The sequence below is a fragment of the Cytophagales bacterium genome, assembly GCA_019456305.1.
Classification (GTDB): Bacteria; Bacteroidota; Bacteroidia; order Cytophagales; family VRUD01; genus VRUD01.
On sequence record VRUD01000007.1, the window covers coordinates 1 to 57,671 of the forward strand.

A 57,671-nucleotide genomic window follows, 5' to 3' on the forward strand; every position below is an offset into this window, starting at 1 on the left:
TGTGCCTCTACCCCCTGCACGAAAAAGCCGGGAAGCTGATGAAGCGCCTGTTCAGGAGGCAGTTGAGGAGGAAGGTGGAGAGGGAGATGGGAAGTAAAATATGAGTGCTTTGCCGGTTATTCACTCAGGCGGAGCCGTTCCAGGTTTGAGATAAAGAAGTCGGCAGTCGGCAGTCAACAGTCGGTCCCGAGTACTCGGGACTGACTGCCGATTGTGGACTGCCGACTCAAAAGTGCAAAGTATAAGGAAATAGGCAATTACCAAACATAAACATTGAAATTTCGATACGTTGAATTATTATTATGTGCAAATATTTTAAAATTCTTTCGGTTTGAAATTTTTGTCGTTTAAGATTTTTATGTTTTCGCCTGCTTGTGTAAAAACATATAATCCTGCTTCAATGGCTTTTATTTTGGTTGTTTTAGGAATTACAAAACCGGCTATGCAGGCAATTACTTTACATGGGTTAAATTTTGCAAACTCCTTTCTCAACAATGATAAACGGGTATCAATAAAAACATCAATATCGGCGGGGTGAAATTTGTGCCTTACTTCAATTATTGCAATATATTTACCATTTGTCAGCGCAATATCATATTCTACTTTATCGGTTTTCATATACTGCACTACATTTTTAAACCGGATCTTACCGATGACAGGATTTCTCTCAAAACTATGAAAGAAGAAATCTTCCACTGATTCTCCGATGTTTTTAGACAGTCCTCCATACATTTCGCCAAGTTTCTGTAATTTTTTATCTGTTTCTTTAGCCTGTTCTTTGGTTTCCTGAAACTTTTCTGTAAGGATACGGTCGGATTCTTTAATCTGTTCTTTTGTTTCCTGAAACATCAGCCAAACTTTGTCAAAATCGAGTTTTTGTTGTTGAGTTCTCATTTGAAAATATTTTAAAATGGCTTTATATTACAAAGTTAACACAGGCAAATGAAAAGACAAGGAAAAAGTGAAAAATATTTTATGTGAATTGCAATTGTGAAAAAAATGATTACTGTCTACATTACGCATCCCTGACTTTTATAATATAATAAGATATCAAGCAAAACAACAAGCTGTAGCCAATAGTAATAAGAGATGCTATAATCAGCGGTATGGGATACATTTCAACACCTGAAGCCAGTTGCCAGAGACTCTTCCCGGGGAATGGGGTTAGCGTTGAAAAAATATTCGCAGGAAAATAAGGGTCTATTTGATTCGGGACAAAGAACCTTATTATAGCTTCAATAAATAATATATATGTAACATATAGAACGATTCCTAATCCTGTTTTTTTAATGATTACACCAACCAAAAATGCAAAGGAAAGGTAAGAAAATGTTTGGATAAAATAGGTTAGAAGGAAATGCATTTGGTCAGAAATTAAAACGTAGGTTGACTTGGAAAACCAGTCGAGACAGGTGAAACATGCCTTATGAGTATGAGTAAATCCAAAGACCAAACTCACAATTGCCAGAAACAATGTACTCATAGTGCAAAAAATTAATATGAGCAATATTTTAGCAAGTACAAAATCCAGTTTGCTCAACCCGCAGGTGATTTGATATCGGAACGTTTTATAAGAGAATTCAGCAGTAACTAATGAAATAACTATAGGGCCTAACAGTAAAATACTAAAAAAGTGAGCAATATAAGTTATACTGTTCCACACACGCGGGAAGTAATAATATTGCTTAAAATTAATAAAGTTTAAAGCTTCAATCTCTATATTACTCCCTCCATAAAAAAATAAATATGATGAAGTTATATATAAAACTGTAAATATCCAGAAAGTTCTGTTGGAAAGTATTTTATAAAATTCGATTTTGATAAGTGAGATCATAATTTGTTATTGGTTGGGTGGTTAGTTAGTTACCCCGCACATAAATTTATTAATTTGATATAAATTATTTTTTCACTTTATTATAAATTTATGTGCGGGGTTATAGTTGATTAGTTTTTAGTTCTGGTTTTATAGTTTTTTAGTTTCTTGCTCATCGTGCTCCTCCCGAGTACTCGGGAGAGCACGAGTGGCTGCCGTTAAATGAAGTAAACCACCCAACTAAAAAACTATAACAAGTAACAAATTAACCACAACCAAAAACTAATAAACTAAAAACTATATTAAGATGTTATTTCTAAAAACTTGGTTTCTAAACTTTGCTTTTTAACTATTTCACCCATTGCGCCTGAAACCATAATCCTGCCGGTTTTTAATATCCCTACGTGTGTACAAACTTTTTCTATCTCGTCTAAAATATGACTGGCAATGATAATCGTTTTACCTTCGTTGGCAACTTTTATGATCAGGTTCCTTATCTCTGCAATTCCTTGCGGGTCCAATCCGTTGGTAGGTTCATCAAGTACCAGCACTTCAGGGTTCCCGAGCAATATCGAAGCCATAGCCAATCGCTGCTGCATTCCGAAAGAAAATCCTTTGAACTTTGAATTTTTTCTATCAGCAAGACCAACAATTTGTAATACCCTGTCAATATCGCTATAAGGGACACCTTTAATGGTGGCTGTGACCTTTAAATTCTGGTAAGCTGATAAGTATGGATAGAAGTTTGCAGTTTCTAATAGCGCTCCGATCTTCTTTCTGCTATACTTTGAAGGAGGCTTCCCAAACCAGCTATAGGTACCTTGGTTAGCGTTAATGATGTTTAAAATTATCCCAAGCAATGTGGTTTTTCCGCTTCCGTTCGGGCCAAGTATACCATACACATTGCCCTTCTCTACATTAAAGGAAACACCATCCAATGCCCGGATATTCCCATAATTTTTTGAAACATTCTTTATTTCAAGTACTTGTGACAACTTTTTATTGGTTTTGATAAAAGTAGGCAATTGGCAGTTGGCAAGGAAGAGACGCCCAATTTGGGCGTCTCTTCCTTGCCAACTGCCAACTTATCTATTAACAGCAACAAAATTATCGTTCCCGAGTACTCGGGATCAATAATGAATTTTTAAGTGCCTAATTGGGGCGAAAGGTACAATAATGATTGAAGCAAAAAAATATTCTTGGAAAATATTATTACCCAAAAATCTAAATTAAAAAAAATAGCTCAAATCTTAACTGTTTTTTTATAAATTGTTAAAGTTACGGGTTACGGGTTCAGAGGGGTGTAAGGTTCGTTCAGAAGGGTGACTCTTTCTACTGTCAACTGCCACTTCTTATATTTTACCGACCCTTCTCTCATGCCTCCCCCCTTCAAATTCGTTATCCAGAAATACTTCCACCATTTCTTTTGCTTCTTCAATACTAACAAAACGTGCAGGAAGGCATAAGATGTTGGCGTCATTGTGCAGGCGTGCCAGGGCTGTTAGTTCTTTATTCCAGCATAATGCAGCTCTTATTCCTTTATGCTTGTTTGCTGTCATAGCTACACCATTTCCGCTCCCGCATATTGAAATACCATAATTAAATTCTTTGTTTTCAACTGCATTGGCAAGCGGATGGATATGATCTGGATAATCAACCGGGCTTTCATCAACAGGGCCAAAGTCCTTTACTTCATAGCCTTTTTGTGACAGCATCTCTTTTAATTCTTTTATATAAGTAAAGCCTGCATGGTCACCGCCTATTGCTATTTTGATTTTGTCCATAATGTATAATTTATTTCATTTCAGGCATTTCTTTCTTCACTACTAATTTAGATATATAAATACTAACTTCATATAATAAAAACAAAGGCATTGCTATTAAAAGCTGGCTTATCACATCGGGCGGAGTGATTATTGCAGAGACGATCAGCGTGCCGATCAGGGCATGCCTGCGGTATTTTCGCATGGTAGCAGGTGTTACAATCCCTGCTTTTGACAAAAAATAAACCATGATTGGCAGTTGGAACATGATACCGCATGTTAGTACCAGCATGGATACTGTTGTGACGTATGAAGTAATATCAAACTCATTGATGATACTCGGATCAAGCTGATAGTTTGCCAAAAAATTAATGGATAACGGTGATACAACATAATACCCGAACAGAATGCCTGATAAAAATAACAGGCTTACAAAAAATACCGCCCCTCTTGCGATCGTTCTTTCTTTTGTGTAGAGCGCTGGTTTAACAAAGTGCCATATTTCCCAGAAAACGTAGGGAAATGCACATATAAATCCAATTACAATTGATGATGAAATGTGCATGGTAAATTGCCCGGTCATTTTGCGGCTCTGGATCGTAAAAGGCAATTCGGTTATGCACAATACGGAAGAATGAAGTATTTCCGAAATTTTACATAGAAAACGATACGTAATAAAATCCGGCCTTGAAGGGGCAAGAATGATATGATGAAAAACGATATTTTTGGCTAAAAAAACAATGATAGCAAGAGCAAGAATTGCAATAAAAGAACGTAAAATATGCCACCTCAATTCTTCAAGGTGGTCAAGGAATGACATTTCTTTCATATAGAAGTTTTCCTTTTGAAACAATACTGGTAATAAAAGCCTGTGGTACGTTACTCCACTCCTTAACTTCCTTTTCCGTATAGACTAAAATATCTTTAGGTGTAGATATAAGACCCCATAGGTGTTTCCTTATTCTTCTTGCTCTTTTGAAACGGGGTTCATTACTATCTTTCACTACTACTAATAAATCCAGATCACTCCCTTCTTTTGATTTTCCGTAAGCATAGGAACCAAATAGAATAATTTTTTCAGGTTGAATTACTTCAATTATTTTTTCAGTTATAGTTTTAATATATTTTGGGCTAATCATATCTTAAAATTATCAAATTTTTTTCAAAGATAATCAAATATAAAAAATATTGCAAATAATTGAGATAAACCTTTATCTTTTTTGTTAAAAGAACTTTAGAGTGGTGTCAGGTGTTTCCACCTGACACTTTCTGCTTTTTAATTTCAATTAATCCTGGTTCCATTTCTTCTGTGAGTTTTTCAAGGACTAATGGAATTAAAGGTTTATGTGTTGAATACTTGCTATCATAAGCATTCAGCAAAAAGATAGTAATTGGATATTTAGTTAAATTTTGTTGAAATTGTAAATTTTTGTCGGCAGTAATAAATACTCGAAAATCAGCATTTACCATAAGTTTCAAAAGTTCCCCATTACTTTTTCCCAACCAATACATTTCACTAACTGTATAAACTTCATGATCTACAAACTCAAATTTTAACTTTCTATGCAGATTTTCATCTAGTAATATTTTCATTTATATATTTAGGTGACGTAACAAATCTTGCAGCAATATTTAAAACTTCAATTGCTTGTTCTTTTGTAACTGATGGAAATCCATCCAGAAATTCATAGAGACCTTCTTCACCTTCTATATAATCAAATAGACATTGAATTGGAACTCTGGTACCACGAAATACCGGTGTTCCGCCAAGAATTCCGGGGTCAATATTTATTGCATTTTGTTTCATCTGTTAAATTTTTTCAAAGATAATCAAACTTTAAAAATATTTCAAATAACTACTTTTTATTGAAACAATGGAAAATTCCCCATCCATCCATTCACTTCCTTTCTTATAGCTCCAATTTTAGAGTCATCCTCATGATCCCTCAGTACGGTATCTATAAGATCAACAATTTTCAGCATATCATCTTCTTTCAGGCCTCTTGTTGTAATTGCTGAGGTACCAATTCGCATACCGGAAGTAACAAAAGGAGATTGATCATCAAAAGGAACCATGTTTTTATTCACAGTGATATCTGCTTTTATTAAGGCGTTTTCTGCTATTTTTCCAGTAAGATTCTTATTGCGAAGGTCAATAAGCATTAAGTGATTGTCAGTACCTCCGGAAATTACATGGTAGCCTTTTTCTATAAAGGCTTTTGCCATTACGCTGGCATTGTTCTGAACCTGCTCAACGTATTTTTTATATTCATCCGATAATGCTTCATACAGTCCAACAGCTTTTGCCGCGATCACATGCTCAAGCGGGCCGCCTTGTGTACCCGGGAATACAGCCGAATCAAGCAATGATGACATCATACGTATTTTTCCTTTAGGCGTTTTGAGTCCAAAGGGATTTTCAAAATCTTCACCCATCATGATCATACCGCCCCTCGGGCCTCTCAACGTTTTATGGGTGGTGGTGGTTATAAAATGACAATAGGGTAGGGGATCGTTTAAAAGGCCTTTTGCGATGATGCCAGCCGGATGGGCAATATCTGCCATTAACAATGCACCGGTCATGTCAGCAATCTCACGAAAACGTTTATAGTCCCAATCGCGGGCATAAGCAGATGCACCGGTGATGATGAATTTGGGTTTTTCTACTAAAGCGATCTCTTCTACTTTATCGTAATCAATGGTACCGGTCTTTTCACCAACTCCATACGAAATCTGATGATAAAGCTTACCCGAGAAATTTACAGGTGACCCGTGCGTTAAATGACCTCCATGGGAAAGGTCAAGCCCCATAAATTTATCTCCCGGTTTCAGCACAGCCATAAAAACCGCCATGTTTGCCTGCGCCCCGGAATGCGGCTGCACATTTACCCAGGCAGCGCCAAACAGCTCTTTTGTCCTGTCTATTGCTAATTGTTCCGATTCATCCACACATTCACAGCCGCCATAGTACCTTTTTGAGGGAAGGCCTTCGGCATATTTGTTTGTTAATACACTGCCCATTGCTTGCAATACCTGCTCTGAGACAAAATTTTCAGACGCAATAAGTTCAAGGCCGCGAAGCTGGCGCTGTTTTTCTTTAGCGATGATATCAAAAATTTGGGTGTCTTTTTTCATGTTTTTAAATTATACAAATTTAATGATTTTTTTTCTTATTTGTGAAAAAAAGATATATCTTTGTTTTTAGTTATGAAAAAAGGATTTTTTAAAAAAAAATAAAAAAAAGTTTGCAAATTAAATAAAGAGCTTTATACTTGCGGCAGGTTTAGTTTAGTAAGTTCCCTCGCGGATTTTTTTCAACTTCATGATTGATAATTGTTTGCCGTCAGGGATAAAAAAAGGGGCGTAAGCCCCTTTTTGAGTGTTTAAAAGGAAAAGTTATTTTTTTACCAATTTTTTGTTTTTTGTTCTAATTCTTGTTGTGTAATATAATCACCCTTTTCATATTGTTTCCTTGCTTCATCAATCTCTGCTTTGTATTGTTCCGGGGTAAGTGGTTTGCCTTCAGTAGTATGAAGAACGATTCCTTTTTTATCACGTTTAATCATTTGGTAGACCAATTGAATAAAATGGTCGTCTGCTTGACTAATGTACTTGCTGTTAGCGGTAGTTTTTCTGTCGTGACTGTCCGCGAGACTGTCACACGAAAAAACCAAAAATTGTCTGGATGGTTTTATTTTTTCCACTCCTTCTCGAATTGTAGAAGTAAACCGTCTTTGATAAAACCTTGGTCTATTTTTGAAAACATAAATCCTTTATTCCCTGCGTCCTTAATTGATGCACCGAAATGATAAAAGTCTGTCTGGTCGAGAACTACAAATCTGTCGTGAAAAACAGAAGAAGTTTTTACTTCTAAATTTTTATGTTGTTTATTAAATGCTTCAATGAATGTTTTTATTGTCGGTGTTATAGATTTGTTAAGTGTCAGCACGCGACAAAGCACGCTATTATTTTTGCTTGCCAAAAGTTCAAGAATTTTTTCATTGAGATAGTTGTCTATTAAGATTATCTCTTTTGTCGCTTTTGCAATGATGTCATTAAATTTTAACAGTGCGTCAAAATGCTGTCCAGCGAAGTAAACGCCTTCTTCCGATACTTTTATATTTGGTGTTTGTATCGTTTCAACACTATTTAAAAATTTTATAAAATATTGTATGTCGGCAATAAGTGCCCGTGTTGCCCATTTGTGATATGATGCGTCTCCAGCGTGAAACTGCTCATAGTTTTGTGGTGCGAAGTCCTGTAAGTCAGGAAATTCTTTTTTCAATTTGTCTGCCTCTTTTAAAAATTGGTCTCGGAGACTGACGAAAATATCCTCAGGTGGAGTGCTGTGAAGTTCTTGAACGCTTGCTACTCTGTCTTGAAGTGCAATTAATTTTGCTAAAGTTGAATTCATTTCAATTAATTTATGTTTGCTTATATGCTTTGATTGCCCATTTAAAAGTAAAAACCAGCAGACGTAGTGGATAAAAAAGAAGTAAAATAATTATGCTGATAATTTTGACGATTTTAATTAAGTCATCTCTTGAAATTACTTTACTGGAAAAATTATTCCGTTCTTCTTCTAGTTTTTGTTTTATTATTTTAAGTTCTGTTATTTTTGTTTTACTGTTCAATTCAGCTTTGGTGAATGAGTATTGCTGAAATAAATTAACCAAGTCTGCTTTATTTTCAATCTTCAACTCTTCCAAGAGTGGCATAGGCAATAAATAATATAAATTTTCCTTGTTTGTTAATAAGCAATTCCAAGCAGAAAGAATATCGTCATCAGTCTTAAAAAGTTCCTCCAACCCATTCCCTTGAAGACCGGATTTCCGGACCCATTCTTCTATGGTGTAAAAATCTTCTATATCGACTAAATATTTACTCCATTTGTCGTCTGTAGTTATTTCTCGAATGCAGGCAATGTAAGAGACTTTGTCTTTTGGGTTGGGCAGTTTACCATTAATAGATTGTTCATCTTCATATTTTTTTACTGCTTTATAAACCTTAAATTCTTTAGAAAGAAGATAAAGAGTATAATTTGAACCCCGATTTTCGTCCTCCTTTGTTTTTAAAAGAGTGATGAATGATTTTATTTTGGAAAACTTATTATCATAAGTACTTGAAAGATTTGAAATAATATTTTGTTGTGACTGAATATCTTTGTTTTTGTCGGCAATCATTTTTTCAATGATTAATGAATAGCACCAAAGTCCAAGAGTAACTATAAGTATTAGTCCTAACACTCCAAATAGGATTAGAATTTCTCTTGCTAATTTTTTCTTAAATGGTTCTCTCATTGTCCGTTTTTAAAATTACCGTTAACTTCACGAATTTGTGTTATTTCCATAATTACTTGATTTTAATAGTCCCTAATTTAATGCTCAGCCTTTTTTTTGGTTGGGCTTTTTTTGTTTTATAATATGTTTAATAAACTCTTTAGTGATCTTATTAGGATTTATATATTTTAAATCCTTCACTTTTTTAAAATCTCTATCATTATCTGCAATTAACGTTAAATCATATACAATTGCAGTTGCTGCAATAATTGCGTCTGCTAATTTTACTTTGGTTTGTTTACGAATTTTAATGGTTTTTAATATTATTTCTTCTGTGATATTTTTAATTTCAGAGCCTTCAATAAATGTTTCATAAACTTTTAAATCGTTTGGATCATCAGGGTTCCAACTCAATAATTCAATTCTGGAAATAACAGAAATGATACTTTCATCATCTACAATCATATCCATAAATAAATCACCTTTATCAGTAAGGGTTTCATTCAAATACTTTATTACTGCTGAGGTATCTAATAAAAATCTCTCTCCCATTCTTCTCTTAATGATTTTAATTTATCATCTATTTCTTTAGCGCTCATTTTACTTAATTTACCTTTCAATGAAGATAATTTTATCCGTTTTTCCTCAAAAACAGGGATGTTATTTTGATTTTGGATATCATTTTCCCGCATAGATTTTAAAGTCCTTTCAATGACTAAAATCTTTTTTGACATTGGTAATCTTTCAATTTCTTTTATAATTTCATGTGTTTTCATAATTCAAAAATAAGAAAATTATCTAAATTACTTGACTTTTTAACGCTTTTTTCTCAATATCGTTTCATTTTCAAAAGATTTTTTCCCCACAACATCAAATATCCCACACAAACGCCCCCTGATGCCTCACTGAAAAGCAGGGAATATCATAGGCTTTCGCTTCTTTTAGCAACTTTTTACCATAATACCATTTGTTAGAAGAATCGATGATGAGTTTTGTGAAAATAAAATGCTCCTGAAGTTTTCTCAGTGAAATATGTGCATTGTTTTGGAGCACAATAAAGTCAATATCTATTTTGTAGTAAGTGGGGGTCCGGCTCATGTTCGGGCTGCCACTCCCCAAATTGCCAGGAAATTCCATATCCTTATTCAATAATAATATCTTATAACCATTCCAAACAATTAAATCCACAGCCCCCCTAAATCCCCCCAAAGGGGGGACTTTGCCACCCCCTTTGCCTCCTGTGGGGGATAGGGGATGGCCAGTTCTCCCCCCTTTGGGGGGAGTTAGAGGGGGGCTGGTGGGGCTTGGCGTAATATTCGTTTTTCTGATCCCTTTATTCCACCAATGATGAAAAATATGAAATCTTAACTTTGATTTATCATTTAATAAAATTGAATCACAGATCAGCTCATTTTCAAAACCATCAATAAAGTCAATTGCCGAATGATCATGAATATTATAGACAACAAAACGTTTTTGATTTTTTTGAATACTTAACTCAATGATCTGAAAAATGCTGAACAAAAATAAGAGTGAAAATAATACTACCTGGAATTGAATTTTTTTAAAATAGATAAAAATTAAAAAAATTATAACGATCGCATAGATCAGCCATGATTCAAAAACCGAAATATCAATGCCCTTTATAAGCGCAAATGGAAGTTTCTCTATGGTAAATATGAACTGGTTTAACAACCATATCAGCTTTTCAAGCAAAAAGCCAAAGCCCTTAGCCAGCAAAGGAATAAATGAAGCGCCAATCGTTGTAAATCCTAAACATAAGATCAATAAAGCAGAAGGAATAACGACCAGGTTTGAGAAAAGAAAACAGGTAGGAAATTGATGAAAATACAATAAAGCAATAGGAAAGGTAGCAACCTGGGCTGCAATGGAAACACAGGTAATTGCCCAGATCTGATCGCCAACCCAATTGTATATTTCAACGAGGCCGTATAGCTTTGGCTGTAAATATACAATCCCAAAAACAGCCATATAGGAAAGCTGGAATCCAACTTCCATGATTAAATAAGGATTAAAGCATAGCAGGCAAAAAGCCGAGACCGCGAGTATATTATAGATATTGGTTTGCCTGCCAAAAGCCCTCGCAACAATAATGAACGAAAACATTGTAACTGCTCTCAACACCGAAGGTGAGAGTGCTGTAACAAAAGCATAAAACCACAATACAACCAATAGAATAAAAGCCAGTATTATTTCTCCATACTTGATCTTTCTAAGTCTTCCGAGGATAAGCATTAAAAATTGAAAAACGATGCCAACGTGCAGTCCTGATACGGCTAGAACGTGCATAGCTCCGGCATTGGAATATGCTTCTTTTATTTCATTATCAAGACTGCTTCTTATTCCCAGAATTAAAGCTGAGGCAATTTTATATTCCCTTGATGAATGGATGTATTTACGGAGTATTTTATCGCAGTAGTTCCTTACCGCTGTGGCCTTTTCTTTTATAACATTAATGGGTTGATAACCACAGACCAGGTAATTTCCGTTCCTTACAAAATGTTGATGGTAAATGTTGTGGAATCTTAAATATCTTTTGTAATCAAATTCATTAGGGTTTGAAGGTGGAGTGATAAGGTTGGGTGAACCTTTTATGATTAACCTGTCGCCATATTTCAGCATTTTGGTAGTCGAATCCTTAGCAAAATATATGAGAATGCGGCCGGAAGCTGTTCCCCACCCATTTTCATTTTTAATTTCAGAAATTAAAAGCTCTGCTTTATAGCTTTTAGCTTTTTCAGTTAATTCTGAAACAATGAGTCCTTTATAATAATAGATTTCTCCATTGAAATTTAGAATATGATTAGCATCATTAGAATTTGTTTTTTGTTTTGTTAACAGGATGCCAAATAAGAAAACCGAAATTAAGGCAATGATTCCAAATACCGGCTTAAAATATACAATACGTTCTTTAGGAATAGTGAAATAGAGGAGGGCATAAGCTGAGATAAAACAAGCGAATAGCTCAAAATAGTGATCAAACTCAAGACCGGTGTAGATATAAAAAAGGATGCCGGCTATGAAGAAAACGGTGATTCTGAGGAATGAATAAGGCGTCCATTTGATCATCTATAAAAAAGTCTTCTAATAAAAAAAATTTCAATACTGGTAACTACCTATTGTTTTTTTTCAAACTCATCTTATAATGCATAATAGCACATTCATCAAACATTTTACCACTTTTCATAAATCCAAACTTTAAGTAGAGCGGTAAGGCATCAAGCTGTGAATGCAGATAAACCTGTTTATTTTTATTATTTTTATCTGAATGAATATCATTCAAAACCGCTTTAACTAATTTTGAACCAATTCCATTTCCTCTGTATTGCGATAAAACTGCAAATCTTTCCATCTTAATACCTTCGTCTGTATAGCGCCAACGTGCAGTGCCGCAGGGAATCTTATCAATAGTGGCTAAAAAATGATGGGAAGAATCTTCAAATTCGTCCAGTTCTTCATCGGAGGGTACAAGCTGTTCTTCCACGAAAACTTCTTTTCTGATAATGAATGCAGTTTCCATATCTTCCTTTTTGTATATTTTGAAAACATTGATGGACTTCATTTTAGGCGCTTATAAATTTATTTTGCAAAAACTTTTTATACACAAGAAACTACGGCTTCTCTATTGATTTTTCTTACCAATCCCTGCAAAACTTTACCAGGCCCGCATTCAATAAATTCTGTAGCCCCATCTTTGATCATATTCTCAATAGACTGCGACCACTTTACAGGTGATGTCAATTGTGCGGATATATTATATTTGATTGCTTCAGTATTATTTGAAGCCAGGCCATTTACATTCTGATAGATCGGGCAGAAGGGAATTTTAAAATCAGTGTTGCGGATGGCAGCTTCAAGCTCGACTCTTGCCGGTTCCATCAAAGGTGAATGAAACGCTCCACCTACAGGCAATTCAACAGCTCTTTTAGCGCCTGCTTTTTTTAATTCTTCACAAGCATCCTTCACACCCTTGATCGTTCCGGATATTACAACCTGGCCCGGGCAATTATAATTGGCAGGTACTACTACTTCATCAAACTGGTGACATATATCTCCCACTTTTTTATTTTCCAGGCCAAGTATAGCTGCCATAGTTGATGGGTTTGCCTCACAGGTTTTTTGCATAGCTAAAGCCCTTTTTAACACCAATCCTAATCCATCTTCAAACGTTAATACACCATTAGACACTAAGGCTGAAAACTCACCAAGAGAGTGCCCTGCTACCATATCCGGTTTAAATGCTAATGAAGTTGAGGCAAGCACAACTGAATGTATAAAAATGGCAGGCTGTGTTACTTTAGTTTGTTTTAACTCTTCATCTGTACCGGAGAACATTGTATCTGAAATATTAAATCCCAGTATATCATTTGCTGCCTGGAACATTTTCCGGGCTTCTTCAGACCTGTCGTACAGATCTTTACCCATACCAACATATTGAGAGCCCTGACCAGGGAAGATATATGCTTTCATAATTTATATTTAGTGTATCGCCTGCCCCGATGCAATCGGGGGAATTTTGATATTTTTAATAGAATTTATTCCTACATTTTCAGCCAAAGGCTGATCACCCGTTAGGGTGAAATAATCACCTTCTGGTCATTCCGGCTTTGTCGGGACATCTACCTCAAAATCTGCACCCAACCTTTAAAAGTCACATTTTCATCAATGCACCTGTATTCAACTTCGGCATGGTAATAATAAACGCCATCAGGCAATGCTCTTTTATTGTTAGCTCTTCCATCCCACTCAATATCTACATCACCAGTTGAGACATTAAAAACTTTATAGAAAACTCTTTTCCCCCATCTGTTGTAAATATCCAATTTTACAGAATTTATTTCCTTTGGAACTGGTTTTTTAGGTGAAAATATTTCATTTAATTTATTTTTATCATTATTGGGTGTAAAAATGTTTGGAAAACACAAACAATTATAGGTACAAACTTTGTTGCTGAACTCACTTTCATTACCATATATATCAATAGCGGTTACAACGTAACATCTTGCAATAGAAATATCTGAAAAAGACGTATCATTTTTTGTGCTATCTATATTCTTAAATACACCATCGCAAGATTGATAAACTTTATAAGTTGAAATATTATTTTCACATTCAAGATTATTATCTTTCCAAAAAATTTCATTATTGGGTGGAATAAAAGCATCTATATGTTTACAAATTAAATCACAATCAGGCTGACTGATATACAATATGGGAGACAGGGGCGGATTGGTGTCTCTGGGAATCTCAAAAGTAATTTGAGAAGCATTAATTAAAGGATCGGGCAATAAAGGCATGCCATACGTACCATTGGTTTTTATATAATACCAGGCTGAGTCTCCATTGATCAAACCTGAATCTATATAACTACCAACATCCTCTGTTACCAAGACGCTATCAACTAATTGAAAAGTACCAATCATTTTGTATATGTAATGATACCGCTCAATATTTGACCAGGGCACATTTGCCTTCCAGGAAAGTTGTACTTTTCTGCAAGCCGGTACAGTATTGAGCCACACACTGGATGCTGAGTCTGACACTCCTTTAAAGGTAGTGTCTTTATAATAAAATTCAACCTTATAATTATATGCACTGTCTTGGGTATTCAGGCCGCTATCTAAGAAAGAAGTATCTGTAATAGCGCCTGCAGTGTCAATTAAAGTATAAATTAAAGTATAATCACTCCCATATTGTCCTTTGGCCCTATAAAGTTTGTAGTGATAGGGAGGTGGATATATTGTATCTGCTATTTCTAAAGGTTTAACCCATTTTACTTCTATCTCACCATTACTCAAATCGGTATTTATTACTGAAACATTGGTGATTACCGGAACATCAAGCACTAAATGCTGGCATATTGTATCAGCACAGCTTATACCCCCGCCCGGTTTGGGAAACTCTGCCGCTATCAAATAGCAATAATTTGGACCTTTTTTTAAGCCAATTCCATTATCGTCATCTACAAAAGTAGTATCATATATAGCTACTTCAGCGATCTTTTGATAACCCGGGTCCGGCACGTTGATTTCACAGCAACTATCAGGATCGAAGTCATAATTACCTGTTCTCCTCCATATTCCCATTTTTTGAGCATTGTTACAGGGATAAAAGTCCCAGCTTAAAGTGATTGATTTATTATTTGCAATAGCGCTTAACCCCGTGGGTGCAGGCGCTTTAACAGTGATAAACCAGTTGCGTATATCTACCAGCTTACATACACTCACGTCCTCTGCCTTAAAAGTAACCTGATAAGGCTGATCTCTTACGTGGCCACAACTGGTTTGCCAGGTAAAAGATCCACTTGCAGGAGTAAAAATAGCCGGAGAAGATGACAAATTAAATATACCACTATATCCGTATAACTGTATGATATCCCCATCTATGTCTGTTGCTTTGATCGTGTCATTAATGATGTCTCCGGCAATCACGCATATATCTTTAGGTATTTCAAGCATTGGTCTGTTATTGGTACATTCTTCTACAAAAATTTGCATATCTCTGATCGTAGAGCTTAATTTGAGCCCATTACGCCATTCTTCAATATAGAATGCAATATTATATTCCCCCGTTTTACAAGGTGTATCCCAAACAATGTCGCCTGTCACCGGGTCTAAAGTGAATGTAGCCGTGCCTGCTGATGGGCAATCAGGTAGTAAAAAAAAACCGGGATCCGCAGGATCTTTATAGTTGTTTACATAGACATCTTTAGCTTTGCGGGGTATGGTAAGCCTGTAAGATAAGCTATCTCCGTCAGGGTCCCATGCTCCGGGATTATGGATAAATAGCTGCCCTGATGCTGCGATATCAATAGGTGGCACCAACAATTGTGGAGTGCTGTTTGAGCCAACCTGGGTATTTATTGTAGTTGAAATATAAAATGCAGTATTATAAGAGTCATCCATATTCCTAACGCCTCCATTTCTGTTTTCAGCCCAAAAGCTCACATCGTAACTTCCGGGACCTGGGAAAATATGTGTAAAGATATATATATTTTGTTGCGTGTTATTACCAAGGTTTAACGGAAAAGGCTCAAAGGCTTTTTCTTCCTGCTCTTCAGGAGACCCATAACCAAATTTTAATATTGCGGTAGGTTGATCGGTCAGACCTCCGGTATTTATATATAAAGTTAAAGTAAATTTATAGGTTAGTGATGAAATTCTCTCAGCAGTAATTTCGCCTGCTCTTAGATGTGATGCTATGACGTCTTTTACGCTTAATACAATGAGTAAAAGCACAAATAAGATTTTAAAATTTCTTCTATAATTGTACATAAATGATGCAGACACTAATTAAACTTATTACTTTGGTTGTAAAACTACAAAAAAAAAGTATTATTGCATAAAATATAACCCTATATGTTTTTTGTTCTTTTATATAAAGTTCATAATTTTATGACCAAAAATAAGCATAAATTATAATTATGGAAGCTACAACATTAAATAAAAAAACCACATCTTTGGCAATCAACAGGATAGGTTTCATCCGCACATATAGAACTGATAAATGGTGGATTGAACCATTTTTGGTGCTTTCGGGATTGACCTCTTTTATTATTTACTCAACCTGGGCGGCATGGCAGGGTAAATATTACTGGTGGAGCGGTGGGCATGAAGGTTTTGGAGGTTACCTTTCACCCTTTTACTCCCCACCCTTGTTTATCAAAGAGGGTGTTGAAGGGGTAGCGCCTCTGTGGCATGCCTGGTTCGGAGCGTGGCCTGAGTGGCTTTTTGACTTTGATTTTTTGCCTGCTTCACCTGCCTGGCTGATCCTTCTATTTCCGCTTTCTTTCCGGTTTACCTGTTATTATTACCGGAAGGCATATTACCGGGCTTTTGCCGGATCACCCCCTGCCTGTGCTGTGGGAGCCATACCTCAAAAACCATACAAAGGAGAGACGGGATTGATGACTTTTCAAAATTTGCATCGTTATGCACTCATCTTTGGCATTATTTTCATATTCCTGCTTTCTTATGATGCCATTCTGGCTTTCTTTAATGACGGTAAATTCGGTGTAGGTGTAGGCAGCATCGTGCTGCTGATCAATCCTATTCTACTTGGCAGTTATACCTTTGGATGCCATTCGTTCAGACATTTGATTGGTGGAGGAACTGATTGCTTATCGTGCAATAAACTAAGGTATCACACATGGCGTAAAGTTAGTTTTTTAAATGAACGTCATATGCTGTTTGCATGGGTGAGCTTATTCTGGGTTGGATTTGCTGATGTTTATGTGAGATTAGTGTCTATGGGGGTGATAACCGATTTGAATACGTGGGGGATTTGATAATTGAAAATTAAACTAAATTTATTGTTAAAAAAATATTATGAATTTACAAACAAAAGAAATACTGAATAAAGCATTAGTGCTTGAAGAGAAAGAAAGAGCATGGTTAGCTCATTATCTTATTGATAGTCTGGAAGAAATAAAAGATGGAAATGCAGAAGAAGAATGGTTAAGATTGGCTAATAAAAGACTAAACGAAATCGAAGATGGGAAAGTAAAACCTGTAGAGTGGAAAGAAATAAGGAATAAGATAACAAAACATTAATGAAAATATTAATATTGTTGCAGTTATGCATTTAAAAAGAAAACCTGATTATTGGCTGAAAAGAGTTTAAAAAATTTTGAAAACAATCACAAAAGCTATAGAAAAGTGGGATAAAGAATATGAAAAAGATAACAAAGTCTATCTTGAAACATTAAATAATAATGATGATATTAATAAGATCCTTATTTTTTTGAATAAATGGGGATGCAGGATTCCAAAAATTGAGTTCTCAAAGATAGATAGAGAACTTCAGAAGAAACTAATAGGAAATAAATATATAGTAAAATTAAAAAAATTGAGTATTGAAGATATTAATTTAGATAAATATAAAAAAGAAATTAAAGATATTTTTGAAGAGATTAAATCAATAAACAAAATAGGAGGTACAGCTGTATCTAAAATTTTACACCTAAAGTTACCAAAATTATTTATAATGTGGGACATACCTATTTCTCAACATTATGGCTATTATCAAAACGGAGAGGGCTATTTCAAGTTTTTAAAGGAAATGAAGAAAGACCTTGCAAAAGATAGAATAGTACAAGAAGAAGCGAAGAAAAAAAGAACAACAATTCCGAAAATAATAGATGAGTATAATTATATTATAACAAGAAAATCTTATGATTTGTATAGAATAGATAATAAATACAAATAGAAAAACACAATATTTATCATGATAACCCGGCAAAAGATCACCGAAATCGTAAACAAAATAGCTTTGAACTATAAGCCTGAAAAAATTATTCTTTTTGGTTCTTATGCAGATGATAATCCTACTGATGGCAGTGATTTAGATTTGCTCATTATTAAGGATTCAAATCTGCCTAGATATAAAAGAAGTACAGAAATAAGAAAACATTTAAGAGGAATTACTGTTCCGATGGATTTAATAGTTTATACCAAAGATGAAATACAAAAATGGAAGGATACTCCATTAGCATTTGTAACAAAAATTTTGAAGCAGGGAAAGGTTATATATGGATAAGAAATCTGAAATAGTGAAAGAATGGATAAATAAGGCTGAACACGATCTTGAGATCGCAGAATTAGCATTAGAACACAAGCCACACCTCACTGATAATATTTGTTTTCATTGTCAGCAAACAGCAGAGAAATACATAAAAGCCTATTTAGTGAGCTTAAATATAGATTTTAAAGAAATACACGATTTGTATTATTTGTTAGATTTAATTTCCAATAGAAAAGATTTTAATGATGATCTTTATAATTGTATAGATAAATTTGAAAACTTTGCTGTTGAAGTAAGATACCCTGGTGATAGTTATGAGCCTTCATTAGAAGATGCTAAGACTGCTTATCAAACTGCTGTAAAAGTTAAAAACATTATATTAGAGCTAATAACAAAATAATAATATTAATTTAAACATCTATAAACTATGAAAAAATTAACACTTTTATTCGCAGCAATTTCATTGCTATCTATATCAAAAGCGCAAATTACTTTTGAATATGAATATGATACCATACAAGCTCCAAATGGTGCTTGGTTATATCAAATTGGTGATAATTATTACAGATATATTAAGTTTGATAATTATCAATTTACGCTTTATAATTTAAACCATTCTTTTGATAAAACTATTACATTTCCCACTGTAATAGGTTTCCCTAACGTATATATTCGTTACATTACTCAATCTTTATTTGATACTGATAATTTAATTGAGTTTATAGCATATTATTATGATTCAAGCCAGTGTAACGGCAAAATTAAGATATTTAATGAAATTGGTTCAATTTTATTCGAGTCGGATAGTACTCATGGAGTTGATATAATTTCTGCTGGTAATGATGGTTATAAAATGTATGTGAGGAGATATCAACAATGCCCTTATAAATATTTTGGCTTGCGTATATATAGTTTGCCGGGAACTTTACCAGTAGGAAAAACAGAAATAATTGGTCAGATAGATCACTGGCAAATAGGAGCTTCCTATCCCAACCCATCAAACAACTACACAATAATTGATTATCAGCTTCAACAAGACATTAGCAATGGTGAAATTGTTTTTTACAATATCCAGGGCATAGAGGTCAAAAGATTTAAAGTTGACAGAACCTTTAACCATTTACGGCTCTCAACAACCGACCTTTTCTCCGGGAATATATTACTATAATTTACAAACTTCACAGGGTGTTAGCAGCGGGAAGAAGATGGTAGTGATAAAATAAAAAAATGAACATCTCCGAAATAAAAACCATCGAACACGACATCATCGTAATAGGTGCCGGTGGCGCAGGATTGTGCGCTGCCATAGAATGTTCCGGACAGGGATTAAGTACGGGACTAATATGCAAGTCATTGTTGGGCAAAGCCCATACTGTAATGGCTGAAGGAGGCTGTGCTGCTGCACTCGGCAACGTTGATCCCCGGGATCACTGGAAGATACATTTCAGGGATACAATGCGGGGTGGGAAATTCCTCAATGTATGGCGTATGGCAGAATTGCACGCCAAACATGCCCCTGACAGGGTAAGAGAATTGGAAGAATGGGGAGCCGTATTTGACCGCACCAAAGACGGACTGATCAGCCAGCGGAACTTTGGGGGACACCGTTATCCCCGCCTGGCACATGTTGGCGACCGCACAGGACTGGAAATGATCAGAACTTTGCAGGATCATGGCATACATCAAGGCATTGATATTTATATGGAATTCACGGCACTGGATTTGCTAAAAGATGGTGATAAAATAACTGGACTGGTTGGCATGTGGCGGGATTCGGGTGAGTTCGTTATTTTAGTGTGCAAGGCGGTGATCTTTGCTACCGGGGGCGCTGGTAAAGCCTGGCAGATCACCTCAAATTCATGGGAATATTCCGGTGATGGCTATGCCATGGCTTATGAAGCCGGGGCAGAATTGATGGATATAGAATTTACACAATTCCATCCGACCGGCATGGTGTGGCCTCCTTCTGTTCGTGGTACTTTGGTTACGGAAGGTGTAAGAGGTGATGGTGGCATTCTGCTAAACAACGAGGGCAAACGTTTTATGTATAATTATATCCCTGAACGTTTTGCATCAGAAACTGCTGATACAGAGGAAGAAGCCAACAGGTGGCTTGCAGGCGATAAAAATGCCCGGAGGCCTCCCGAATTGCTCACCCGCGATGTTGTTGCCCGGTCTATCATGAAAGAAGTAAAAGAGGGCAGGGGCTCACCACATGGCGGTGCATTCCTTGACATTGCCTCACGCCTTTCTGCTGATCTGATCAAGAAAAAGTTGCCGTCCATGTATCACCAGTTCAACGTACTGGCAAGCCTGGATATTACCAAGGAACCAATGGAAGTTGGCCCTACTTTACACTATTTCATGGGAGGCATCCGGGTGAATGCAGATACACAAATGTCAAATGTACCCGGGCTGTTTGCTTGCGGGGAATGTGCTGGCGGTATGCACGGAGCTAACCGATTAGGGGGTAATTCATTATCAGACCTTTTGGTCTTTGGGAAACTGGCGGGCGAAGGCGCTGTCGAATATACTCGCTCAATATCTACTGCCTCTACCATAGACAAATCTCAGGTTGAACAAATAATCAAAAATGCAACCGATATATTAAATCGTGAAAGAGGTAAAAATCCTTATTTAGTTCATGAGGATCTGCAGGATGTTATGCAAAATCGGGTAGGTATTGTCAGGACGGAGGAAGAATTAAAAAAAGGGATAAATGAATTAGAAAGGCTGAAAAAGGATCTCAGGGAAGTAAAGGCAGATGGTGCAAGCCAGTATAATCCCGGATGGCACGAGGCATTGAGTTTAAGAAACCTTCTGATAACTTCCGAAGCAGTTGCGCGCGCAGCTTTGACCAGGGAAGAAAGCCGTGGCGCTCATACCCGCCTGGATTATGAAGGTGAAAGAGATGAATGGCTGAAAGTGAATGTAGTGGTAAAAAAAGACAAAGACGGTAATATGCAAGTTGAGAAAGTATTACGACCTGAACCACCTCAAGAGCTTAAACGGATTGCTGATGCTTCTATTGAAGAATTGGAGGAAGAAGTGGTGAAGGAAAGGGAATTGGTGAGTTGATTAAAAATCACTATATTTGTTAATAAAAAGGTAAATGATTATGTAAGGGGTGTTGAGATAAAACAAAAAAAAGAAAAAAATCAAGAAAAGGGAATGGATTTAGGAATGTAATGATGATAGGGTGATTATTGAAAATGAAACACTGGGTATATTTGCCTTTGGTAAAAATCAGGACGAAGCAAAAAAAGATTTCTGTGAGGAATTTGATCATATATATAAGAGTTTCAATGGATTACCAAGGGAAAAACTATCAAAAGATGCTTTGTTAATGAAAGATAATATTAACTTTAGAAGTTTAACAAATGGATAATATTCTTAAGAGATTACTTTTCGTTATCCGGATTTAGCAAAGTGGACAAAAGAAGTTTTAACGGAAATGGTTGATAAGATAAATTAATTAGAATATGTCTCAATCAAGAAATTTCAAAGTCTGGCGCGGTGACGCTACGGGAGGCGACTTCGTTAACTACGATGTTGATGTTGAGGAAGGCATGGTAGTGTTGGACGTGATTCACCGCATTCAGTCAAAGCAGGCGAACGACCTGGCTGTAAGATGGAACTGTAAAGCCGGTAAATGCGGTTCATGCAGCATGGAAATAAATGGCAAACCCCGTCTGTCATGCATGACCAGGATGAACGAATATGGAGGAAATGAAACGATTACCGTGCAGCCGATGAAATCCTTCCCGGTTGTTAAAGACCTTGTCGCAGATGTTTCGTGGAATTACGAGCAAAACAAACGTATCGCTCCTTTTAAACCCAAACCCAAAGATCCTGATGGAAATTACCGTATGGATCAAAAAGATGTTGACAGGATACAGGAATTCCGCAAGTGTGTTGAATGTTACCTGTGCCAGAATGTATGCCACGTTTTGCGTGATCATGAGCGTAAGGATAGATTTGTTGGCCCAAGATTCATGATACGCCTTGCCAGCCTGGAGATGCACCCGCTTGATACTGAAGACCGCATACCCATGATCAAAGATGCATTCGGCTCAGGCATGTGCAATATCACAAGATGCTGCACTGATGTTTGCCCCGAACATATTAATATTACCGACAATGGCATCATTCCGCTAAAAGAAAGGGTGGTTGACAGGTATTATGATCCGGTTGCATGGGTGTGGAGAAAGATTTTTGGTGGGAATAAAATACGATAATTTGTAACTAATCAGTCGGCAGTTGGCAATCGGCAGTCAGCAAAAAAGCAAAAAAACAATTGCTGACTGCCGACTGCCGACTGTGGACTGCCGACTGCCGATTGTGGACTGCCGACTGCCGATTGTGGACTGCCGACTGCCGACTGATTAGACCTCATTTTCAAATTTTCACATTATCAAATTATTTTCTTATCCGCCATAATAAACAAGTAATAAATCACCTGACTTTTTGTAATGGATTGTGTAGGTATTATGTAATTTGGTCGTGATTAATTCACCCATGCATACGCCTTCATTTTCATATTTAAAAGGATGGATTTTCATATTTTTTTTGAAATCCAGGTTTTTTAACCCATAGCTTTTATAGATCACTTCTTTGGCGCTCCAGTAAACATGGGTTTTCTCTATACTTCCTGCAGCGTCAATTAACTCTTTGTCAGATAAAAACTTAGGTGCAATTAAAAGCATTTTTTCACGTATTAGTTCAATATCAATGCTCGCTCCTCCAAAATCACTCCTCTCCTCTGTAAGAATAGCAGCGGCATACATTTTTGAATGGCTTATAGAAATACTACAGGATGTCTCTTTTAAAAAAGGTTTGCCATTTTTATCTTTTGATATTCCATTATATTCTTTTCCAATGTCGGCTAATAATTTCTTAATGATTATTCTACACGCCAGCCATTGTTTTATTCTTTGTTCATTACGAAGCTGGCTTATTTGTATTCTTTCTTCCTTGTTTGGATCTAACAATAGAATTAACGCATCAATATCTTCATTTATTCGCCACAGCGCTAAATGAACTCTGTTTTCAATATTTTTGTTGAAAATGATGGGCATTTTATAATTATTAGTATTTTGTAATTTATAAAACTAAAATCTATATTTGTTATGAATAAAATTGAAATAAACAAACTAGCTACGATAACCGGTCATAAAGATTGCATCTATACACTTGAAAAAGCTGATAAAGATAATATTTTTTTTTCAGGAGATGGAGATGGAATGGTTGTTGCCTGGGATTTTAAAAATCCTGATACAGGAAAATTGATTGCAAAAACCGATGCTTCGGTGTATGCCTTACACTATATGCCAGGGTTAAATTATTTGATAGTAGGAGAAAATTTTGCAGGATTGCATATTATTGACCTGAAAGAAAATAAAGAGATCAAATTCATCCGGATCACTTCTGCAGCTATCTTTGACATTAAGGTATTTGAAAATGTAATATTTGTCGCTACAGGTGATGGAGAAATAATATTGGTAAATAAAAACGATTTTTCACTTTTAAATAAGATAAAATTATCTGAAAAAAGTGCCCGGGCCATTGCAATTTGTCAGCAAAAGGAAGAATTTGCAGTAGGATATAGTGATAATCAGATAAGGATCTTTGACCTGAAAGATCACAGCACTAAACAGACAATTTCAGCACATAATAATTCTGTCTTTACTATTGTGTATTCACCCGATGGTAAATATTTGTTGAGTGGTGGCAGAGATGCTCATTTAAAAGTCTGGGATGTGCCTGGTAATTATAAACTATTTAACGACATTGTTGCTCATATGTATACTATAAATCATATCACTTACCGCCCTGATGGGAAATATTTTTTGACTTCAAGTATGGACAAGTCTATAAAGGTTTGGGATGCAGGCAAATTTAAGTTGTTAAAAGTGATAGATAAGTCTCGCCATGCAGGCCATGGCACATCGGTAAATAAACTGTATTGGTCAAAATACAAAGAGCAGGTAGCTTCCTGCAGCGATGACAAAACTATATCAATTTGGGAAATCGCTTTTGGTAGGCTCTGATTGATAGCATGTTAACGAAAATCAAAAATCGAGAAATATGCAGGCAGGTATTACTTCTCCTGATACTCTTGCAGCACTTTTCTTACCTCTGGTTTGCCACGTGAGAGGTCAAAAGGTGTTTTGCTTTTGTTGTCTTTTGCATTTACATCAGCGCCTTTTTCTATTAGTAGTTTTAGTACCTCTACATGATTTCTGTAAGCGGCATCATGCAAGGCTGTTTTTCCTTTCTTATCCTTCACATTAATATCTGCGCCCTTTTCTATAAGAAATTTTACAGTTTTCAAACTTCCTAATGCTGTTGAAGTATGCAATGGTGTCCAGTCTTCATTATCTTTAGCATTTACGTCTGCCCCTTTTTCTATCAACAATTTAATTACGTCTAAGTTATCTTCATCAGTTGCTTCGTGCAAGGGAGTTTCGCCATAAATATCTTTGGCATTAATATCTGCCCCCTTTTTTAATAAAAATTGGATAATTTCCAGATTGTCACCTACTGCAGCTTCATGTAAAGAACTTTCACCATTCACATCTTTGGCATTAATATCCGCCCCTTTTTCCACCAATAATTCTACTATTTCAAGACTCCCTTCATCGGCAGCTTCAAGTAGAGGTGTCATGCCGTTTTTCTCTTTAAAATTAATATCAGCGCCTTTTTCTAATAACTGCTTAACCTCTTTAAGGTTCTCATTTCTTATAGCATGTAATAATTCTTTATTTACATCTTCCTGAGCGATCAGTATTCTACTACATAGAACAATGACCAGTATTGTTAGTATTTTTTTCATAGCTAATGATTTATATGTGAGTCCACTCTAATAAGCCCAAAAAATAAAAATGCCACCAAATCACCAAAGCACTAAATCCCACAAAACCCTGCAAATCAATTAGTTAATTTTTAGTGGGATTTTGTGTTTTTGTGCTTTTGTGGCAAAAAAGACTTTTTAGAGTGGACTCATATGTTGATATATGAGATAACTTTTCCTTGCAAGATTAAGACTTTTTAAAACAATAAAAAAATTATGAATATAATAATACAAAATTTTTTATTTTTATTTTTATCTTTGACCCCAATTAGTATAAATTCGTATATTGGCATCGGTTAAAGCCATTTACACATGAAGATCACACCTTTAGATATCAAGCAAAAGACCTTTGAAAAATCTTTCAGGGGGTATGACAAGGATGAAGTCAATGCTTTTTTGCTTTCTTTGTCGGTTGAATGGGAAAAGATGCTTGAAGAATACAAGGAATTAATGAGAAAAAATGAAGTTGCTGACAAGGAGGTTCAGAAATTACGCGAAGTAGAAAGTTCCCTGTACAAGACCCTGAAAACAGCCGAAAATACCGGAGCCAACATGATAGAGCAGGCAAATAAATCGGCAGAATTACACATTCAAGAAGCACAAATGAAGGCTGACATACTGCTGAATGATGCGAAAGATAAGATCAAAGAATTAAGCCAGGATTACAGAATGATAGAAAATTACAGAGATGACCTGCTCATGGAATTAAAAAACCTGGTGAAGGATACGCTGGAAAAAGTAAACAAAATAACGGCTAATGCCAAACAATCTTCCAAAGAAGTGAAAGCAATATTTCTTAACAATGAAAAAAACTTGAAACCGCGGTTGGATAAAGACGATATCCAGCCTGATCTGGCAAAGTCGGGACAGGCTGAAGACAACAAAAAGCTAAAAGAGGAGATAAATGAGCGCGATACTGCTAAAATCGAGCAAGAAAAGTCTCCTTCTGATCAAACATCATTCTTTGATCAGGTTGGGGAATAAGTTTGGTTATTAGTTTGTTAGTTTTTAGTTACCCCGCACATAAATTTTTTGATATATTATTTTTATTTTTTCACTTTATTATAAATTTATGTGCGGGGTAACTAACCAACCACCCAACTAATAACTAAATTAATTTTGGCTTTAGTTTAATATAGCGTGTTAAACTGTATATTAGCTCTGTAAATGTACACGAAATTGATAAAATCGGCAGTCTCCAGTCGGCAATCTACAGTCCCCAGTCAGCAAAAAACAATTGCCGACTGCCGATTGTGGACTGCCGACTGCCGACTGTGGACTGCCGACTGTGGACTGCCGACTGTGGACTGCCGACTGCCGACTGCCGACTGCCGACTGCCGACTGTGGACTGTCGACTGCCGATTGCCGACTGTGGACTGCAGACTTAAAGGTATTCAATGTGATTTTGAAAAATTATACATTTTGCAACGTTAGTTTAAACTAAAGCCTTAATTTTTTATATCTATGGGCCAAGTAATATTAAAAGGGATGGAATTTTTTGCCTATCATGGTTATTCTTATGAAGAGCAAAAGGTAGGGAATAAATACAGCGTGGATATTAAGATCACTACAGATACTACCAAAGCCGCAGAAACCGATGAACTTCAGTATACAGTTAATTATGAAAAATTATATAAGGTCATATCGGATCAAATGAAAATTTCTTCTCACTTGTTGGAACATCTGGCAAACAGGATAATTAAGGAGGCATTTGAAAAATTTCCGTTTGTTGATGATATAGAGGTTTGTATTTCTAAATTCAACCCTTCAGTTTCTGGTCTATGCAAAGCCGCAAAAGTTATAATTTCCCGGTCAAAAAAATAGAGGATGAAAAAAAAACTACTATTAATTCTGTTCCTTTTCATTCTGCATTCTTCATTCAGCCTTATTAATTCAAATAAGCCTGCTTATATAATTTTCAATAAAAATGGAAAACCTGCTTCTTATGATAAGATGCTGAGGCAAGCCGCTGAGTCAGATATCATATTGTTCGGAGAGCTGCACAACAACCCGGTTTCTCACTGGCTTGAATTGGAATTAACAAAAGACTTATTTAAACTAAAAGGCGCTAAGCTTTTGGCGGGGGCGGAAATGTTTGAAGCAGATGACCAGATCATTATCAATGAATATTTATCAGGAACGATAAAAGCTAAACATTTGGAGAAAGAAGCTAAAATATGGAATAATTATAAAACAGACTATAAGCCCTTGGTTGAGTTTGCACTTCAAAAAAAAATCCCATTCATTGCTACAAATATTCCGCAGAGATATGCCAATTTGGTTTTTAGAAAAGGATTGTCTGCATTAGAAGGCCTTAATGAAGAAGCAAAGAAATATATTGCCCGGTTACCGGTAACCGTTGATCTTGAATTACCCGGTTATAAGAAAATAATCGAAGGTAAACTAATGGGACATGGTGATGAAATCAACCTTGAAAATATGGCAAAGGCACAGGCAAGCAAAGATGCTACAATGGCGCATTTTATTTTGAAAAATTGGGCGGAAGGAAAAATATTTGTTCATTATAACGGTACGTATCATTCTAATAATTTTGAAGGAATATACTGGTATTTAAAAAAGGGTTACTCCGAAATTAAAATTTTAACGATTAGCACGGTAGAACAGAGTAAAATTGAACCATTAGCTGAAGAAAATACCGGGATCGCAGATTACATTATTGTAATTCCTGAATCAATGACAAAGACTTATTAGCGCATAGCATCCCGAGTACTCGGGAGTGGCTTGAAGGTAAGCAAGTCCCCTTTAGGGGATTTAGGGGTAAATTGCTATGCACCCTGCGCTTTGTGTTTTTATGTATAAAAAAAAGTAAATTTTTTTTTATTTAATAAATAAAGCTAACTTTGAGCGCACATAACAACTAGACCAAGGAGGTTTTCATATCCTGTCGGTTTATAAAAATGAAAGGAGGTAATAAAAAGCAAAATATTTTTTAGACTACGTAGACTATTCCATAGCAGCTATGGGATATTCGCAGGTACATTGAACCTTGATGGTTTTTTGGGCCTAATACAAAATTAAATTAACTCATTATTTTTAAAACTATTTTATTTAAATTTAAATTAAAAAACAATAATTATGAAACATTTACTTAAGAAATTTTGTGCCGGCAGTTTATTAATAACACTGCTATTATTAAGTCAGGGACTTAAAGCACAAGACACGTTGTGGTACAATTGTACGGGAATGGCCCCGCATAACGGTCAATTGTTTGAATTCAGATTGCTAGATGTCAATTGGATGGAAATAGGGAGGGCAATGGATACCGTTGCTGGTGGTACTGTTATGGTCTGGGTTGAGGCTCCTTCAGGTTTAGTAGCGTTAGATACTTTTTATTTAGAGTATTACGCTGATCATGATACTTCCGGGGGGTATACTTTCCCTGGTGATCATGCATGGCGTGACACCCTAGTAGCAGCGGGTGGTGATACCACGATATGGTGGGTACATAACCCCGCCACTATTATGGACATCATGTGGCCCGTTACCGGTATTAATGAATTGCACCCAAATATTACAAAAGTGCAAATTTTTCCTAATCCTGCTAGAGGAGCGTTTAATTTGAATCTTGTCCTTACCGATCATGAAAAGGTAATGATCAAGATATTCAGCGTAGAAGGTAAGCTTGTATTTGCCAGGCATTTAGGCAGCATTACAGGACATAATTCTATTGAATTAAATCTGTCAGATCAAAGTGCAGGCTTATACCACTTGCAGATAATAACAGACAAAGGAACCGTGAGTAAGGAAGTAGTGATTAAATAATCGACCCTTACTTCATATAACTTGCTGAAGTTTTTATCAACCCCACGAGATATTAAGTATATTTTGTGGGGTTTTTTTGTTAAATAAATTATTTATTTAGAATTTAGTGTCCACTAAATTAATGTGGTGTTAGGGGTTTCCACCCGACACTAATAAATAATGGAACTATTCATTGACATTCTCAAGATTTTATTACCTGCTCTAATAGTATTGTATGCTGTTTATCTTATCGTGAAATCATTTTTAGATAAGGAATTAGAAAAAAAGATGGTGGATCTTAAGACGAAAAATACCGAGTTAGTGCTGCCCATCAGGCTGCAGGCTTATGAGAGAATGTGTTTATTCCTGGAGCGGATCACTCCGCATAACCTCGTAGTACGGTTGAATAAAGATGGATATTCTGCCAGAGAATTCCATAAAAAGATACTTGAAGAGATCAACCATGAATATAATCACAATCTTTCACAGCAAGTATATATGAGTGATCAATCATGGTTATTAGTTAAAAATGCAAAAGAACAAATAATATCTATAATCAATCAATCTGCTGATCAATTACAACAAGGCGCTAAAGGTATGGATCTTGCTAAAATGATCTTTGATAATCTTATAAAAAAGAATGAAGATCCTACCAGCAAAGCGCTGACATTTTTGAAAGATGAGATCAGGCAGATCTTTTGAAAAATGGTTAAAAACAGTTAATAGCGGTTAATAATGGTTAATATCGGTTACTTTTTCATATGCTTAATCTTGAAAAAAAGGAGCATATTGCAAAAAAGCAGTGTTTTAAGCAACCGTTGTTAACTGTTGTTAACTGCTATTAACTGCTATTAACTTTTATTTAATGAAAAACATAATCAAATCACTAAAAACATTAACTCCTGCTGATTTGGATTTTCGGTCATTAGGGGATTGGGTTTATCAGTTTGATTTTAAAAAGATTGATTATAAGCACTTAATACCTTCGATACAAGACCCTAAAAATTATGCAAGAAATATATTAACCCTGAAGCCCATAGAATGCGTTATTTTACACTGGCCCCCTCAATGTGAGAGCGCCATTCATTACCATGAAGGCTTTTGGGGATATGTAGCAGTGCTTGAAGGGATTGCAGAAAATGTGGAGTATAGGTTGGAAAGCCCCCCTAAATCCCGAGTAGAGACGCCCAAATTGGGCGTCTCTACTCGGGATTTAGGGGGGCTGCTAATTAAGAGCACTACTTTGCGATCTTTTGAGGGAGGTATATTTCCGGAACCTGATAATGTAATACACAAAATTATTAATCCTCATTCTGCAGCTTTGGTAACAGCACATTTTTACTACCCTCCTTTGGAAGATTTTGCAGGAATGAAGATCTACGATATAGAAAACTGCAAGCTGGGAATTCTCAATGAAAAAGCCCAGACCGCCTCCTGGAATGAGCCTGAAGAGCATTTTCAGAAGATAGTTTCCAACGCTTTCCAGTATATTCCATATTACGAAAATAATAAAAAGCTTACCCATAAGATATACCCAATAGTACCCAAACCTCATAAAAGCGATATCCGGAAAATGGTAAGCGGTTATTATGAGGAGCAGGCAAGAGAATATGACAATTTCGATACCCGCCATGAATCACGAAACGCTTACGTACAAAAAATAAATGAATTGGTTGCCAAAGACCTTGTTCAGCAAAATTCGGGTTGGCCGCCATCGGATGGCTCTGCTGGTACGCGGGTTGTGCCATCCGATGGATCTGTGGGTAAAATAAATAATATGCTCATACTTGCCTGCGGAACCGGCAGGAGGGCAATAGAGATAAAGGAGCAGACTAAGCTGGACTATGAGATCACCTGTGTTGAGATGAGTAAGGAAATGTGTAAAATAGCTCAGCAGAGAGGTTTGAATGTGATCAATGCTGCGTGGTTAGATGCAGACCTCAGAAATGGATTACTTTTTGATGCAGTTACTTTCCTTTATGCCTTTGGGCATATTCCCAGCGAGGAAGAAAGGAAGAAAGTGTTGATGAAAGTAAATAAACATTTAAACATAGGAGGCCACTTTTATTTCGATGCTTTTAATATCAAAGATAAGAACGAATGGGGGGCCAGCGCTGTTAAAAATTATGAAAAGTTTAATCTTTCTAATTTTGATTATCAGAAAGGAGATGTTTTTTATAAAAAAGTGGATGGAGAACAGTTCGCTTTCCTGCATTATTTTACAGAAGATGAAATAATTAGCTTGTTGGGAAAGACTGGCTTTGAACTAGACCAAATGCTCAATATTGGATATGTAAATAAGTCCGGAGAAGTATTAAATGCTAAAGATGAAGGAGCGTTTTTTATTAAAGCTAAAAAAGTGAAACATCAATAGAGGAATTTTTTTTAAAAATAGCGCCCTTCATATTGTTTAAAAAAGTAGAATTGGTTGCTTCAGGTGTGAATTGAAACAGCTTTTTTGTAGGTAAATTCATAGTGCCCCACATTAGGTATTGGCATTTTCCATTTGTTATTTCTTTCTTTATATGACAGAGCACCATCTGTGTAGCTTTCTCAACCAGCATGTATTGTTGCTTTGTGAAAATAGTCTGAAATTGCCCTTTATATACTTCTTTTACCACCCCCTTTTCAACAAGAGCAATTAGGTATCCATTGGAATTGTATATATCGAAATTGATATCAATAAATTCTTCGTTCCAATCTTTAAAAGATAGAAATGGCTGGCCGCTATATACGAACATCTGTTCATAGTAGTAACTACCTCCCAGCTTAATGGTACATTCTGATAATCCTGATTCGGAACTCCCCTGCTCTAAGCGGGGAGACTCTGATGAGTCGGGCCTCAATTTTCGAGTTTCGAATTTCGAGTTTCGAATTTCGAGTTTCGAATGGCGGGATTTAGATTGGGACTCTGATGAGTAGCCCTCCGATAGTTGTTTATAATACCTAAAGTTTGTAGAATCTCCCAATGCTTCATAAGCTGCACTTAAATAACCATAAGCATATCCATTATCAGGATTCATGATGAGCAGTTTTTTATAGCTTTCAATTGATTTATCATAATTGCCTTTAGCAAACCAGGCAAGCCCCAAAATCCTGTAACAATACTGATCATTTGGATACAATGTTGCAAGTTTATTGCCGTAATAAATGGCGTTGTCTAATTGCCTTTCACGTTCATCAGTGATTACCAAATTTCGGTAGATTATGCCGGGTACTGCATTTTCTCTTGGAACAGCCCGCATTATATCCATTACTATATCCTCTTCTTTATCGCTTCTGCTATATTGCCAATATATTGAAGACAAAGATAAAAGAGCATCGGGGTTCAGCGTGTCAAGAGCAAAGCCCTTTTTAGCATATTTTAGGGCTAACTCGTAATTTCCATTATTGGCATAGCTCACGGCTAATTTAATGTAAACGCTCACATCTTCTGTATTACTGTTGACAATGTACTTTTCATAAAATTTTATTGCTTTATCATCGTTTAATCGGTTATAATAAATGTCTGCTAAATATTTATATATTTCTGTAACTGCCATAATACTATCTACAATCCTGGAAATTTGCTGATTATTTTCCATTGCAGCTGTAAGGTAATGCAGCATAAGTTCAGAATTTCCTGTTTGATAATATGCATATCCTAAATATATAAATGCCTCAATATTCTGAGGTTCAAAAATTGTTACCTTTTTAAAATAATTGATAGAAACCTTATATTGACCTCTATTAAATTCGTAAATCCCCATTTGAAGATAATAATTTGCCTTTATGGATTTATCCTCATGGTCTTGATTAATTAATTCATCAAAAGCATTGACTGGAATGGCAAAATTCAGATTTTGGGCATTGGTAGCCGATACGGAAACATAGGTACTGATACCTATCAATTCTCCTTTTACATTCACGATTGCTCCACCACTTGAACCAGGAGATAGCGGACATGAAACCTGTATGTAGGACATAGAGTTGTCATCACTTTTTCGAATCCCGCTGACAATACCTTCTGTTATAGTGTTTTCATAACCTTTAGGACTTCCTACAGAAAACACCTTTTCTCCTACCTGTACTTTATCACTGTTTGCCATGGTAACAGCGCCAAATGTCTTTTCGGATATCTTTAGCAGCATCATATCTTTTTGGATATCAAACCCAAGTATCACAACATCCCTGATAATTGAATCCTCGTGTTTGACAATGATATGTTGACCACCTTGAATTAAATGAAAATTGGTAATTACAAGCCCCTTTTTATCTATCACTACCCCGCTGCCTTGCCCTATGTTATTACACAAGGCGTCATGCGAATAAAGTGTAAGCACTGAACCTGTTACTTTTTTGTAGATCTTTTCTGCATCTACCTTTTGTGCCTTAGCTGTCTCGCATATATAGCAAAGGTGCCCGGCAACCGATGACCATAAAATTATCTTTAATACCTTTTTCATTATTCTAATGGGCATCTCTAAAAACTACACCATACATTCCCCTCTACCTGCCCGCCACGGCCAAGGCAGGCGGGTCAAGAGGGGCAAGGGGTGTGTTTTAAAAAATATGTAGTTTTTAGAGATGCCCTAATAATAATTTATATCTTTGCAAGATAAGTTAATTTCATTAAAACTGTAATAAAATTATGGGAGCAAATTTAAAAATTATTTTGTTAATTTTTAGCATGATCGTTGCAATTTTAATTTTTTTAAATAATTCATTTGGTGGAAATACTATAATTGAGCAGCAGAGACAGGATACATGTGCTATTAAATTGGGTGGTGGTATCTTTATTATTGACTGTGAAAAGCCATTACTTTATCGAAATTATCCAATTTTCACTGTACCCAAATCAAATAATAACCCTTATAGAGAGCCGCGTAATTTGATTGGGATCAGCTTCGATGTATATAATGCCAATGGGAAAATTATTGCAAGAGTAACTGAAGGCAGGCTTACCTATGGAGACAAAAATCGTTTCGTAATAGAATCAACCTCTGATGAATTTCTTCTTCAAGAAAAAAACACCAACTGGTTGATTTGCAGGATCCTAACACCCGGTCCGCCTCACAAGTTAGCGTATGATTGCGAATTATGGATGTGGATGAATCTATATATGCCAAATGGATTTTTATTTAAAGCTACACCTGAACAAATGAATGTTTCAATCAGATTCGTAGATTTAAGGAAAGGTGGAATGTTCTTACTACGAAATAATTCTGCGATTGAAGTTTATTAAAAATCCAAAGGGGTAAACATCCCAAAATACTCCAGGGTTAAAATCTCTATCGATAAAAAAAATAGTGTAGTGGACGGGCATAATGCAGAGACGAGGTATGTAGAGACGTTGCATGCAACGTCTCTACATACCTCGTCTCTGCACTCATTAGGGTTGAGCATTGACCATGCTGTAATAAAGGGGAGGCAATCATCGGATGGCTCTATAGCATCAGGGGTGGAGCCATCCGGTGAATATGCTGGCAAAGCTAATGCTACTGTTAATAGAATTGATGTTTTAATCAGTTGGAATTTCAGACATATTGTAAACCTTAACAAAATAAGACTTTTTAACTCTGTAAACCTAAAATTAGGTTTACCGCAAATTGATATAAGAACCCTGAAAGAATTAATTAACTATGAAGACTAAAAAAGAAATAAAAAAAAGTGACTTTAATAGTGTTAAATTCTTTCGTTCTGTAAAAAAAAAGATTTCTAAAAGTCTTGTAGGAACTTGAAACATTACCGCTTTTCTCCTGTACAACGTGGTGAAAGATGACAGTTTGAACTCAAACCAGAAATATTTTTAGAAAAACCCCTGGAGTAACTAAAATAAAATACTACTTTTACATCATCACACCCCGCATCCCGAGTACTCGGGATGCGGGGTGTGCGGGACACTTAAAGGTTGAACGTGCCTAACATAAAACCATTTAGTACCTAAAAATCTAAATTAAAAAGAGGAAAAGTACGTCCTATTGTGAATAAAGAGCTGCATTAAGACAATATGTTGCAAAAATTAATAATAATAGGGTCAACCAGCACCCAGTAACCAGCATCCAGTAACTGATAATTTGATGCATGATGTTAATAATGCTTACAATTTAAGTTGTTTTTTTTAACTTAGATTTTTAGGTAGTATCTTTTTTGCCCTGAACACCAAAAATTGTATTCTTTAATCCAAACCAATTTTAAAACCATGAAAAAACTTCTATTCTTATCCCTGTTTTTGCACATAATTTTTTGTGCAAAAGCCCAGCCAGGCTCCATTGACCTCTCCTTTACCGTAGGAACGGGAGCAAACGATTGGGTCGAGACAACCTCTATACAAAGCGATGGGAAAATTATTATCGGTGGTAACTTCACTTCCTATAATGGAACAGCAATAAACCGCATTGCCCGTCTCAATACCGATGGTACCCTTGACAGTACTTTTACCGTAGGTACGGGAGCAAACAGTTCTGTCAATACAACCTCTATACAAAGCGATGGGAAAATTATTATTGGTGGCAGTTTCTGGTCCTATAATGGAACAGCAATATACAATATTGCCCGCCTCAATACCGATGGTACCCTTGATAGTACTTTTACCGTTGGTACGGGAGCAAGCTTTTATGTCTATACAACCTCTATACAAAGCGATGGGAAAATCATTATCGGTGGTGTGTTCACTTCTTATAATGGAACGGCAAGAAATTATATTGCCCGCCTCAATACCGATGGAACTCTTGACGGAACTTTTACCGTAGGAACGGGAGCAAGCAGTTATGTCAGGACAACCTCTATACAAAGCGATGGGAAAATTATTATCGGTGGTAGCTTCACTTCCTATAATGGAACAGCAAGAAATTATATTGCCCGCCTCAATGCAGATGGTACCCTTGACAGTACTTTTACCGTTAGTACGGGAGCAAGTTATGATGTCTATACAACCTCTATATAAAGCGATGGGAAAATTATTATCGGTGGATGGTTCACTACCTATAATGGAACAGCAAGAAATTATATTGCCCGCCTCAATGTGGATGGTACCCTTGACGGAACTTTTAACCCTGGAACGGGAGCAAACGATTATGTCGATGCAACCTCTATACAAAGCGATGGGAAAATTATTATCGGTGGCAGGTTCACATCCTATAATGGAACAGGGAGGAACCGGATTGCAAGATTGTTAAATTGTTTCCCATCCATACCGACAATTACTCAAAACGGGGATACACTTTCTTCCTCTACTGCCAACAGTTATCAGTGGTTCTTTAACGGAGATACAATTCCCGGTGAGACAAGCCAGATTTACACAGCCACACAATCAGGTTTTTACATGGTTTCCATAACTGACGCCAACGGTTGTTCGGCTGCATCAGACTCATTGAGCGTAACCATTTCAAGCATTAAAGAATATAAATCAATTTATGGTTTAAAAATATATCCCAATCCCAATACCGGAGAGTTCAATATTGTAATGCTTGTCCCGAACGAAGTGAGGGAACTCCAGCTAAAAATCGTCAACAATTTGGGGCAGGTTTTATTTAGAGAAAAGCTAAAACAATTTAAAGGCATCTACGAAAAGCAACTTGATTTAAATAAATATCCGGCAGGCATCTATAAACTCCAATTAATAAGCAAAAAAGGAGTAATCAATAAACAGATAATAATAATTTATTAAGTTTTTTTAAACTTTTTTCCATTGTAACCATTTATTGCTGTTTTTACAGTTTAGGCGAAATATTGAGCTTTAACACTTTTGATGTAAATTTTCCATATCCACTATAAAATTCACGGAATTTCCCCTGCCTGCGCTGAAGCTTCGGCAGGCAGGCATTTGTGTTTTCAAAGCCGGTCACTTCGTTATCTTTAGGGTCGATGGACCAGAATTCCTGTACGCCATATTTTTCATAAATTCTTTTTTTAATTTTAATATCATAATAAGCGGTAGATGGTGATAAAATTTCAATTACCATATCAGGCGCTCCATGGATACCATCATCTCTTACAATATCACTTCTTTGGTTTGAAACAAAAACAATATCGGGCTGCAAAACATTATTTTCATCAAAATATACATCTATTGGAGCGCAACGGACTTCTCCTATCGGGTTGTCTTTCAGAAAGATTCTTATTTGGGTTAAAATATCAGCCACTATGCCCTGGTGCCCGTAAGTCGGTGCCGGCTCGCCCAATGCTATTAATGCGCCATTAATGAGTTGGTGAGGGTCGCCTTCCTCAAGCTGTCTATAATCTTCAACTGTGTAATGTTTTTGAGCTGTTGTTATCATTTCCTGCTTTTTTTATTCTGCAATAAAAATAAATATTTAATAACTCAAATATAAACAACTTTTATTAAACAAAAAAAAATTGATAATTAAAATTATTAAATTGTTATATTGCTATATTGCTAAGATGTAAATTGTTTTTTTCATAATTTAAAGGAGTTAATCTCCCTGCGCTATAGCCTCGGGAGGTAAAATTTCCATGATTATCTAAATCAGGAAAATCACTAAATTCTGATTATCATGTTTCATACAAAAGTTTTTTGTAATTTCGCATCGTAATTATCTGTTGATATTATATCCTTAACTGTTATGGAAACGTATTTGAAAGAAAAACTGAAAGTTGATATGGATCTCTTGAAAATGTTTGCTGTCATCATACTAATTTTAGGTGGTGGTATTATTTCAATATTTTTAACAAATCAATTTATTCTAAATATCTATGAATTATTTTTAGTCATTTTTGGTTGTATATTAATAGTGGTATTTTTTATTGCTGCTGTAAAGAGATATATTAACATTCATAAAAACTTAAATAAACTCAAAAATTCATGAATTATGTTTTTTTTATTGTAGTCACTTTTATTGCTGTAGCTCTTATTTCCTTGGTTGTTGCTTTCGAAATCATAGACAGAAAAGCAGCTAAAGAAGATAAATAAGTCTGAATCCCCGTCCCGAGGCGCTATAGCCAAAATACTTCCGAAATCTTTAAGATTTAGGAAGTTTATTTAATGTGGTGTCAGGTGTTTCCACCTGACACCCATTACTATCCACGATGAAAAAGTTTTTGATCTATACACTTACAATGCTGCTGTGTCATGTATTACCGCTTGAGACAATTGCACAGTATCAGAAATACTCGAGGGTTAAAATCCCTATTGATAAAAAACATGCTCGTACACTACACTCATTAGGGTTGAGCATTGACCATGCTGTAATAAAGGGGAGGCAATCATCGGATGGCTCTATAGCATCAGGGGTGGAGCCATCCGGTGAATATGCTGGCAAAGCTAATGCTTTTATAATAACCGATCTGTCAGCTTATGAAATTAACCTGCTGGATCAAAACGGATTTGCACTTCAAATATTAATTGATGATGTATCAAAATTTTATCAGGATAGGAGTAAGAAAGACCGCAGCCCCCCTCTAACTCCCCCCAAAGGGGGGAGAACTGGCCAACCCTTAAATCCCCCAAGAGGGAAAAGCGATGGCAAAGTCTCCCCCTTTGGGGGAGATTTAGAGGGGGCTGCTGTTTGCCCTGCACCTAACCCAAACGACACCATTACCACACCCGGTGGCTTTTCCCTCGGCTCAACGGGCGGGTTTTTTACCTACAATGAAATGTTGGCCCATCTTGATACGATGGCTGCTCAATACCCGGGTATTATTTCAGTAAAACAGCCCATTGATACGTTCACTACGATTGAAGGACGTCCTGTTTTCCGGGTTAAGATTTCAGATAATCCGCTCGCAGATGAAAGCAGTACGGAGGCCCAGGTTTTATATACTGCCATTCACCATGCCCGTGAACCGGTGTCCATGTCGCAGTTGATATTCTATATGTATTATTTGTTAGAAAATTATGGGCAGGATACGCTCGTAACAAGTATTGTTGACCGGACGGAAATGTTTTTTGTCCCCTGTGTCAACCCTGACGGGTATATTTACAACGAAACTACCAATCCATCTGGCGGGGGGATGTGGCGAAAGAACAGGAGAAACAACGGAGACGGCACCTTTGGCGTTGACCTTAACAGAAATTACGGGTATAACTGGGGCTTTGATGATTTTGGCTCATCGCCCAATACAAACAGTGAGACCTATAGAGGTACCGCACCATTTTCTGAACCAGAAACACAGGCGATGCAATATTTATGCGAACAACACAATTTTAAGATCGCCTTAAATTATCACGCATTTGGGAATTTGTTGATATATCCGTGGGGTTATGACTATGGAATTTATACACCCGATTCAGCGCGTTTTGTACAATTTGCCCTCCTGTTAACAAAAAATAATAATTATGTATATGGTACGGGCGACCAAACCGTTGGTTATATCGTAAACGGTGACGCTGATGACTGGATGTATGGTGAGCAGGGCACAAAAAATATGATCCTTGCCATGACCCCTGAAGTGGGCAGCTCAAATGATTTTTTCTGGCCTGCGCCTTCAAGGATCATTCCATTATGCAAAGACAACATTTTTGCAAATCTCTATATGGCCATGCTGTCCGGCTCTTTTGTGAATGTAGAACCGGAAAGCGGCCTTTTTATTAGTAGTTACAACGGTACCATTAAATTTGATCTGACAAGCATAGGCCTGTTATTACCAACCAACGTCTCTGTGAGTCTGTATAGTACAAATCCTTACGTAACAGGTATTGACAGCGCCAAAAATTTTACCGGCATTACAGACATGACTCCTGTAACGGATTCCTTTTCTTTTTCTTTAGACAACCTTATTCCCAAGAATACTGAAATTGAGTTTGTTTTTATGGTAAATGACGGGCTTAATGTCTATGAATTTGTTGTGACTAAATTGTTTAATAATTCTCTGCCTTTTTTATCTGATAGCTTAAATAATTTAACTAACTGGAGCACTGCTAACTGGGGAATTACTACCGCTCAATATTATTCACCTCCTTCATCAATAACGGATTCACCATTTGGAAATTATTTGCCAAATGACAGCAATTCCGTAACTTTAAATCAACCGGTTGATCTGACTGGAGCCGTAGATGCTTATCTTACTTTTTGGGCAAAATGGGATATAGAATCCAACTGGGATTACCTGCAGGTAAAAGCATTTAATGGAAGTAACAACCAGCCGCTTTGTGGTTTCTATACAAGACCCGGCTCGGGTTTTTTCCAGCCATCCGGAGAACCTTTATACGATGGCATTCAGGGTAACTGGGTGCAGGAAATTATGAGCTTAAACGATTACCTCGGCCAGACAATTAACATAAGATTTGTACTCAACAGCGATGGAGGGCTTGAAAAAGATGGTTTCTATTTTGATGATTTCCAGGTTTTTGTAAGTTATCCCCAGTCCCCTGTTGTTAACCTTGGCGATACTATTTCATTTTGTTTGGGTGATTCAGTAACGCTTGACGCAGGTAATCCGGGAAGTAATTATCTCTGGTCAACGGGCGATACTACTCAAACGATCGTTGTTGACTCTGTCGGGATATACAGTGTTACAGTCACCGATTCAATATGGATCGTTAGCGATAGCGTTGTTGTCGTCTCATTGAGTACGTTTCCTACAGCAGCTTTTATTGATTCTGTAAATGGATTTTCAGCAAGCTTTATCAATATTTCTACAAACGCTGAATTATACTTTTGGGATTTTGGCGATTCCACTACCTCAAACTTATCTGATCCTGTTCATACTTATAATAATGCTACATGGTATTATGTGTGTTTAATAGCAGAAAATGCCTGCGGTTCAGATACCGTTTGTGATTCTGTTACAGTGACTGCAACTGGAATAAAAAATGTGGAAACTGATTTTGTAACCCTTCAAAACTATCCTAACCCAGCCGCAGATTTCACAACGATAAAATATAAAATATCTGGTGAACTTGAAAACCCTGTTATCGAAATATTCAATTTATTAGGAGTTTCAGTTGGAAAATATGCCATTAACAATGCAGAAGGTTATCTTGAACTTGCTACATACAAATTAACACCCGGCATATATTATTATCGTTTGAAAGCTGCAAATTATACCTCTGCATTTTTGAAGATGGTAGTGTTAAAAAAGCGATAATGAATAAAGATATTTGTAATATTGCAGGAAATTAGGTATTATTAAATAATATTGCAACTTTTTTTTACAACTATTCTTATAATTAATCATGTTTAAATCATCCGGAACCTATATAACTAAAGAAGCTAAAACCCATTTAAGCTATTTAGTAGCGCTTGCTAAAGTAGATGGTGACGTAGATAAATCAGAGCTTGATCTATTATTTAAAATTGGAAAAAGATTTGGTTTAAATGAAAAGGATATAAAATCCATTTTTAATCATCCTAATACTACAAAGATTGAATATCCTATAACCAATGAGGCCAAGTTTGAGCAGATATATGACCTTGTTCACATGATGCTGGCAGATGAAATAATACAGGATGTAGAAATGGATTTTTGTATTGATATGGCAAGTAAATTGGGTATGAAAAAAAACATAGTAGATGTGTTGGTAAGAAAGATATATTGGGGAACAAAAGATGGAAAGAGCAGGGATGAGATAAAAGAAGAAGTGAAATTGGCGTAATATACCAGATTTGAAAAATCAGAGTATTTAGCAATACGTTGGCGGTAATGCCTACAAAAAAACAAGAGAAACAGTAGTCATTTACCATTGAATTTCGTATTAATTCAAAAATATTTTAAAACTTGATATTATGGGACTTATAGCAAAACCGAAAGACGTTGACTTTTATGTTAAATTATGGCAAATATTGGCAAAATAACCCAGATTATCGGCCCTGTAGTAGATGTCAGTTTTGAGGGTGATGGAGTAGAATTACCCAACATCCTTGACGCTTTAGAGGTAACAAAGGAGAGCGGACAAAAAATAGTATTGGAATGTCAAAAGCACCTTGGCGAGAATATAGTCAGAACCATTGCTATGGATGGTACTGAAGGATTGAGGAAAGGATTGGACGTGATTGATACAGGTACACCAATTACTATGCCGATTGGCGAAAATATCAGGGGGAGATTGTTCAATGTTATAGGTGAAGCAATAGACGGTATTGAGCAACCGAAAACAGACAAGACGCTTCCAATCCATAGACCTGCACCAAAATTTGAGGATCTTTCCACTACCAGCGAAGTATTATTTACAGGGATTAAAGTAATTGACCTTTTAGAGCCCTATGTAAAAGGGGGAAAGATCGGGTTGTTCGGAGGCGCTGGTGTTGGTAAAACAGTGTTGATCATGGAATTGATCAACAACATTGCTAAAGCATATTCGGGATTAAGTGTGTTTGCAGGGGTAGGAGAGCGAACCCGTGAGGGGAATGACCTCCTAAGAGAAATGATTGAATCAGGCGTGATCAAATATGGAGATAAATTTATAGAGGCCATGGAAAAAGGAGACTGGGATCTTTCAAAAGTGGATAGGAAAGATTTGCACAAATCCCAGGTAACCCTGGTTTTTGGCCAGATGAATGAACCACCTGGAGCGCGTGCACGCGTTGCACTTTCAGGATTGACCGTAGCTGAGTATTTCCGTGATGGAGATGGTGAGGGCAAAGGCAATGACATTCTGTTATTTATTGATAATATATTCAGATTTACCCAGGCTGGTTCGGAAGTATCCGCTCTTCTGGGCCGTATGCCTTCTGCAGTAGGTTATCAGCCCACGCTGGCTACTGAAATGGGCGCTATGCAAGAGCGTATTACATCTACTAAAAGAGGTTCTATCACTTCGGTGCAAGCAGTTTACGTACCTGCTGACGATCTAACCGACCCGGCACCGGCAACAACGTTTGCCCACCTTGATGCTACTACGGTATTGTCCAGAAAAATTGCTGAACTGGGAATTTATCCCGCTGTGGACCCGTTAGATTCCACTTCAAGAATATTATCCGTAGAGGTTTTAGGGGAAGAACATTACAATACAGCACAAAAAATCAAGGAAATTTTACAACGGTATAAAGAATTGCAGGACATTATTGCTATCCTGGGAATGGATGAGCTGTCAGAAGAGGATAAACAGACAGTAAACCGGGCCAGGCGTGTGCAGCGGTTTTTGTCGCAACCATTTTTTGTGGCAGAACAGTTCACAGGATTAAAAGGGACGTTGGTAGATATTAAAGACAGCATTAAAGGATTTAATATGATCATGGATGGAGAGCTGGATCATCTCCCTGAAGCTGCATTTAACCTTGTCGGCACCATTGAACAAGCTATTGAAAAAGGAGATAAGCTGCTGGCTAAGGCTAAATGATAATTTGGGAAGGAAATAGGAAATAAGGAAATAAGGAAATAAGGAAATAGGGAAATAAGGGTTGGCTATCATCGGATGACTCTCCGGATTATGCGTTGGGGTCATCCGATGAATTTGCTGGCATAACGACTAAAAGGAAATAAGGGAATAAGAGAAACCGTATACAGAATTATACCTTTATTCCCTTTATTCCCTCTATTCCTTTATTTCCTTATTTCCTTTTTAAAAAAAAATGAAAAATGTACTTAGAAATACTCACGCCAGATAAAAAAATATTTGAGGGGGAAGTTGAGGCAGTACAGTTGCCAGGCAAAAAAGGGTTGTTTGAAGTTTTAAACGGCCATGCCCCCATTATCAGCGATCTTGAAGAAGGAAAGATCAGGATCAAAACCTCAAATGATGAACAGATATTTAACATAGATGGGGGTGTGGTGGAAGTGCTGGAAAACAAGATCGTGGTGTTGGTAGAGGCAGTATTAGAGGAAGGTTGATAGTTTCAAAAAAAATTATTATAATAATAAAAAGCTGTGAAATCATTAATCACTACCTTAATCTTAGCTGGGTATTTGTTTTATCCTTTACGCGCACAAGATGAACAAAGTAAACAACTATTTGAAGCTGTAAATAAAAAAGATTTAGAGCAGGTAAAAAAGCTTCTGGATGACGGGGTAGATGTCAATACAGCAGATAATGGTGGAGAAACACCTTTATTTGAAGCTGTAATTAGGGATCAAGTTGAAATGACACAATTTTTGGTGTCAGAAGGGGCAGATGTAAACGTAAAGAATATAATTGGTAATACGCCTTTACATTATACTGATCATTATAAAATTACTAAATTACTTATTGAAAATGGGGCAAATGTCAGCGCCAAGAACAAAGAAGGCAATACTCCTTTACACGAACACGCTTATCACGCAAAAATTGAGACCATAAAAACGCTTTTAGATCAGGGCGCTGATGTAAATGCTGTAAATAGAGATGGGTTGACACCTATATTTATGGCTACAAGCAATCGGAGTGAAATCCTGGATCTTTTATTAGAAAAAGGCGCAGATGTGAAAGCTAAAACCAAGTATGGGTGGACGGTTATACATGAGGCTGTTAGAAATGTATATGATATATTAGATCTTGTGGGTGTTGCCAATTGTGGACCTGAATTTTCTTCAAAAATAGAATTTCTGATACAAAAAGGGGCTGATATAAATTCAAAAACTAAATATGGGATCACTCCTTTGTTTGGAGCAATTGAGTTAGATTATGAAGAAATAATTAAAATATTAATAGATAAAGGCGCGGAGGTAAACGCAAAGACAAAATATGGAGACACCCCTTTATTCGAGGCAATCGCGAAAAGTGATTCAAGTTATATAGATATTATTGAATTACTAATAAAAAAGGGAGCTGAAGTGAATGTTGTAAATAAATATGGCGTTTCTGCTTTGGATCTTGCTTTCACGAATCAGCTATTTGAGATCGCTAAGTTGTTAATAGAAAAAGGAGCTGATATAAATCAAGTGGATAAATTCAAAGACACGCCTTTACATAAAGCTGTTAATGCAGGTAAAGTTGATTTAATCAAGTTAATATTAGAAAAAGGGGCTAATACAGATACGAAGAATAAGATTGGTACTACACCTTTAAATTTAACTATGCATTATTATAGCAATATTAATGACATAGAGATTTCTAAACAATACAAAGAAATTATGATGTTATTAATTAAAATGGGCGCCAATGTAAATACGAAATGTGAAGGTGAAGTTTCACCTTTAGAACATGCGGTTAAATTGGGAGATATAGAAATTGCAGCGTTGTTATTAGAAAAAGGGGCAGAAATAAACGCAATGAATAAGTATCAAATGGCCCCTTTAAATATTGCTATCACCAATGATAATCTTGAAATTGCAAAATTATTAATAGACAATGGCGCTGATGTTAATCCTGAAGAATCCAGACCTCTACATCAGGCTGCTTTTGAGGGGAAATATGAATTTATGAAATTATTTATAGAAAAAGGGGCAAATGTAAATATTCAAAAACTAAATGGTATGAGTGCCTTGCATCTTGCGGTGATAGAGGGTAATCCGGAAGTTGTGAAAATACTTATAGAAAGTGGAGCTGATCTATCATTGAAAAATAAGAAAGGGCAATCGGCATTAGACATCGCAAAGAAGAATAATAATGAAGAAATAATTGCTATATTAGAAGATCAACTGAAAAAATAAATGCCCCCTTCACCTGTTGTCTTTTTTTTGTTAAAAATATAAATTTAAATATATTGCACCTGTTGAGTTTGATTTAAAGTTAATTCCACTTGTCTTTGTTATACTACTACTATTATAATTTGGGCTAGAATAAGCGTTCTCTTCCAATCTATAATAAAAAGAAAATGTAGGTAGAATTTCTGTTGAAAGAGAAATTCTCGTATTAAAAACATATCTTAAGCCAATGACAGGCGCTATACCAGCGCTTATTGTCTGAAAACCCCTTGTTGATCTCAATGAATCATTATTATTATAATTTGTAGTATATGAATATCTATAATTTGAGGATAAATCAATACCGTAATAAAAAATTATTTTTTTAAAAATATTTTTGTACCATTCAATTCCTAATCTTATATCATAGCTAAATGATTTGTTTAATCTAGAAGAATTATTTGAACTTGATGTTAAATCAAAATTACCAGTTCTCATTCTTAAACCAAATCTAATTGCTTTATTATTTTTAAAATATTTTTTATAAGAAATTAAATATGGACTTGATCTCCAAATCACAACACCTATTTCATTTTTGTATTTATTTGATGAAGTTGTATCTTTATCGTTTTGCGCATAAATATCTATCTTAAAATTAATTATTATTAAAATTACTATTGCTGAATTAATGAAGTTTTTCATATCTCTTATTGCCCCATCTATATTTCCAAATAATTTACTAGGTAAAATATCATATGTTAATATCAGATTTGTTTGTTTACTAAAGTCTTGTGATAATAAATTGAATTAAAAGATTTAAAATAATAAGACAGGTAACCAATTTTTCCAGAAGCTTTTATAAAATTGTAAATTGTAAATGGGAAATGTAAAAATTACTTATTTCTTAATAGACAATGTATGAGGAATATTTCTGATTACCACATTGTTACTTATTTTTTCCAATTTATGGTCCTCGAATACAAGACTTTTGTTATTCACTATCCATTTTCCCCAGGTATTTTTGTTAGGGATTATATTATAATTCTCAACAACTTGATTTTGCTTAACATCATATACTTTGCTTTCCTTCCTTTCATTATTAGTAAACATAAAAAAATGGCCTTGATTATATACCCAACCAAAAGGTACTCCTATATCAAAGTGTGAAAACTCATCAATGATAGCATTCGTATGAGAGTTATATATTTGAAAACATGTTTTTCCATTTTGTAAAGGTGTATTGCATGATCCTTCTGATAAAGCTTCACCTGAATACAAAACATAATATTTGCCATCCGGTGAGAAATGAATAGACTTTACACCTGCATTTCCAACTTTTCTTGTATTACAATCATAACGTAATATTCTATTATTTGATTTTTCAGAAGGGACTACTTTTATGTATAATTCATTTTTATTTTGAGTTTGCAACCAATGTAAATCATACGGGTGTTTAATATTTTGCACTTGATATTTTTTCTTTGATGATATATCTAAAATATATAATTTATCAGATATAAACCCTATTCCGCCAAGAAAAAACTCCCCTGTTATATATGCTATTTTAGTACCATCTGGGCACCATACATATCTTCTAACATCATCATTAGTATAAACAATAGTTTTCCCATTAATATCAATAATTCTTAAAGAGTTTTTAGGTAATACCTGATATTTACCTTTCTCGAATATCCCTTTTTTATGTTCCAGGAATGCAATATAGTTATTTTGAGGGGATATCTTTACTCTACAAACAAGGTCTTTAGTAGTTTTATAAATGATATTTTCATTATTATCTATTAGATTTCTTTTAAATATTGCTTTTTTATTAGACAATTGTGTTCTAATTAAATAATCTTCATTTTGTGCAAATAAGATAATATGAACTAAAATAAAGTTAGTAATTAAAATTAGTACTTTCATGTTATTTAATTTTTATTGGACTAATAAACAGATTTTATGGTTTACTCAATCTTACTGTAAAATATGTTTCGTTACCCATCCTATCTTGTAAAAGCGAAGCAGCTACACCTAAATCTGATGCTGTAATTCCTAATGGTGCCAAAGCTACAAAAATTACTATTACTTTTGAATTTTTTTCTTTACATTCTGCAAGAAAATGTTTCATATATTGCTTTGTTTTAACAGTATCATGATCACCAGGGAAGAACTCAAGATTAACTGGCGTACCAGGAGCCAAACTATTTTCATATAAAACATCTACTTCTAAACCATTAAAGTGGCATAATATAGGAGAAACATCTCCACCATTTTCACTACTAAGAGCAATTACATTAAACATTTCACCAAAATTCACTTTATCAAGAGCCCGACCTGAATTTTCAACACAGTTAATCAATGTTAGTGTTCCCCAACTGACATCTGTGGGGACTGATGGAAAGGAACTTTGATATCCCTGACCAAGTACTAATGGTAATTTTATACTACCAGTAATAGTCCCTGTATTACAATAATCATCTTTCGCTAAACTTGGGTCATTATCGCAATCATTAATATTAAAATTGTGCTTGGCTTTATTTACACTATTTTTTTCTACATCGTCACTAATATTATCACCATCTCTATCAAAAACAGTTGGTTCCTTTCCACAAAATTTAGGATCTACTAAACCTTCCTGTTTACAACTAAATAATAATACACCAATAATTAATAGACCGCAGTAAATATACCACCAATGGTATTTTAATAATAAATTCATTTTTATTAATTTGTTAATATAAATTTCGCATTATCAATTATTACATTATTGTTACCTCTAAGCACTCCAAAATACAATCCCGGATGCCGGTCAGCAATATTTAGCTTAAATGTATGTCGCCCGCTTTCTAATTGCTTGTCACTAAAGATTGTCTTAATTCGCTTTCCCTGTACATCATAAATCCCGAATGTATAATTTCCATCGTCTTTTATATTTATTAATATGGAAGCCTCTCCTGAAAATGGATTAGGATATATCGTTACTATTTCATCCTGTATTATCTCTTCTGTTTGAGGTAAGTCTTTTTCGTCTTTTAAGAAAAAGTCTAAAAATGCTAATCTATCCTGTGTAACCCATACATAAAAGTCTTTATCCGGGTATGTTGCTCTTACTTCAGGTTTAACCAGATAATCTGCAAACTGCCGGTAACTCGTTAAATTAAAATCTTTTCCTTTTGCTAAGCGTGCGCTTATCAGATATGCATACACTGTATTTTTCAGCATAGATTCAAGGTAAGAACCTATAGTGTCATTATGGTTAAGATAATACCCTAATTCTAACTGATCAACTGCATTTCCGATAAGTGTTGAGATTTCATCGTAAGCTTTCTTGTGCAATCCTTTAGTAATTAGTCCGTTTATACCTTCATATTCCTTATGATATGAATGATCGTAGATCACTGAAGAATCTGCCTCAACGAATGCCAACCTTTGCAAAGATGGAACCCTGCCGGTACATATAAATGGTTCCGGGCCGGCATCTTGCTTAACCAGGAAGGGTACCACAACAAAAGTTATTAATCCTGTAGAAGGATCATATGGAGGATCAGCGATAATATCAATTATTGGTGCACCAATAATGCTGCCATGTTTCCAGTAATTACATCTATAATTAAAATCCGCGGCTTCTATATTGCCCGGGGGTACTAAATACGTAATATCTACATTATTATTAATAAATTTATTTTTACCAATTGACGCAAATGTTGTATTTGAAAAAATAATGGCATGCATATTATCTTCAAAGAGGTTGTTGCTATTATTAGCAATGTCAACGGTACCATTTAAATCCAGCACAGCAGCAGTATTGTCTTTAAAATCTGTATATTGGATTTTGGTGAAGGAATTATAACCATGTATAGCAATTTGATTATCCATGAATAATGGATTATCAACAGGCCTTCCTTTATAAACAGTTGAAGGGTGTCCTATAAATAATCGTGCATTGTTGGCATCAATTGCAATATCGTTATTTAAAAAGCTGCCGCCACGAACATCCAATCTCGCCAATGGCGCTACTGCTACTCCTACTGCTGTTAGATCGGGATCAAAGATCGGACCTTGATTAATAGTTGATTCAAATATACAATCTGCGACAATAGCCCTTCCGTTTATAACATGAACAGCTTTTCCCAGGTAATTTTCAAATCCACAGCCAATAAATTCTAATTCAGATGACGGTGTGCTGCTTTGATTTACGCCTCCCGTGTAATCACCGTCACAGCTTATCATATTATAGTTTTGGAAAGTACCGTCAAAATTGCAATCAATGGATGTTTTATATACTTTCTTTTTCATTATTAATTCTAAGTTAGAGCCGCATCCAAATTCAAAATCTTCATTTTCTGCAATATAAAAAGTAGGCTTGCTTATACTTAAAGTACATCCCGGGAGAAAAATTGTCTTTCCATTCCTAAGCGTAAAATTTATATCTTCCGGGGTGTCACCGCCAGGAACGAAAATGTTTTTGTAAATAATAAACGGTTTGTCTGTTTTATTATGGATCAGATCGGCAGGAGAAGCGTTGTCTGCGGTAAAATCATGGGTAATGCTTGATGGAATAAAATAAAATTCTATACTTTTTGTTTTTTGGAAATTACCACCCGGGCCTGAAGCAGTCATTGTAACAGAATATGTATTCCATCCAAAGTTTAATATGCTGTCTAAAGTATTTGCTAAGAAATTATGAGAATATCTGTTTGGAAAGAAAGAGCTTGTCTGCGTTTTAATGTCCTGCCCATTCAGTTTTATTTTTATTTCAGTCACCCCAAATCCGGCAGTAAGCGTATGCCTGAAAAACAATACATTATCATTAAGGTCTTGTTCAGCCATAGGCGCCTTTTCTATCACTTCTAAATCTGCAATATCAGGAAAGGGTTGTATTCTTTTGAATCCGGTATTTTGACCCCACCTGTTGGCCACTACCATTTCGTTGGCATTATTGGTAAACGTGTTTGAAGATACAGCATTTGGGAAAAATAATTCTTCATTCGTTTCACTTGTTCCGAAGCTGCCGCCTGAACCTAAATAAAATCCATCGTTTGAGAAAACATGAATTTTAGCTGCTTTTTTATCAGTGATATAAAAAGCATTGTTGCCGAGGTTATATCCTATATTGGTTAATGTAGAATTCACTTGGGGAAATGTTGAACTTACTATTAAATCTAATGCTGATGATGAAGCAAGACCATCTGTACTAAGTGAAATAATGGTATTTCTTCTTATATCTATTGCCAATATTACATTATGACCGCCAACTCTTGGTGAAGATTCAAATCTTTTAATACCAAATAAATCATGGGTTTGCCCTTTAAAATCAGTAAATTGATCTAAAATTCTTGGCCCATCAGCGCCAGGTTTTAACAGACCTGTATTAGGGTCCAAAATAAGCCGGTAAATAAGGTTGTTTAGCGCATTAGCTATGTATAAAACATTAGCATTATTTGTGGAAAAACCTGTAAGATCGGTGGCGCCATGTAAATTCAATCCAAAATTTGTATTACTAACAAGAATAAACTCCAATTCATCAGCATTATTTACAAAAAGCTTATATATTTTTATTGTTTGAGTATCTCTATCCAAAACATATAAGTATTGACCTAATATAAATACCGCCACCGGATCTGAAAATCCATCAATTATACGGATTCTATTATCTATAGAAGTATTTAGAACTACTCTTTCCCAAATTCTATCTAAAATTGCACCGGTTGGGAAATTTTTCAAATTACCATTAGCATCAGGGAGGGAGAATACTCCGGAAGCATCCTCTATATCAGCGTATAATCTAACAAAATTCCCATTAGCATCTTTCATATCATTATTATTTAAGTCTTGAATAGAAAGTACAAAGCCAGGTGAGTAAGTTTCTGTCTTAATAACTATTTGTAGGACTAATTGAGTAATAAATTCAGCAATTTCTTTTATGATATCACAAATAAATTCTGGAAATACAGCTACACAAGCTGTCCATAGAGGGTTAGTAATAGTTTGTGCTACGAGTTCTTCAACCTCAAAGCTAAATGAATAGGGTGAAAATTCCAGTTGCCGAAATGCTGTTGTATTAAAAAAATCGTCAGGAATTTCCTTATTTTCAATATTTGGATTTTCTCCCAGAATAAGATTGGGGTTAATTGGAGCTGATTGGTTTTCCCTGTTTTGCAATTTAATAAATACAAAACCTGATTGAGATTTTGGAGCGCATGGTGATCCTAATATATCTGGTACATCAATATCACCCGTCTCTCTGTTGCCGCTTTTATTAGTCTGAATATTTCCACTATACGTTATAGCATTGATGAAATATTGTTTAACAGTAGTATCATATACAGAAAGACAATTCAGCATCATAGAATTAGCAGGATCATCATCTTTACGCATTTCCAGTTCAATTAGATAATCACACCATGGATTTTGCGATTGAGCGGCAGCAGAATTTATATGACTTTTAATAAAGTGTTTAATAAAGAATTTCCCATTAATAGTACCTGTACTATCAATCATATCAAATTGTGAGCAAAAATTCGTATAGTTATTGTAATCATCAAACACTTCTCTTGTAACGTGCCATAAACCATTATCAAGGTAAGATTTCAGCCTTTCTACAGGTAACCTGGCAAGGTTTTCCTCATTAATTTGTATGGGGTCATAGATCAACCCATTTGGTCCACCCCCACCTAAAGGAGCAATGAAAGGTTTTGCACTAATAAATAAAATTAATACAATAAAAAATAGCAGAATATGGTTGTATTTCTTCATTGATAATTATAAGTTACAATTCAAAACATTTATTAAAAAACGTAATACCAAAACAAATCCTAATTTTATCGTTCATTTTATTAAACCTTGAGTCCACTCCGAAAAGTCCCTCAACTAATTAATTTGCCAATATACAAAAATAAAAACACATTGTCAAGTTTTTTTGCATTTATTTTCCGTTTGTAACCGTTGAATAGTCGGTTAGCTTTCTTTTATCCTATCTTTACACATCAGTTTCCCTGTCATAAATATTCATAAATCTCCATTCTGGATATGTTTTATTCAGGAATTGAGTAAATCTCACAAGATCATTTACATAATACCAGCAGTACTGTCCGGCTAATTTGCTAATACGATTCTTTCCTATTCGGAAAATCATTAGATTTCACATCTTCAATATAATTCTGCACCGCACCAGAGATCACTTGATAAAGATCGGCATATCTTCTCAAAAACCGGGGTTGAAATTCTTTGGTTATGCCAAGAAGGTCGTGGGTTACCAGCACCTGGCCGTCTATATCAGGGCCGGCACCGATGCCTATTACCGGGATGTTTAATTCGCTGCTGACTTTTTTGGCAAGCTTTGCCGGGATCTTTTCTAATATGAGTGCAAAGCATCCGCAATCCTCAATAATATGGGCATCTTCCATGAGTTTTTTTGCTTCAACTTTTTCTTTTGCCCTTACCGTATAAGTTCCGAATTTGTAAATAGATTGAGGTGTTAACCCAAGATGTCCCATCACGGGAATACCAGCAGATAAAATGCGTTCAATACAATCCTTCACTTCTGCGCCACCCTCTAATTTGATAGCATGCGCCTCTGCTTCCTTCATGATCCGGATTGATGATTCCAGGGCAATCTTGGAATTACCCTGATAGGAGCCAAAAGGAAGATCTACCACAACAAAAGCACGCTTTATTGCCCTTATCACAGAAGATGCGTGGTCGATCATTTGATCCAGGGTGATGGGTAAAGTTGTTTCATATCCATGGATTACATTGGCTGCCGAATCTCCCACCAGGATTACATCAATGCCCGAGTCATTCAATATCTGTGCCATTGAATAATCATAAGCAGTAAGCATGGAGATTTTCTCACCTCTTTTCTTCATTTCCTGAAGCTGGTGGGTGGTTACTCTTTTGATTTCAGGTTGTTTTTTAGCCATAATATTTTTTTTATAATCTATGTTTATTAATGCTTAACTGGAAAAATATCTTTCAAAGATGAAATTTTCAACAAAAATAACAAACCAATAATAAAAAATAACGCCAATGCAATAATACTAATGCGCATGCTCCCGGTAAGAGCTTCCAGGTATCCAAAACTGGCTGTTCCCAGCACTGTTGCAAGTTTCTCGGTTACATCATAAAAACTAAAATAACAAGCATGGTCCTGGGTTTCAGGCAGCATTTTCGAGTAGGTAGAGCGGGAAAGGGCCTGCATACCTCCCATCACAAATCCTACCAGGAAAGCCACCATTATAAAACCGGGTGCGTCATAAACAAAATAAACATAAATACAAATTCCTATCCAAATACAACAACAAGCAAAAAGTGCCTTGATATTTCCCACACGTCCTGAAAGATAAGAGAAGAAATAGGCGCCTGCAATAGCAACTATCTGTATAATCATAATTGTTACGATCAGGATACCTGTATCCAGGCCTAACTCCTTTTTGCCAAAACTTGCTGCCATGTACAGGACAGTCTGCAAACCTGCAATATAAAAGAAAAAAGCAAAAAGGAATGTTTTCAACCCTTTTAGCTCTTTGAGCTGTTTCCAAACCAACCCTAATTCCTTGTATCCGTTGAGCAAAATATTTCCCGCTGGCTTTCTGTTATAAACATTGCCAGGCAATCTTTTAAAAGTGATAGTAGAAAAACCGATCCACCAAATACCAACTGATAGAAATGAGATTTTGGCAGGGTTTTGTTCGTCAACAAAGCCGTACCATTCAGGTTTTAAAACCATAGAAAGATTAAAAGCCAATAGTATCATGCTTCCTGCATAACCGTAGGCATACCCTTTAGCGCTGATCTTATCATGATATTTGGGTTCTGCAATTTCGGGCAAGTAGGCATTATAAAAAACAATACTACCTGAAAAGCCAATACCAGCCAATACAAAAGCAATGACACCGAACTCTATATTAGTCCCATCAAACCAGGCCAAAGCAATGCATGACAATGCTCCCAAGTAAGCAAAAAACTGCATGAATCTTTTCTTGCTTCCCGTATAATCAGCAATGGAGGATAGCAAAGGAGAAATAGCTGCAATAAAGAGGAAAGAGAAAGATATTGCATAGGCATATAGTTCTGTATTAATAACCTCAACACCGAAGAATAAAACCAGGTCACTTTCCCCTGACTGGGTTACCTGATTGTAATAAATGGGGAAAATCGTAGCAGTAATAACTAAGGAATAGACAGAATTTGCCCAGTCGTAGAAGCACCAGGCGTTGATGACCTTTTTATCATTAAGACGCATAGCGCATAGCCCCGCCGGTAGAGACGTCCAAATTGGGCGTCTCTACCGGCGGGGCTATGCGCTTCACATTACCTGTTTCTTAATAGCAGCATAATTAAGCTTCCGGGCATTGGCTTCCCGTAATTGCTGCTTCACATCAGAGACTATGCCCATTTTCGCCTCCTTATCTACTTTTATAGATATGGTGATCTGGTCTCTTTCAGCTTCACTTAATTTATCTTTTTGCTCTGCGATAAAGCGAGGGATATCTCTGGGTTCTATCAGCACATCATTTACCTGGATACGCGGTTCGCTGCCAAACGCAGGATTATTGGGTTTACCGATATAAATGTAGCTTACGAGTGATTTTCTTTCCAGTTTCTGTAATTGGGTTGCATGGGGGAGCTTTTGTTTTACCAATAGTTCCGTTTCACGCAATACCGTGGTCACCATAAAGAAAAACAGAAGAATAAAAATAATATCAGGCAATGCGCTTGTAGGAATTTCCTGCGAAGTAGATGATTTTTTGGTAAATTTAGCCATAATTAAACACAGATTACACAGATTAAATCATAGATTACACAGATGAAAAAATCTTAATGATAATTCCCCAATTTTAAATCCCATAATCCGTAGGTTCTGCCTCCGATATCTGCAATGGGTATTCCCTTCGGGCTTTATCATACATAGCTTTGTCACCTTTATTTTTTTTATTTAGCCTGAGATATTTCTCTACTGTAATACCTAAAAATTCTGCTCTTAGTTCATGATAAGCAGTTTTGATCTCATCTATTACGTTGATATACATGTCATAACTGGTCCCCCTGTCTGCCTTAATAGACACCACGGCATCCTTGGGGCTGTCAGAAAGTCTCGGGTTACGTTTCCGGTTAGCTAAAAACTCTTTTGTTTTTTCTTTTAATAGTGATACGTCCATTCTTTCTTCCTCAACCAACAGCATGTCTTTTGAGTTGATCAAAACCTTCCAGATATTTCTCTGTTTCATTTTAATTTCCGGGGGCGGCTCATCCGGATCTATCTTGGGAGGCAAAAGGATAGGAAGCCCTTTATCCGTAGCAATAGTGGTGACCATAAGGAAAAAAACCAACAACAAAAAAGCGATGTCGGCCATGGTGCTGGCGTTGATCGTTGCGGATCCTCTTGATTTTCTTTTGATCATTTGTATTAAATAAAAAAACGATCCCGAGTACCCGGGATCAACAGCCGCTTACTTTTTGAAAAATCTGGCTATTAATTCAGAATAAAAAATTCCGATAATGGCAAAGAATGTCAAAATATACATCATTATGAGTACCCCACCGATCAATTTAGATTCTGTAGCGCCAACTTCAAATTTGGCATACAAATCGGTTACTTCATTACCTGAAATTACCCAGCAGATCAAATAGAGTACTAAAGATAATCCAACAACAATACCTGCAGGCTTTCTAAGTTTAGGCTGTTCCTTTAATTGCCTAAGGAAGAATCCTATCGCTAACAATACACATCCTAAAAACAGGATATAGCCTATAATAATAATTAAGTCTACCATAGTATTAGTAGTTATTAGTTAGTGGTTTTTAGTTATGATTATTTACCCCCACACCAAAAGTTTTGTTGAGGGGGTTTAGTTATTGGTTTTAGTTTATTAGTCTTTTTACCATAACCTTTTTATATCATAATCATCAAAAAGTTTGTCTTTGCTAACTATCGTCATATTTTCCATTTTCGCTTGTGATATAATTAATCTATCAAATGGATCTTTATGATGAAATTCTAATTTACTAACCTCTAAAGTATGTTCAAAGTTAATTGATAAAATTTCTATACCTTTTTCATTTACATAAGAAATTACTTCTTTATAAGGCTTTTTCAGTTTAAGTCTCCCAATACTTATTTTGATTGACATTTCCCACAAACTGGCAATACTTAAAATGATAATATTGTCAGGGTTTTCTATCTCTTCTTTTGCCTTTCCACTTAATTTTTTGTCATCTTCAACAAACCAAATAAAAGCGTGTGTATCTAACAATAATCTCATCACATATAATCCTTAAAGTCTTCCAAAGGCTCATCAAAATCATCAGACATTATAAAAGTGCCTTTTAAACAACCAGCTTTAAGTGAATGCTTTTTTTTCTTTTTTTTATCCTTTTGTAAAAGAAAATCCACAAAGTCAAAGACTTCCACTTTTAAGTTTTCGGGTAATGAATTTACTTTCGTATATAATAATGTATTGTCCATAAGGCAATTCAATTTTATTAACAGTAAATTTATCCTTTTATTTTGAATTTAAAAAGCATATCAACCAATGAAATTGAAGCGTCTTCCATCTGGTTTACTATGGCGTCAATTTTACTTACACAATAATTGTAAAAAAGCTGTAGAATAACTGCAACGATCAAACCACCAACAGTGGTTAACAGGGCTACCTTAATACCTCCTGCAACCAGAGAAGGTGAAATATCACCTGCTGCTTCAATAGCATCAAACGCCTGGATCATACCGATAACCGTACCCATGAACCCAAGCATAGGGGCAAGAGAAATAAATAAAGATATCCAGACTAATCCTTTTTCCAGCTTGCCCATTTCCACAGAACCATAAGAGATAATTGATTTTTCAACCATTTCTATCCCTTCAGAAATTCTCATCAGCCCCTGTGTAAAAATAGATGCAACAGGACCTTTTGTACCTGAACATATATCTTTAGCTGCCTGCACTCCTCCGCTTTGCAAAGCGCTCTCTACTTCCTTTAAAAGTTTATCCGTATTGGTTGTTGCAAGGTTGAGGGTAATGATCCTTTCAATTGCGATTCCCAGGCCAATGATCAGGCATAACAGTACAATGCCCATAAACTCGGGTCCACCTTCAATAAACTTCTCTTTTAACATCTGGTGAAAATTTGGTTCTTCCTGGGGGGGCTCCGGTTCTTGTACAAACGCTTCTTCTTCAGCCGCAGCTTCTTCGGGCTGCTCTTCAAGAGCCGCAGTATCAGTGAACAAAGTATCACCT

General features: G+C 35.8%; 59 protein-coding genes (1 of these 59 running past the window's edge). 26 read left to right on the top strand and 33 right to left on the bottom strand.

The annotated features are described in order from the left end of the window. Positions 1-315 precede the first annotated feature (315 nt). The 17 genes from FVQ77_02390 to FVQ77_02470 all read right to left on the bottom strand — a co-directional run bounded on the left by FVQ77_02390 (position 316) and on the right by FVQ77_02470 (position 16,150). Complete coding sequence (locus FVQ77_02390; protein MBW8049190.1) at positions 316-894, bottom strand: hypothetical protein; 579 nt, start codon at positions 892-894, stop codon at positions 316-318. Between the two features lie 121 nt (positions 895-1,015). Continuing rightward, complete coding sequence (locus FVQ77_02395) at positions 1,016-1,834, bottom strand: hypothetical protein (protein MBW8049191.1); 819 nt, start codon at positions 1,832-1,834, stop codon at positions 1,016-1,018. Positions 1,835-2,115: 281 nt separating this feature from the next. After that, on the bottom strand, positions 2,116-2,868 hold the full coding sequence (locus FVQ77_02400) for an ATP-binding cassette domain-containing protein (GenBank protein MBW8049192.1): 753 nt from the start codon (positions 2,866-2,868) through the stop codon (positions 2,116-2,118). A 297-nt stretch (positions 2,869-3,165) separates the two neighbouring features. After that, positions 3,166-3,597 (bottom strand): ribose 5-phosphate isomerase B, encoded by a 432-nt coding sequence (gene rpiB, locus FVQ77_02405; protein ID MBW8049193.1) that lies wholly within the window; start codon positions 3,595-3,597, stop codon positions 3,166-3,168. A 10-nt stretch (positions 3,598-3,607) separates the two neighbouring features. After that, entirely contained in the window at positions 3,608-4,396 is a 789-nt protein-coding gene (gene tatC, locus FVQ77_02410; GenBank protein MBW8049194.1) for a twin-arginine translocase subunit TatC, read from the bottom strand. Then, entirely contained in the window at positions 4,383-4,715 is a 333-nt protein-coding gene (locus FVQ77_02415; protein ID MBW8049195.1) for a nucleotidyltransferase domain-containing protein, read from the bottom strand. The genes tatC and FVQ77_02415 overlap by 14 nt, the downstream gene beginning before the upstream one ends. Positions 4,716-4,821: 106 nt before the next feature. After that, positions 4,822-5,169, bottom strand: coding sequence for a hypothetical protein (locus tag FVQ77_02420; GenBank protein ID MBW8049196.1), 348 nt, complete (start codon positions 5,167-5,169; stop codon positions 4,822-4,824). Beyond that, complete coding sequence (locus FVQ77_02425; GenBank protein ID MBW8049197.1) at positions 5,150-5,383, bottom strand: DUF433 domain-containing protein; 234 nt, start codon at positions 5,381-5,383, stop codon at positions 5,150-5,152. Before FVQ77_02425 ends, FVQ77_02420 begins: the two co-directional genes overlap by 20 nt. A gap of 56 nt (positions 5,384-5,439) precedes the next feature. Further along, positions 5,440-6,711: a serine hydroxymethyltransferase gene (locus FVQ77_02430; GenBank protein MBW8049198.1), complete on the bottom strand. Its 1,272-nt coding sequence runs from the start codon at positions 6,709-6,711 to the stop codon at positions 5,440-5,442. 556 nt (positions 6,712-7,267) lie between these two features. Then, the gene (locus FVQ77_02435; protein MBW8049199.1) at positions 7,268-7,990 is read right to left on the bottom strand and encodes a hypothetical protein; all 723 of its coding nucleotides are present in this window, start codon (positions 7,988-7,990) and stop codon (positions 7,268-7,270) included. Between the two features lie 10 nt (positions 7,991-8,000). Continuing rightward, complete coding sequence (locus tag FVQ77_02440) at positions 8,001-8,876, bottom strand: hypothetical protein (GenBank protein ID MBW8049200.1); 876 nt, start codon at positions 8,874-8,876, stop codon at positions 8,001-8,003. An 84-nt stretch (positions 8,877-8,960) separates the two neighbouring features. Next, positions 8,961-9,407, bottom strand: coding sequence for a type II toxin-antitoxin system VapC family toxin (locus FVQ77_02445; protein MBW8049201.1), 447 nt, complete (start codon positions 9,405-9,407; stop codon positions 8,961-8,963). Next, a complete protein-coding gene (locus FVQ77_02450; protein ID MBW8049202.1) occupies positions 9,386-9,631 on the bottom strand; it encodes a hypothetical protein in 246 nt (81 codons plus the stop codon). The genes FVQ77_02445 and FVQ77_02450 overlap by 22 nt, the downstream gene beginning before the upstream one ends. A gap of 94 nt (positions 9,632-9,725) precedes the next feature. Continuing rightward, on the bottom strand, positions 9,726-11,945 hold the full coding sequence (locus FVQ77_02455) for a ComEC family competence protein (GenBank protein ID MBW8049203.1): 2,220 nt from the start codon (positions 11,943-11,945) through the stop codon (positions 9,726-9,728). Between the two features lie 43 nt (positions 11,946-11,988). Next, on the bottom strand, positions 11,989-12,438 hold the full coding sequence (locus tag FVQ77_02460) for a GNAT family N-acetyltransferase (GenBank protein MBW8049204.1): 450 nt from the start codon (positions 12,436-12,438) through the stop codon (positions 11,989-11,991). 35 nt (positions 12,439-12,473) lie between these two features. Continuing rightward, complete coding sequence (gene fabD / locus FVQ77_02465; GenBank protein ID MBW8049205.1) at positions 12,474-13,346, bottom strand: ACP S-malonyltransferase; 873 nt, start codon at positions 13,344-13,346, stop codon at positions 12,474-12,476. A gap of 149 nt (positions 13,347-13,495) precedes the next feature. Next, the gene (locus FVQ77_02470) at positions 13,496-16,150 is read right to left on the bottom strand and encodes a T9SS type B sorting domain-containing protein (protein MBW8049206.1); all 2,655 of its coding nucleotides are present in this window, start codon (positions 16,148-16,150) and stop codon (positions 13,496-13,498) included. A gap of 149 nt (positions 16,151-16,299) precedes the next feature. Between FVQ77_02470 and FVQ77_02475 the strand changes: the two genes are divergently transcribed. The 9 genes from FVQ77_02475 to FVQ77_02515 all read left to right on the top strand — a co-directional run bounded on the left by FVQ77_02475 (position 16,300) and on the right by FVQ77_02515 (position 22,636). Next, positions 16,300-17,163: a succinate dehydrogenase gene (locus tag FVQ77_02475; protein ID MBW8049207.1), complete on the top strand. Its 864-nt coding sequence runs from the start codon at positions 16,300-16,302 to the stop codon at positions 17,161-17,163. Between the two features lie 40 nt (positions 17,164-17,203). Continuing rightward, positions 17,204-17,428, top strand: coding sequence for an addiction module protein (locus tag FVQ77_02480; GenBank protein MBW8049208.1), 225 nt, complete (start codon positions 17,204-17,206; stop codon positions 17,426-17,428). Positions 17,429-17,504: 76 nt separating this feature from the next. Then, the gene (locus tag FVQ77_02485) at positions 17,505-18,083 is read left to right on the top strand and encodes a hypothetical protein (protein MBW8049209.1); all 579 of its coding nucleotides are present in this window, start codon (positions 17,505-17,507) and stop codon (positions 18,081-18,083) included. 18 nt (positions 18,084-18,101) lie between these two features. Then, positions 18,102-18,413 carry a nucleotidyltransferase domain-containing protein gene (locus FVQ77_02490; protein MBW8049210.1) on the top strand — a complete coding sequence of 104 codons (312 nt, stop codon included), beginning with the start codon at positions 18,102-18,104 and terminating at the stop codon, positions 18,411-18,413. Then, positions 18,406-18,798 (top strand): HEPN domain-containing protein, encoded by a 393-nt coding sequence (locus tag FVQ77_02495; GenBank protein MBW8049211.1) that lies wholly within the window; start codon positions 18,406-18,408, stop codon positions 18,796-18,798. The genes FVQ77_02490 and FVQ77_02495 overlap by 8 nt, the downstream gene beginning before the upstream one ends. Before the next feature lie 27 nt (positions 18,799-18,825). Then, the gene (locus FVQ77_02500) at positions 18,826-19,566 is read left to right on the top strand and encodes a hypothetical protein (GenBank protein MBW8049212.1); all 741 of its coding nucleotides are present in this window, start codon (positions 18,826-18,828) and stop codon (positions 19,564-19,566) included. Between the two features lie 59 nt (positions 19,567-19,625). After that, on the top strand, positions 19,626-21,476 hold the full coding sequence (locus tag FVQ77_02505; protein MBW8049213.1) for a fumarate reductase/succinate dehydrogenase flavoprotein subunit: 1,851 nt from the start codon (positions 19,626-19,628) through the stop codon (positions 21,474-21,476). Between the two features lie 121 nt (positions 21,477-21,597). Continuing rightward, positions 21,598-21,786, top strand: a complete 189-nt coding sequence (locus FVQ77_02510; GenBank protein ID MBW8049214.1) for a hypothetical protein — start codon at positions 21,598-21,600, stop codon at positions 21,784-21,786. A gap of 94 nt (positions 21,787-21,880) precedes the next feature. Continuing rightward, the gene (locus tag FVQ77_02515) at positions 21,881-22,636 is read left to right on the top strand and encodes a succinate dehydrogenase/fumarate reductase iron-sulfur subunit (protein ID MBW8049215.1); all 756 of its coding nucleotides are present in this window, start codon (positions 21,881-21,883) and stop codon (positions 22,634-22,636) included. 189 nt (positions 22,637-22,825) lie between these two features. On the opposite strand, the gene FVQ77_02520 is transcribed toward FVQ77_02515, so the two are convergent. Then, on the bottom strand, positions 22,826-23,476 hold the full coding sequence (locus FVQ77_02520) for a hypothetical protein (GenBank protein ID MBW8049216.1): 651 nt from the start codon (positions 23,474-23,476) through the stop codon (positions 22,826-22,828). A 51-nt stretch (positions 23,477-23,527) separates the two neighbouring features. Between FVQ77_02520 and FVQ77_02525 the strand changes: the two genes are divergently transcribed. Further along, complete coding sequence (locus tag FVQ77_02525) at positions 23,528-24,448, top strand: WD40 repeat domain-containing protein (protein MBW8049217.1); 921 nt, start codon at positions 23,528-23,530, stop codon at positions 24,446-24,448. A 50-nt stretch (positions 24,449-24,498) separates the two neighbouring features. Here FVQ77_02525 and FVQ77_02530 read toward each other — a convergent pair whose 3' ends face one another. Next, on the bottom strand, positions 24,499-25,233 hold the full coding sequence (locus tag FVQ77_02530) for a hypothetical protein (protein MBW8049218.1): 735 nt from the start codon (positions 25,231-25,233) through the stop codon (positions 24,499-24,501). Between the two features lie 330 nt (positions 25,234-25,563). Between FVQ77_02530 and FVQ77_02535 the strand changes: the two genes are divergently transcribed. The 6 genes from FVQ77_02535 (at position 25,564) to FVQ77_02560 (ending at position 31,388) form a co-directional block, all read left to right on the top strand. Beyond that, a complete protein-coding gene (locus FVQ77_02535) occupies positions 25,564-26,235 on the top strand; it encodes a DivIVA domain-containing protein (protein MBW8049219.1) in 672 nt (223 codons plus the stop codon). Positions 26,236-26,716: 481 nt separating this feature from the next. Beyond that, a complete protein-coding gene (gene folB, locus FVQ77_02540; GenBank protein ID MBW8049220.1) occupies positions 26,717-27,076 on the top strand; it encodes a dihydroneopterin aldolase in 360 nt (119 codons plus the stop codon). Positions 27,077-27,079: 3 nt separating this feature from the next. Next, positions 27,080-27,964 carry a ChaN family lipoprotein gene (locus tag FVQ77_02545; GenBank protein ID MBW8049221.1) on the top strand — a complete coding sequence of 295 codons (885 nt, stop codon included), beginning with the start codon at positions 27,080-27,082 and terminating at the stop codon, positions 27,962-27,964. Between the two features lie 384 nt (positions 27,965-28,348). Beyond that, positions 28,349-29,035 carry a T9SS type A sorting domain-containing protein gene (locus tag FVQ77_02550; protein ID MBW8049222.1) on the top strand — a complete coding sequence of 229 codons (687 nt, stop codon included), beginning with the start codon at positions 28,349-28,351 and terminating at the stop codon, positions 29,033-29,035. A gap of 159 nt (positions 29,036-29,194) precedes the next feature. Further along, on the top strand, positions 29,195-29,716 hold the full coding sequence (locus FVQ77_02555) for a hypothetical protein (GenBank protein ID MBW8049223.1): 522 nt from the start codon (positions 29,195-29,197) through the stop codon (positions 29,714-29,716). A gap of 163 nt (positions 29,717-29,879) precedes the next feature. After that, positions 29,880-31,388 (top strand): methyltransferase domain-containing protein, encoded by a 1,509-nt coding sequence (locus FVQ77_02560; GenBank protein MBW8049224.1) that lies wholly within the window; start codon positions 29,880-29,882, stop codon positions 31,386-31,388. On the opposite strand, the gene FVQ77_02565 is transcribed toward FVQ77_02560, so the two are convergent. Then, entirely contained in the window at positions 31,366-33,474 is a 2,109-nt protein-coding gene (locus FVQ77_02565) for a tetratricopeptide repeat protein (protein ID MBW8049225.1), read from the bottom strand. The two genes, FVQ77_02560 and FVQ77_02565, sit on opposite strands and share 23 nt — an antisense overlap. Positions 33,475-33,644: 170 nt before the next feature. Here FVQ77_02565 and FVQ77_02570 point away from each other — a divergent pair, with 170 nt between their 5' ends. From FVQ77_02570 to FVQ77_02585, 4 genes are all read left to right on the top strand, one after another. Further along, entirely contained in the window at positions 33,645-34,238 is a 594-nt protein-coding gene (locus tag FVQ77_02570; GenBank protein MBW8049226.1) for a hypothetical protein, read from the top strand. Between the two features lie 69 nt (positions 34,239-34,307). Next, a complete protein-coding gene (locus FVQ77_02575; GenBank protein ID MBW8049227.1) occupies positions 34,308-34,646 on the top strand; it encodes a type II toxin-antitoxin system VapC family toxin in 339 nt (112 codons plus the stop codon). Positions 34,647-35,195: 549 nt separating this feature from the next. Further along, complete coding sequence (locus tag FVQ77_02580) at positions 35,196-35,939, top strand: hypothetical protein (GenBank protein ID MBW8049228.1); 744 nt, start codon at positions 35,196-35,198, stop codon at positions 35,937-35,939. 78 nt (positions 35,940-36,017) lie between these two features. After that, positions 36,018-36,662: a T9SS type A sorting domain-containing protein gene (locus FVQ77_02585; protein MBW8049229.1), complete on the top strand. Its 645-nt coding sequence runs from the start codon at positions 36,018-36,020 to the stop codon at positions 36,660-36,662. 43 nt (positions 36,663-36,705) lie between these two features. Here the strand turns inward: FVQ77_02585 and FVQ77_02590 are convergent, their stop codons facing one another. Beyond that, positions 36,706-37,272, bottom strand: coding sequence for a Uma2 family endonuclease (locus FVQ77_02590; protein ID MBW8049230.1), 567 nt, complete (start codon positions 37,270-37,272; stop codon positions 36,706-36,708). 306 nt (positions 37,273-37,578) lie between these two features. Here FVQ77_02590 and FVQ77_02595 point away from each other — a divergent pair, with 306 nt between their 5' ends. The 6 genes from FVQ77_02595 to FVQ77_02620 all read left to right on the top strand — a co-directional run bounded on the left by FVQ77_02595 (position 37,579) and on the right by FVQ77_02620 (position 45,460). Then, entirely contained in the window at positions 37,579-37,821 is a 243-nt protein-coding gene (locus tag FVQ77_02595) for a hypothetical protein (protein MBW8049231.1), read from the top strand. A gap of 220 nt (positions 37,822-38,041) precedes the next feature. Continuing rightward, entirely contained in the window at positions 38,042-41,041 is a 3,000-nt protein-coding gene (locus tag FVQ77_02600; GenBank protein ID MBW8049232.1) for a T9SS type A sorting domain-containing protein, read from the top strand. Between the two features lie 88 nt (positions 41,042-41,129). Further along, positions 41,130-41,549: a TerB family tellurite resistance protein gene (locus tag FVQ77_02605; protein MBW8049233.1), complete on the top strand. Its 420-nt coding sequence runs from the start codon at positions 41,130-41,132 to the stop codon at positions 41,547-41,549. 177 nt (positions 41,550-41,726) lie between these two features. Beyond that, positions 41,727-43,232 (top strand): F0F1 ATP synthase subunit beta, encoded by a 1,506-nt coding sequence (atpD, locus tag FVQ77_02610; protein MBW8049234.1) that lies wholly within the window; start codon positions 41,727-41,729, stop codon positions 43,230-43,232. 239 nt (positions 43,233-43,471) lie between these two features. Continuing rightward, positions 43,472-43,723, top strand: a complete 252-nt coding sequence (atpC, locus tag FVQ77_02615; GenBank protein ID MBW8049235.1) for an ATP synthase F1 subunit epsilon — start codon at positions 43,472-43,474, stop codon at positions 43,721-43,723. A gap of 36 nt (positions 43,724-43,759) precedes the next feature. Next, positions 43,760-45,460, top strand: a complete 1,701-nt coding sequence (locus FVQ77_02620; protein ID MBW8049236.1) for a hypothetical protein — start codon at positions 43,760-43,762, stop codon at positions 45,458-45,460. A 30-nt stretch (positions 45,461-45,490) separates the two neighbouring features. Here the strand turns inward: FVQ77_02620 and FVQ77_02625 are convergent, their stop codons facing one another. The 12 genes from FVQ77_02625 to FVQ77_02680 form a co-directional block, all read right to left on the bottom strand. After that, the gene (locus tag FVQ77_02625; protein ID MBW8049237.1) at positions 45,491-46,135 is read right to left on the bottom strand and encodes a hypothetical protein; all 645 of its coding nucleotides are present in this window, start codon (positions 46,133-46,135) and stop codon (positions 45,491-45,493) included. 195 nt (positions 46,136-46,330) lie between these two features. Continuing rightward, positions 46,331-47,356, bottom strand: a complete 1,026-nt coding sequence (locus FVQ77_02630; protein MBW8049238.1) for a hypothetical protein — start codon at positions 47,354-47,356, stop codon at positions 46,331-46,333. A gap of 34 nt (positions 47,357-47,390) precedes the next feature. Next, the gene (locus FVQ77_02635) at positions 47,391-48,152 is read right to left on the bottom strand and encodes a hypothetical protein (protein ID MBW8049239.1); all 762 of its coding nucleotides are present in this window, start codon (positions 48,150-48,152) and stop codon (positions 47,391-47,393) included. A 5-nt stretch (positions 48,153-48,157) separates the two neighbouring features. Then, positions 48,158-52,189 carry a T9SS type A sorting domain-containing protein gene (locus FVQ77_02640; GenBank protein MBW8049240.1) on the bottom strand — a complete coding sequence of 1,344 codons (4,032 nt, stop codon included), beginning with the start codon at positions 52,187-52,189 and terminating at the stop codon, positions 48,158-48,160. A gap of 347 nt (positions 52,190-52,536) precedes the next feature. Next, positions 52,537-53,355: a 3-methyl-2-oxobutanoate hydroxymethyltransferase gene (panB, locus tag FVQ77_02645; GenBank protein ID MBW8049241.1), complete on the bottom strand. Its 819-nt coding sequence runs from the start codon at positions 53,353-53,355 to the stop codon at positions 52,537-52,539. A gap of 26 nt (positions 53,356-53,381) precedes the next feature. Beyond that, the gene (locus FVQ77_02650) at positions 53,382-54,677 is read right to left on the bottom strand and encodes an MFS transporter (GenBank protein ID MBW8049242.1); all 1,296 of its coding nucleotides are present in this window, start codon (positions 54,675-54,677) and stop codon (positions 53,382-53,384) included. Positions 54,678-54,740: 63 nt separating this feature from the next. Beyond that, the gene (locus FVQ77_02655) at positions 54,741-55,199 is read right to left on the bottom strand and encodes a biopolymer transporter ExbD (protein ID MBW8049243.1); all 459 of its coding nucleotides are present in this window, start codon (positions 55,197-55,199) and stop codon (positions 54,741-54,743) included. Between the two features lie 73 nt (positions 55,200-55,272). Continuing rightward, positions 55,273-55,836: a biopolymer transporter ExbD gene (locus tag FVQ77_02660; GenBank protein ID MBW8049244.1), complete on the bottom strand. Its 564-nt coding sequence runs from the start codon at positions 55,834-55,836 to the stop codon at positions 55,273-55,275. Positions 55,837-55,884: 48 nt separating this feature from the next. Next, positions 55,885-56,208 carry a hypothetical protein gene (locus tag FVQ77_02665; GenBank protein MBW8049245.1) on the bottom strand — a complete coding sequence of 108 codons (324 nt, stop codon included), beginning with the start codon at positions 56,206-56,208 and terminating at the stop codon, positions 55,885-55,887. Positions 56,209-56,313: 105 nt separating this feature from the next. After that, complete coding sequence (locus FVQ77_02670) at positions 56,314-56,697, bottom strand: type II toxin-antitoxin system VapC family toxin (protein MBW8049246.1); 384 nt, start codon at positions 56,695-56,697, stop codon at positions 56,314-56,316. After that, positions 56,697-56,900 (bottom strand): DUF2281 domain-containing protein, encoded by a 204-nt coding sequence (locus FVQ77_02675; protein MBW8049247.1) that lies wholly within the window; start codon positions 56,898-56,900, stop codon positions 56,697-56,699. Before FVQ77_02675 ends, FVQ77_02670 begins: the two co-directional genes overlap by 1 nt. A 29-nt stretch (positions 56,901-56,929) precedes the next feature. Next, on the bottom strand, positions 56,930-57,671 hold the 3' portion of the coding sequence (locus FVQ77_02680) for a MotA/TolQ/ExbB proton channel family protein (GenBank protein MBW8049248.1). 113 nt of this gene lie beyond the right edge of the window; 742 of the gene's 855 nt are visible here — the last part of the coding sequence; its start codon lies off the right edge, out of view — the gene reads right to left on this strand; it ends in the stop codon at positions 56,930-56,932.

Bases quoted from the DNA above. Each gene is read 5' to 3' on its own strand.
- FVQ77_02390 (MBW8049190.1), bottom strand. From the start codon at position 894: ATGAGAACTCAACAACAAAAACTCGATTTTGACAAAGTTTGGCTGATG.
- FVQ77_02395 (MBW8049191.1), bottom strand. From the start codon at position 1,834: ATGATCTCACTTATCAAAATCGAATTTTATAAAATACTTTCCAACAGA.
- rpiB (MBW8049193.1), bottom strand. From the start codon at position 3,597: ATGGACAAAATCAAAATAGCAATAGGCGGTGACCATGCAGGCTTTACT.
- tatC (MBW8049194.1), bottom strand. From the start codon at position 4,396: ATGTCATTCCTTGACCACCTTGAAGAATTGAGGTGGCATATTTTACGT.
- FVQ77_02415 (MBW8049195.1), bottom strand. From the start codon at position 4,715: ATGATTAGCCCAAAATATATTAAAACTATAACTGAAAAAATAATTGAA.
- FVQ77_02420 (MBW8049196.1), bottom strand. From the start codon at position 5,169: ATGAAAATATTACTAGATGAAAATCTGCATAGAAAGTTAAAATTTGAG.
- FVQ77_02425 (MBW8049197.1), bottom strand. From the start codon at position 5,383: ATGAAACAAAATGCAATAAATATTGACCCCGGAATTCTTGGCGGAACA.
- FVQ77_02430 (MBW8049198.1), bottom strand. From the start codon at position 6,711: ATGAAAAAAGACACCCAAATTTTTGATATCATCGCTAAAGAAAAACAG.
- FVQ77_02435 (MBW8049199.1), bottom strand. From the start codon at position 7,990: ATGAATTCAACTTTAGCAAAATTAATTGCACTTCAAGACAGAGTAGCA.
- FVQ77_02440 (MBW8049200.1), bottom strand. From the start codon at position 8,876: ATGAGAGAACCATTTAAGAAAAAATTAGCAAGAGAAATTCTAATCCTA.
- FVQ77_02445 (MBW8049201.1), bottom strand. From the start codon at position 9,407: ATGGGAGAGAGATTTTTATTAGATACCTCAGCAGTAATAAAGTATTTG.
- FVQ77_02450 (MBW8049202.1), bottom strand. From the start codon at position 9,631: ATGAAAACACATGAAATTATAAAAGAAATTGAAAGATTACCAATGTCA.
- FVQ77_02455 (MBW8049203.1), bottom strand. From the start codon at position 11,945: ATGATCAAATGGACGCCTTATTCATTCCTCAGAATCACCGTTTTCTTC.
- FVQ77_02460 (MBW8049204.1), bottom strand. From the start codon at position 12,438: ATGAAGTCCATCAATGTTTTCAAAATATACAAAAAGGAAGATATGGAA.
- fabD (MBW8049205.1), bottom strand. From the start codon at position 13,346: ATGAAAGCATATATCTTCCCTGGTCAGGGCTCTCAATATGTTGGTATG.
- FVQ77_02470 (MBW8049206.1), bottom strand. From the start codon at position 16,150: ATGTACAATTATAGAAGAAATTTTAAAATCTTATTTGTGCTTTTACTC.
- FVQ77_02475 (MBW8049207.1), top strand. From the start codon at position 16,300: ATGGAAGCTACAACATTAAATAAAAAAACCACATCTTTGGCAATCAAC.
- FVQ77_02480 (MBW8049208.1), top strand. From the start codon at position 17,204: ATGAATTTACAAACAAAAGAAATACTGAATAAAGCATTAGTGCTTGAA.
- FVQ77_02490 (MBW8049210.1), top strand. From the start codon at position 18,102: ATGATAACCCGGCAAAAGATCACCGAAATCGTAAACAAAATAGCTTTG.
- FVQ77_02495 (MBW8049211.1), top strand. From the start codon at position 18,406: ATGGATAAGAAATCTGAAATAGTGAAAGAATGGATAAATAAGGCTGAA.
- FVQ77_02500 (MBW8049212.1), top strand. From the start codon at position 18,826: ATGAAAAAATTAACACTTTTATTCGCAGCAATTTCATTGCTATCTATA.
- FVQ77_02505 (MBW8049213.1), top strand. From the start codon at position 19,626: ATGAACATCTCCGAAATAAAAACCATCGAACACGACATCATCGTAATA.
- FVQ77_02515 (MBW8049215.1), top strand. From the start codon at position 21,881: ATGTCTCAATCAAGAAATTTCAAAGTCTGGCGCGGTGACGCTACGGGA.
- FVQ77_02520 (MBW8049216.1), bottom strand. From the start codon at position 23,476: ATGCCCATCATTTTCAACAAAAATATTGAAAACAGAGTTCATTTAGCG.
- FVQ77_02525 (MBW8049217.1), top strand. From the start codon at position 23,528: ATGAATAAAATTGAAATAAACAAACTAGCTACGATAACCGGTCATAAA.
- FVQ77_02530 (MBW8049218.1), bottom strand. From the start codon at position 25,233: ATGAAAAAAATACTAACAATACTGGTCATTGTTCTATGTAGTAGAATA.
- FVQ77_02535 (MBW8049219.1), top strand. From the start codon at position 25,564: ATGAAGATCACACCTTTAGATATCAAGCAAAAGACCTTTGAAAAATCT.
- folB (MBW8049220.1), top strand. From the start codon at position 26,717: ATGGGCCAAGTAATATTAAAAGGGATGGAATTTTTTGCCTATCATGGT.
- FVQ77_02545 (MBW8049221.1), top strand. From the start codon at position 27,080: ATGAAAAAAAAACTACTATTAATTCTGTTCCTTTTCATTCTGCATTCT.
- FVQ77_02550 (MBW8049222.1), top strand. From the start codon at position 28,349: ATGAAACATTTACTTAAGAAATTTTGTGCCGGCAGTTTATTAATAACA.
- FVQ77_02555 (MBW8049223.1), top strand. From the start codon at position 29,195: ATGGAACTATTCATTGACATTCTCAAGATTTTATTACCTGCTCTAATA.
- FVQ77_02560 (MBW8049224.1), top strand. From the start codon at position 29,880: ATGAAAAACATAATCAAATCACTAAAAACATTAACTCCTGCTGATTTG.
- FVQ77_02565 (MBW8049225.1), bottom strand. From the start codon at position 33,474: ATGCCCATTAGAATAATGAAAAAGGTATTAAAGATAATTTTATGGTCA.
- FVQ77_02570 (MBW8049226.1), top strand. From the start codon at position 33,645: ATGGGAGCAAATTTAAAAATTATTTTGTTAATTTTTAGCATGATCGTT.
- FVQ77_02580 (MBW8049228.1), top strand. From the start codon at position 35,196: ATGAAAAAACTTCTATTCTTATCCCTGTTTTTGCACATAATTTTTTGT.
- FVQ77_02590 (MBW8049230.1), bottom strand. From the start codon at position 37,272: ATGATAACAACAGCTCAAAAACATTACACAGTTGAAGATTATAGACAG.
- FVQ77_02595 (MBW8049231.1), top strand. From the start codon at position 37,579: ATGGAAACGTATTTGAAAGAAAAACTGAAAGTTGATATGGATCTCTTG.
- FVQ77_02600 (MBW8049232.1), top strand. From the start codon at position 38,042: ATGAAAAAGTTTTTGATCTATACACTTACAATGCTGCTGTGTCATGTA.
- FVQ77_02605 (MBW8049233.1), top strand. From the start codon at position 41,130: ATGTTTAAATCATCCGGAACCTATATAACTAAAGAAGCTAAAACCCAT.
- atpD (MBW8049234.1), top strand. From the start codon at position 41,727: ATGGCAAATATTGGCAAAATAACCCAGATTATCGGCCCTGTAGTAGAT.
- atpC (MBW8049235.1), top strand. From the start codon at position 43,472: ATGTACTTAGAAATACTCACGCCAGATAAAAAAATATTTGAGGGGGAA.
- FVQ77_02625 (MBW8049237.1), bottom strand. From the start codon at position 46,135: ATGAAAAACTTCATTAATTCAGCAATAGTAATTTTAATAATAATTAAT.
- FVQ77_02630 (MBW8049238.1), bottom strand. From the start codon at position 47,356: ATGAAAGTACTAATTTTAATTACTAACTTTATTTTAGTTCATATTATC.
- FVQ77_02635 (MBW8049239.1), bottom strand. From the start codon at position 48,152: ATGAATTTATTATTAAAATACCATTGGTGGTATATTTACTGCGGTCTA.
- FVQ77_02640 (MBW8049240.1), bottom strand. From the start codon at position 52,189: ATGAAGAAATACAACCATATTCTGCTATTTTTTATTGTATTAATTTTA.
- panB (MBW8049241.1), bottom strand. From the start codon at position 53,355: ATGGCTAAAAAACAACCTGAAATCAAAAGAGTAACCACCCACCAGCTT.
- FVQ77_02650 (MBW8049242.1), bottom strand. From the start codon at position 54,677: ATGCGTCTTAATGATAAAAAGGTCATCAACGCCTGGTGCTTCTACGAC.
- FVQ77_02655 (MBW8049243.1), bottom strand. From the start codon at position 55,199: ATGGCTAAATTTACCAAAAAATCATCTACTTCGCAGGAAATTCCTACA.
- FVQ77_02660 (MBW8049244.1), bottom strand. From the start codon at position 55,836: ATGATCAAAAGAAAATCAAGAGGATCCGCAACGATCAACGCCAGCACC.
- FVQ77_02665 (MBW8049245.1), bottom strand. From the start codon at position 56,208: ATGGTAGACTTAATTATTATTATAGGCTATATCCTGTTTTTAGGATGT.
- FVQ77_02670 (MBW8049246.1), bottom strand. From the start codon at position 56,697: ATGAGATTATTGTTAGATACACACGCTTTTATTTGGTTTGTTGAAGAT.
- FVQ77_02675 (MBW8049247.1), bottom strand. From the start codon at position 56,900: ATGGACAATACATTATTATATACGAAAGTAAATTCATTACCCGAAAAC.